At 61.7% G+C, this 53,807-nt stretch carries 57 protein-coding genes (1 of these 57 cut by a window edge); 23 read left to right on the top strand and 34 right to left on the bottom strand.

The features are described 5' to 3' along the window. From BRA1253DRAFT_RS03355 to BRA1253DRAFT_RS03340, 4 genes are all read left to right on the top strand, one after another. Positions 1 to 285, top strand: the 3' portion of a protein-coding gene (locus tag BRA1253DRAFT_RS03355; protein WP_007591109.1) for a methionine ABC transporter permease. It extends 381 nt beyond the left edge of the window; the window shows 285 of its 666 coding nt (coding positions 382-666); its start codon lies beyond the left edge, outside the window; its stop codon occupies positions 283 to 285. A gap of 518 nt (positions 286 to 803) precedes the next feature. Then, positions 804 to 2,792 (top strand): TonB-dependent siderophore receptor, encoded by a 1,989-nt coding sequence (locus tag BRA1253DRAFT_RS03350; protein WP_035992676.1) that lies wholly within the window; start codon positions 804 to 806, stop codon positions 2,790 to 2,792. A 19-nt stretch (positions 2,793 to 2,811) separates the two neighbouring features. Continuing rightward, positions 2,812 to 4,101 carry a siderophore utilization protein FsrB gene (gene fsrB / locus BRA1253DRAFT_RS03345; protein WP_007591104.1) on the top strand — a complete coding sequence of 430 codons (1,290 nt, stop codon included), beginning with the start codon at positions 2,812 to 2,814 and terminating at the stop codon, positions 4,099 to 4,101. An 81-nt stretch (positions 4,102 to 4,182) separates the two neighbouring features. After that, a complete protein-coding gene (locus BRA1253DRAFT_RS03340) occupies positions 4,183 to 5,010 on the top strand; it encodes a hypothetical protein (RefSeq protein WP_007591102.1) in 828 nt (275 codons plus the stop codon). A gap of 139 nt (positions 5,011 to 5,149) precedes the next feature. Here the strand turns inward: BRA1253DRAFT_RS03340 and BRA1253DRAFT_RS03335 are convergent, their stop codons facing one another. Continuing rightward, the gene (locus BRA1253DRAFT_RS03335) at positions 5,150 to 6,346 is read right to left on the bottom strand and encodes a Xaa-Pro peptidase family protein (protein WP_007591101.1); all 1,197 of its coding nucleotides are present in this window, start codon (positions 6,344 to 6,346) and stop codon (positions 5,150 to 5,152) included. 457 nt (positions 6,347 to 6,803) lie between these two features. On the opposite strand from BRA1253DRAFT_RS03335, the gene BRA1253DRAFT_RS03330 reads away from it, so the two are divergent. From BRA1253DRAFT_RS03330 to BRA1253DRAFT_RS03310, 5 genes are all read left to right on the top strand, one after another. Continuing rightward, complete coding sequence (locus tag BRA1253DRAFT_RS03330) at positions 6,804 to 7,823, top strand: TRAP transporter substrate-binding protein (RefSeq protein ID WP_007591100.1); 1,020 nt, start codon at positions 6,804 to 6,806, stop codon at positions 7,821 to 7,823. 15 nt (positions 7,824 to 7,838) lie between these two features. Continuing rightward, the gene (locus BRA1253DRAFT_RS03325; RefSeq protein ID WP_007591099.1) at positions 7,839 to 9,728 is read left to right on the top strand and encodes a TRAP transporter large permease subunit; all 1,890 of its coding nucleotides are present in this window, start codon (positions 7,839 to 7,841) and stop codon (positions 9,726 to 9,728) included. Positions 9,729 to 9,751: 23 nt separating this feature from the next. Further along, positions 9,752 to 11,401, top strand: a complete 1,650-nt coding sequence (locus BRA1253DRAFT_RS03320; protein ID WP_007591098.1) for an acyl-CoA synthetase — start codon at positions 9,752 to 9,754, stop codon at positions 11,399 to 11,401. Positions 11,402 to 11,566: 165 nt separating this feature from the next. Continuing rightward, positions 11,567 to 12,259, top strand: coding sequence for a TetR/AcrR family transcriptional regulator (locus tag BRA1253DRAFT_RS03315; RefSeq protein ID WP_007591097.1), 693 nt, complete (start codon positions 11,567 to 11,569; stop codon positions 12,257 to 12,259). A 316-nt stretch (positions 12,260 to 12,575) separates the two neighbouring features. Beyond that, the gene (locus BRA1253DRAFT_RS03310; protein ID WP_007591096.1) at positions 12,576 to 14,057 is read left to right on the top strand and encodes an NCS1 family nucleobase:cation symporter-1; all 1,482 of its coding nucleotides are present in this window, start codon (positions 12,576 to 12,578) and stop codon (positions 14,055 to 14,057) included. 121 nt (positions 14,058 to 14,178) lie between these two features. Here BRA1253DRAFT_RS03310 and BRA1253DRAFT_RS03305 read toward each other — a convergent pair whose 3' ends face one another. Further along, positions 14,179 to 14,811 carry a hypothetical protein gene (locus tag BRA1253DRAFT_RS03305; RefSeq protein WP_035992672.1) on the bottom strand — a complete coding sequence of 211 codons (633 nt, stop codon included), beginning with the start codon at positions 14,809 to 14,811 and terminating at the stop codon, positions 14,179 to 14,181. Between the two features lie 74 nt (positions 14,812 to 14,885). Between BRA1253DRAFT_RS03305 and BRA1253DRAFT_RS03300 the strand changes: the two genes are divergently transcribed. Continuing rightward, entirely contained in the window at positions 14,886 to 15,791 is a 906-nt protein-coding gene (locus BRA1253DRAFT_RS03300; RefSeq protein WP_007591094.1) for a helix-turn-helix domain-containing protein, read from the top strand. A 193-nt stretch (positions 15,792 to 15,984) separates the two neighbouring features. Here the strand turns inward: BRA1253DRAFT_RS03300 and BRA1253DRAFT_RS03295 are convergent, their stop codons facing one another. The 6 genes from BRA1253DRAFT_RS03295 to metG form a co-directional block, all read right to left on the bottom strand. Beyond that, entirely contained in the window at positions 15,985 to 16,962 is a 978-nt protein-coding gene (locus tag BRA1253DRAFT_RS03295) for a TRAP transporter substrate-binding protein (RefSeq protein WP_007591093.1), read from the bottom strand. Between the two features lie 35 nt (positions 16,963 to 16,997). Then, positions 16,998 to 18,311, bottom strand: a complete 1,314-nt coding sequence (locus BRA1253DRAFT_RS03290; protein WP_007591091.1) for a TRAP transporter large permease — start codon at positions 18,309 to 18,311, stop codon at positions 16,998 to 17,000. Between the two features lie 2 nt (positions 18,312 to 18,313). After that, entirely contained in the window at positions 18,314 to 18,907 is a 594-nt protein-coding gene (locus BRA1253DRAFT_RS03285; RefSeq protein ID WP_007591089.1) for a TRAP transporter small permease, read from the bottom strand. Between the two features lie 166 nt (positions 18,908 to 19,073). Then, the gene (locus tag BRA1253DRAFT_RS03280) at positions 19,074 to 19,871 is read right to left on the bottom strand and encodes an MBL fold metallo-hydrolase (protein WP_007591086.1); all 798 of its coding nucleotides are present in this window, start codon (positions 19,869 to 19,871) and stop codon (positions 19,074 to 19,076) included. Between the two features lie 13 nt (positions 19,872 to 19,884). After that, the gene (locus BRA1253DRAFT_RS03275; protein WP_007591084.1) at positions 19,885 to 20,661 is read right to left on the bottom strand and encodes a TatD family hydrolase; all 777 of its coding nucleotides are present in this window, start codon (positions 20,659 to 20,661) and stop codon (positions 19,885 to 19,887) included. A 12-nt stretch (positions 20,662 to 20,673) separates the two neighbouring features. After that, positions 20,674 to 22,230, bottom strand: a complete 1,557-nt coding sequence (gene metG, locus BRA1253DRAFT_RS03270) for a methionine--tRNA ligase (RefSeq protein WP_035994889.1) — start codon at positions 22,228 to 22,230, stop codon at positions 20,674 to 20,676. Here metG and BRA1253DRAFT_RS45035 point away from each other — a divergent pair. Then, positions 22,229 to 22,912, top strand: a complete 684-nt coding sequence (locus BRA1253DRAFT_RS45035; RefSeq protein ID WP_245285853.1) for a hypothetical protein — start codon at positions 22,229 to 22,231, stop codon at positions 22,910 to 22,912. The two genes, metG and BRA1253DRAFT_RS45035, sit on opposite strands and share 2 nt — an antisense overlap. Here BRA1253DRAFT_RS45035 and BRA1253DRAFT_RS03265 read toward each other — a convergent pair. From BRA1253DRAFT_RS03265 to BRA1253DRAFT_RS03255, 3 genes are read right to left on the bottom strand one after another with little or no spacing between them, the layout of a single operon-like run. Next, on the bottom strand, positions 22,796 to 23,842 hold the full coding sequence (locus BRA1253DRAFT_RS03265) for a DNA polymerase III subunit delta' (protein WP_007591080.1): 1,047 nt from the start codon (positions 23,840 to 23,842) through the stop codon (positions 22,796 to 22,798). The two genes, BRA1253DRAFT_RS45035 and BRA1253DRAFT_RS03265, sit on opposite strands and share 117 nt — an antisense overlap. Continuing rightward, positions 23,839 to 24,525, bottom strand: a complete 687-nt coding sequence (gene tmk / locus BRA1253DRAFT_RS03260) for a dTMP kinase (protein ID WP_007591078.1) — start codon at positions 24,523 to 24,525, stop codon at positions 23,839 to 23,841. Before tmk ends, BRA1253DRAFT_RS03265 begins: the two co-directional genes overlap by 4 nt. Positions 24,526 to 24,527: 2 nt before the next feature. Then, a complete protein-coding gene (locus BRA1253DRAFT_RS03255; protein WP_007591076.1) occupies positions 24,528 to 25,790 on the bottom strand; it encodes a D-alanyl-D-alanine carboxypeptidase family protein in 1,263 nt (420 codons plus the stop codon). Between the two features lie 151 nt (positions 25,791 to 25,941). Here BRA1253DRAFT_RS03255 and BRA1253DRAFT_RS03250 point away from each other — a divergent pair, with 151 nt between their 5' ends. Next, on the top strand, positions 25,942 to 26,898 hold the full coding sequence (locus BRA1253DRAFT_RS03250) for an alpha/beta fold hydrolase (RefSeq protein ID WP_007591074.1): 957 nt from the start codon (positions 25,942 to 25,944) through the stop codon (positions 26,896 to 26,898). Here BRA1253DRAFT_RS03250 and BRA1253DRAFT_RS03245 read toward each other — a convergent pair. After that, positions 26,892 to 27,827, bottom strand: coding sequence for a septal ring lytic transglycosylase RlpA family protein (locus tag BRA1253DRAFT_RS03245; RefSeq protein WP_007591072.1), 936 nt, complete (start codon positions 27,825 to 27,827; stop codon positions 26,892 to 26,894). The genes BRA1253DRAFT_RS03250 and BRA1253DRAFT_RS03245 overlap by 7 nt on opposite strands. A 667-nt stretch (positions 27,828 to 28,494) precedes the next feature. Continuing rightward, positions 28,495 to 28,809: a hypothetical protein gene (locus BRA1253DRAFT_RS03240; protein ID WP_007591066.1), complete on the bottom strand. Its 315-nt coding sequence runs from the start codon at positions 28,807 to 28,809 to the stop codon at positions 28,495 to 28,497. A 158-nt stretch (positions 28,810 to 28,967) separates the two neighbouring features. Here BRA1253DRAFT_RS03240 and BRA1253DRAFT_RS03235 point away from each other — a divergent pair, with 158 nt between their 5' ends. Further along, the gene (locus BRA1253DRAFT_RS03235; protein WP_007591065.1) at positions 28,968 to 29,552 is read left to right on the top strand and encodes a TIGR00645 family protein; all 585 of its coding nucleotides are present in this window, start codon (positions 28,968 to 28,970) and stop codon (positions 29,550 to 29,552) included. Further along, positions 29,542 to 30,036, top strand: a complete 495-nt coding sequence (locus BRA1253DRAFT_RS03230; RefSeq protein WP_007591064.1) for a GNAT family N-acetyltransferase — start codon at positions 29,542 to 29,544, stop codon at positions 30,034 to 30,036. The genes BRA1253DRAFT_RS03235 and BRA1253DRAFT_RS03230 overlap by 11 nt, the downstream gene beginning before the upstream one ends. An 18-nt stretch (positions 30,037 to 30,054) precedes the next feature. On the opposite strand, the gene BRA1253DRAFT_RS03225 is transcribed toward BRA1253DRAFT_RS03230, so the two are convergent. Beyond that, on the bottom strand, positions 30,055 to 30,372 hold the full coding sequence (locus BRA1253DRAFT_RS03225; protein ID WP_007591062.1) for a DUF1476 domain-containing protein: 318 nt from the start codon (positions 30,370 to 30,372) through the stop codon (positions 30,055 to 30,057). Positions 30,373 to 30,623: 251 nt separating this feature from the next. On the opposite strand from BRA1253DRAFT_RS03225, the gene BRA1253DRAFT_RS03220 reads away from it, so the two are divergent. Continuing rightward, on the top strand, positions 30,624 to 30,848 hold the full coding sequence (locus BRA1253DRAFT_RS03220; protein ID WP_007591061.1) for a hypothetical protein: 225 nt from the start codon (positions 30,624 to 30,626) through the stop codon (positions 30,846 to 30,848). A gap of 49 nt (positions 30,849 to 30,897) precedes the next feature. Here the strand turns inward: BRA1253DRAFT_RS03220 and BRA1253DRAFT_RS03215 are convergent, their stop codons facing one another. From BRA1253DRAFT_RS03215 to BRA1253DRAFT_RS03205, 3 genes are all read right to left on the bottom strand, one after another. Continuing rightward, positions 30,898 to 31,089 (bottom strand): hypothetical protein, encoded by a 192-nt coding sequence (locus tag BRA1253DRAFT_RS03215; protein ID WP_007591059.1) that lies wholly within the window; start codon positions 31,087 to 31,089, stop codon positions 30,898 to 30,900. A gap of 132 nt (positions 31,090 to 31,221) precedes the next feature. Further along, positions 31,222 to 31,923: an endonuclease/exonuclease/phosphatase family protein gene (locus BRA1253DRAFT_RS03210; protein ID WP_007591057.1), complete on the bottom strand. Its 702-nt coding sequence runs from the start codon at positions 31,921 to 31,923 to the stop codon at positions 31,222 to 31,224. After that, entirely contained in the window at positions 31,923 to 33,320 is a 1,398-nt protein-coding gene (locus BRA1253DRAFT_RS03205; RefSeq protein WP_245286068.1) for a VTT domain-containing protein, read from the bottom strand. The genes BRA1253DRAFT_RS03210 and BRA1253DRAFT_RS03205 overlap by 1 nt, the downstream gene beginning before the upstream one ends. Here BRA1253DRAFT_RS03205 and BRA1253DRAFT_RS46115 point away from each other — a divergent pair, their 5' ends adjacent. Beyond that, positions 33,321 to 34,010 carry a hypothetical protein gene (locus BRA1253DRAFT_RS46115; RefSeq protein ID WP_371261299.1) on the top strand — a complete coding sequence of 230 codons (690 nt, stop codon included), beginning with the start codon at positions 33,321 to 33,323 and terminating at the stop codon, positions 34,008 to 34,010. Between the two features lie 133 nt (positions 34,011 to 34,143). Here the strand turns inward: BRA1253DRAFT_RS46115 and BRA1253DRAFT_RS03200 are convergent, their stop codons facing one another. After that, complete coding sequence (locus tag BRA1253DRAFT_RS03200; protein WP_007591054.1) at positions 34,144 to 34,440, bottom strand: hypothetical protein; 297 nt, start codon at positions 34,438 to 34,440, stop codon at positions 34,144 to 34,146. A 160-nt stretch (positions 34,441 to 34,600) separates the two neighbouring features. On the opposite strand from BRA1253DRAFT_RS03200, the gene BRA1253DRAFT_RS46110 reads away from it, so the two are divergent. Beyond that, the gene (locus BRA1253DRAFT_RS46110; protein ID WP_007591053.1) at positions 34,601 to 34,807 is read left to right on the top strand and encodes a hypothetical protein; all 207 of its coding nucleotides are present in this window, start codon (positions 34,601 to 34,603) and stop codon (positions 34,805 to 34,807) included. 41 nt (positions 34,808 to 34,848) lie between these two features. Here the strand turns inward: BRA1253DRAFT_RS46110 and BRA1253DRAFT_RS03190 are convergent, their stop codons facing one another. Further along, positions 34,849 to 35,604 carry a DUF2786 domain-containing protein gene (locus BRA1253DRAFT_RS03190; protein ID WP_007591052.1) on the bottom strand — a complete coding sequence of 252 codons (756 nt, stop codon included), beginning with the start codon at positions 35,602 to 35,604 and terminating at the stop codon, positions 34,849 to 34,851. 329 nt (positions 35,605 to 35,933) lie between these two features. Between BRA1253DRAFT_RS03190 and BRA1253DRAFT_RS44270 the strand changes: the two genes are divergently transcribed. Next, entirely contained in the window at positions 35,934 to 36,092 is a 159-nt protein-coding gene (locus tag BRA1253DRAFT_RS44270) for a hypothetical protein (RefSeq protein ID WP_007591051.1), read from the top strand. 1,053 nt (positions 36,093 to 37,145) lie between these two features. Continuing rightward, the gene (locus BRA1253DRAFT_RS03180) at positions 37,146 to 39,152 is read left to right on the top strand and encodes a hypothetical protein (RefSeq protein ID WP_007591049.1); all 2,007 of its coding nucleotides are present in this window, start codon (positions 37,146 to 37,148) and stop codon (positions 39,150 to 39,152) included. A 638-nt stretch (positions 39,153 to 39,790) separates the two neighbouring features. Here BRA1253DRAFT_RS03180 and BRA1253DRAFT_RS03175 read toward each other — a convergent pair. The 7 genes from BRA1253DRAFT_RS03175 to BRA1253DRAFT_RS03140 form a co-directional block, all read right to left on the bottom strand. Then, positions 39,791 to 40,681 (bottom strand): serine/threonine-protein kinase, encoded by an 891-nt coding sequence (locus BRA1253DRAFT_RS03175; RefSeq protein WP_007591046.1) that lies wholly within the window; start codon positions 40,679 to 40,681, stop codon positions 39,791 to 39,793. After that, positions 40,678 to 41,148: a hypothetical protein gene (locus BRA1253DRAFT_RS03170; RefSeq protein ID WP_007591044.1), complete on the bottom strand. Its 471-nt coding sequence runs from the start codon at positions 41,146 to 41,148 to the stop codon at positions 40,678 to 40,680. Before BRA1253DRAFT_RS03170 ends, BRA1253DRAFT_RS03175 begins: the two co-directional genes overlap by 4 nt. Positions 41,149 to 41,347: 199 nt before the next feature. Next, positions 41,348 to 41,641, bottom strand: coding sequence for a hypothetical protein (locus BRA1253DRAFT_RS03165; RefSeq protein WP_007590556.1), 294 nt, complete (start codon positions 41,639 to 41,641; stop codon positions 41,348 to 41,350). Next, positions 41,641 to 43,254, bottom strand: a complete 1,614-nt coding sequence (locus BRA1253DRAFT_RS03160; RefSeq protein ID WP_007591031.1) for an IS66 family transposase — start codon at positions 43,252 to 43,254, stop codon at positions 41,641 to 41,643. Before BRA1253DRAFT_RS03160 ends, BRA1253DRAFT_RS03165 begins: the two co-directional genes overlap by 1 nt. A gap of 72 nt (positions 43,255 to 43,326) precedes the next feature. After that, positions 43,327 to 43,674 carry an IS66 family insertion sequence element accessory protein TnpB gene (gene tnpB, locus BRA1253DRAFT_RS03155; RefSeq protein WP_007591027.1) on the bottom strand — a complete coding sequence of 116 codons (348 nt, stop codon included), beginning with the start codon at positions 43,672 to 43,674 and terminating at the stop codon, positions 43,327 to 43,329. Next, on the bottom strand, positions 43,671 to 44,060 hold the full coding sequence (locus BRA1253DRAFT_RS03150) for a transposase (protein WP_007591026.1): 390 nt from the start codon (positions 44,058 to 44,060) through the stop codon (positions 43,671 to 43,673). Before BRA1253DRAFT_RS03150 ends, tnpB begins: the two co-directional genes overlap by 4 nt. A gap of 411 nt (positions 44,061 to 44,471) precedes the next feature. After that, positions 44,472 to 45,248, bottom strand: a complete 777-nt coding sequence (locus BRA1253DRAFT_RS03140) for a KilA-N domain-containing protein (RefSeq protein WP_007591023.1) — start codon at positions 45,246 to 45,248, stop codon at positions 44,472 to 44,474. Between the two features lie 726 nt (positions 45,249 to 45,974). Between BRA1253DRAFT_RS03140 and BRA1253DRAFT_RS03130 the strand changes: the two genes are divergently transcribed. From BRA1253DRAFT_RS03130 to BRA1253DRAFT_RS45820, 3 genes are read left to right on the top strand one after another with little or no spacing between them, the layout of a single operon-like run. Further along, positions 45,975 to 46,268: a hypothetical protein gene (locus tag BRA1253DRAFT_RS03130; protein ID WP_007591022.1), complete on the top strand. Its 294-nt coding sequence runs from the start codon at positions 45,975 to 45,977 to the stop codon at positions 46,266 to 46,268. Next, positions 46,265 to 46,435: a hypothetical protein gene (locus tag BRA1253DRAFT_RS44265; RefSeq protein WP_007591021.1), complete on the top strand. Its 171-nt coding sequence runs from the start codon at positions 46,265 to 46,267 to the stop codon at positions 46,433 to 46,435. The genes BRA1253DRAFT_RS03130 and BRA1253DRAFT_RS44265 overlap by 4 nt, the downstream gene beginning before the upstream one ends. After that, complete coding sequence (locus BRA1253DRAFT_RS45820) at positions 46,432 to 46,566, top strand: hypothetical protein (protein ID WP_007591020.1); 135 nt, start codon at positions 46,432 to 46,434, stop codon at positions 46,564 to 46,566. The genes BRA1253DRAFT_RS44265 and BRA1253DRAFT_RS45820 overlap by 4 nt, the downstream gene beginning before the upstream one ends. A 372-nt stretch (positions 46,567 to 46,938) precedes the next feature. Here the strand turns inward: BRA1253DRAFT_RS45820 and BRA1253DRAFT_RS03125 are convergent, their stop codons facing one another. Both BRA1253DRAFT_RS03125 and BRA1253DRAFT_RS03120 read right to left on the bottom strand, forming a co-directional pair. Beyond that, positions 46,939 to 47,145, bottom strand: a complete 207-nt coding sequence (locus tag BRA1253DRAFT_RS03125) for a hypothetical protein (RefSeq protein WP_007591019.1) — start codon at positions 47,143 to 47,145, stop codon at positions 46,939 to 46,941. After that, positions 47,142 to 47,690 (bottom strand): hypothetical protein, encoded by a 549-nt coding sequence (locus BRA1253DRAFT_RS03120; protein ID WP_007591018.1) that lies wholly within the window; start codon positions 47,688 to 47,690, stop codon positions 47,142 to 47,144. Before BRA1253DRAFT_RS03120 ends, BRA1253DRAFT_RS03125 begins: the two co-directional genes overlap by 4 nt. A 599-nt stretch (positions 47,691 to 48,289) precedes the next feature. Between BRA1253DRAFT_RS03120 and BRA1253DRAFT_RS03115 the strand changes: the two genes are divergently transcribed. Then, positions 48,290 to 49,174 (top strand): acyltransferase, encoded by an 885-nt coding sequence (locus tag BRA1253DRAFT_RS03115; protein WP_007591017.1) that lies wholly within the window; start codon positions 48,290 to 48,292, stop codon positions 49,172 to 49,174. Positions 49,175 to 49,216: 42 nt separating this feature from the next. Here the strand turns inward: BRA1253DRAFT_RS03115 and BRA1253DRAFT_RS03110 are convergent, their stop codons facing one another. The 6 genes from BRA1253DRAFT_RS03110 to BRA1253DRAFT_RS03085 form a co-directional block, all read right to left on the bottom strand. Further along, positions 49,217 to 50,482: a hypothetical protein gene (locus tag BRA1253DRAFT_RS03110; RefSeq protein ID WP_007591014.1), complete on the bottom strand. Its 1,266-nt coding sequence runs from the start codon at positions 50,480 to 50,482 to the stop codon at positions 49,217 to 49,219. Between the two features lie 73 nt (positions 50,483 to 50,555). Beyond that, positions 50,556 to 52,133: a hypothetical protein gene (locus BRA1253DRAFT_RS43350; RefSeq protein WP_007591007.1), complete on the bottom strand. Its 1,578-nt coding sequence runs from the start codon at positions 52,131 to 52,133 to the stop codon at positions 50,556 to 50,558. 154 nt (positions 52,134 to 52,287) lie between these two features. Further along, positions 52,288 to 52,479 carry a hypothetical protein gene (locus BRA1253DRAFT_RS03100; protein ID WP_035992657.1) on the bottom strand — a complete coding sequence of 64 codons (192 nt, stop codon included), beginning with the start codon at positions 52,477 to 52,479 and terminating at the stop codon, positions 52,288 to 52,290. Between the two features lie 96 nt (positions 52,480 to 52,575). Continuing rightward, positions 52,576 to 52,761 carry a hypothetical protein gene (locus tag BRA1253DRAFT_RS03095; protein WP_157158532.1) on the bottom strand — a complete coding sequence of 62 codons (186 nt, stop codon included), beginning with the start codon at positions 52,759 to 52,761 and terminating at the stop codon, positions 52,576 to 52,578. Positions 52,762 to 52,822: 61 nt separating this feature from the next. After that, complete coding sequence (locus BRA1253DRAFT_RS03090) at positions 52,823 to 53,149, bottom strand: hypothetical protein (protein ID WP_007591001.1); 327 nt, start codon at positions 53,147 to 53,149, stop codon at positions 52,823 to 52,825. Next, on the bottom strand, positions 53,146 to 53,807 hold a 662-nt coding region (locus BRA1253DRAFT_RS03085), incomplete at its 5' end, for a hypothetical protein (protein WP_210161953.1). The genes BRA1253DRAFT_RS03085 and BRA1253DRAFT_RS03090, both read right to left, overlap by 4 nt.

The raw sequence follows: 53,807 nt of genomic DNA, 5'->3' as shown, positions 1-53,807 counted from the left end.
GCGTCGCCGATGCAGATCGTGCTCAAGGTGCTGATCCCCGAAGCGTTGCCGGGTCTTCTGCTGGCGCTGACGCTCGCGGTGGTCAGCCTGCTCGGCTATTCCGCCATGGTCGGCGCCGTCGGAGGCGGGGGCCTGGGCGATCTCGGCATCCGCTACGGCTATCAGCGCTTCATGCCGGAGATGATGCTGGCCGTCGTCGTGGTGCTGATCGCGCTGGTGCAGCTCGTGCAGAGCGCCGGCGATTATCTCGCGCGCCGGGTCAATCGCCGTCTGCGACATCACTGACGCCGTTTTAGACATTTCGAACAAGCAGGTTCTTGTCGGTCTGGAAGCATTCCAGACTTCGAGACACGACTGAGCGCATTCGTCGCACGCGTTGCGCCCGCGTCTGGAGAAATTCTAACGCAGTTCCTATCGCACTCCGAAATCGCCTGCGTTAGGGCGAGGCATCAAAAACGGTACCGGCGAAGCCGGCAGTGCGTGGGGCCTCGACAGACGTGACCGACTTCCAACTTGCTTCGCGCTCCGACACGCGCCGTCGACAGATACAGATTCTCTTCCTCGGAGCGGCCAGCATATTTGCTCTCGTCATTCCCTTCGGTGCCGTGGAGGCGCAGACGCAGATTCCCGCCGTCACTGTCGAAGCCCCGCCTCAGCGCGCCCGGCCCGTAGCGGTCGCTTCATCGCGAAGGTCAGGCGCGACACGCACCGCACGCACCAGTCATCGCTCTCCGGCGCAGCAAGCCGCGCCAACCCAATCTGCATCCTCGAACGGCGACACGGGTGAACGCGCCAATGGTCCGGTGCGCGGTTTCGTTGCGACGCGCAGCGGCACCGCGACCAAGACGGATACACCGCTGATCGAAACCCCGCAGTCCGTCTCCGTCGTCACGACCGACCAGGTCAGGAATCAGGGCGCGGTCTCGATCGGTGAGGCGCTGCGCTACACCGCCGGCGTCAGCGGCGACGTCAATGGCGGCTCCGACACTCGCTTCGGCGCCCTCCAGATTCGCGGCTTCGACACCACCATGTCCGGCCTCTACGTCGACGGCTTGCGGATTCCCTCCAGCAATTACGTGCATTTCAACGGCCTCGATCCTTACGGCGCCGAGCGCCTCGAGGTTCTCAAGGGCCCATCCTCGGCGATGTATGGCGGCAGCGGCACCGGCGGCATCCTCAACTACGTGACCAAGCTGCCGACGGCGCAGCAATTCGGCGAGGTCTCGATCTCCGGCGGCAGCTTCAACCGTTATCAGGGCCAGTTCGACATGGGCGGTCCCGCCAACAAGGACGGCACCGTGCTGTGGCGCCTGACCGGCGTGGTGCGCGACGGCGAGACCCAGGTCGACTTCACCAAGGACAACCGCGTCTTCATCGCGCCGGCCGTCACGTTCAAGCCGAACGAGGACACCACTATCACGATCCTCGCCAACTACCAGCGCGACCGGGCAGGGTGGGGCCTTCAGTTTTTGCCGGCCTCGGGCACGGTTTGGCCGAACAACGGCCGCACCATCCCGGTCTCGTTCTTCGCGGGCGTGCCGAGCTTCAACGCGTTCAACACCGAAATCGCGACCGCCGGCTACCAGCTCTCGCACAATTTCACCGACAACATCACGTTCCGGCAGAATTTGCGCTATGCCTATCAGCACAACGAGGAGAAGGTGTTTTTCGGCGGAGCCTATACCGACGAGGCCGCGGGACAGCTCGCGCGTTTCGGCAGCTACAGCAACTCCTACATCAACTCCTTCGCGGTGGACAATCAGCTCCAGGGCAAGTTCACCACCGGCTTCCTGAGCCACACCACGCTGGTCGGAATCGACTACCGCAACACCAGCTTCCGCGACACCGCCTTTGGCGTCACGACATCCGCGCTCGAGATCAACGTCTTCAATCCGGTCTACAGCTACGACTGGACCATGGGCGCCATGAGCGACGATACCGGCGTCAAGCAGTCGCAGGTCGGTCTCTATGCGCAGGACCAGATCAAGCTCGGCCGGCTCTCGTTCCAGCTCGGTGGCCGCCAGGATTTCGTGACGACGCAGGTCGACAGCGGAATCTTCAATACGTCGGTCTCGAAGGATGCGTCGGCCTTCACCGGCCGTGCCGCCGTAATGTACAATTTCGACAACGGCATCGCGCCCTATTTCAGCTATTCGGAATCGTTCCTGCCGGTGCTCGCCACCGGCCCGAGCGGACAGCTGCTCAATCCCGAGACCGGCGTGCAGTACGAAGTGGGTGTCAAGTACCAGCCGCTCGGCTGGAACGCGCTGTTCACCTTCGCCGCCTTCGACCTGACGCGCGACAACGTCGTCACCTTTGCACCTCCGTTCAATATTGCCGAACAGACCGGTCAGGTAAAATCGCGTGGCCTCGAGCTCGAAGGCTCGATGTCGCTCGCCGACGGCTGGAACCTGCGCGCGGCCTATGCCTATATCGATGCCACGGTCACGCAGGATCCCGTCAATGTCGGCAAGGCGCCGGTCACCGTGCCGCTCAACCGCGCCTCGCTGTGGAACGACTACACGCTTCAGACCGGGCCGCTCGCGGGCCTGCAGTTCGGTGGCGGCCTCCGCTATGTCGGCGCGACCTGGGGCGATGACGCCAACACGTTCAAGGTCGGATCCTCGACCGTGCTGGACGCGCTGCTCGCCTACACAAGGGACAATTGGCGCCTCTCGCTGAACGTCACGAACCTCGCCGACACCCGCTATGTCGCCGCCTGTTACAGCCTGTCCGGCTGCTTCTACGCGGAGGGTCGCAAGGCCATCGGCAAGCTGACCTACCGCTGGTGAGTTGGAACGAGGGGGAACGATGAGAGCGATATTCGGCAGGCTGCATCGCTGGGCGGGACTGCTGACGGCCGGCTTCCTGTTCTTTTCCGGCATCACCGGAGCGATCATCTCCTGGGACCATGAGATTGACGAGGTCCTGAACAGCCATCTGTTCGACGTCACCAGCAAGGGCCCGGCCATTCCCTCGATCGATCTCGCGAAGATGATCGAGCAGCGCGATCCCCGTGCGCGCGTGGTCTACCTGTTCATGACGCCGGAGGAGGGCCGCTCGCTGTGGTTCTTCGTCATGCCGCGGATCGATCCCGCGACCGGCAAGCGCTACGCGCTCGACTACAATCAGATCTTCCTCGACCCCAACACCGGCGCGGAGCTCGGCCGGCGCTATTGGGGCGCGGTGTGGCCGGTGACGCGCGAAAACTTCGTCTCGTTCCTCTACAAGCTGCACTACACCATGCACATCCCGGAATTCTGGGGCAGCGACCGCTGGGGCATGCGCCTGCTCGGCATCATCGCCATCATCTGGACCATCGATTGCTTCGTCGGCTTCTATCTGACGCTGCCTACGCGGCGGCGCGCCAGGGCTGCACGGGCGCCCCAGGTCACGCGCCAGCTCGAACGCGGCTTCTGGGCGCGCTGGGCGCCGGCGTGGACCATCAAGACGTCAGGCAGCGTCTACCGGATCAATTTCGACATCCATCGCGCTTTCAGCCTGTGGACCTGGGGCGTGCTGTTCGTCATCGCCTTCACGGCGTTCTCGCTGAACCTCTATTTCGAGGTGTTCTCGCCGCTGATGAAGATGGTGTCGAACTACACGCCGACGCCCTATGAGCAGCGGCCGTATCGCGATCTCGACGATCCCATCGAGCCCAAGGTGACTTTCGCCGAGATCGCGGCGCGCGCTGCGGCCGACGGCAATGGGCGAGGGTGGACCGTCCCGGTCGGCTCTATCAATTACGGGCCGGCTCATGGCGTCTATGCCGCCGCCTTTTTCCATCCCGGCGACGATCACGGCGCCGGCGGGGTCGGCCCGGCGCAGCTCTATTACGACAGCGAGGACGGCCGTCCGATCGGCGAACGGCTGCCCTGGGTCGGCACCGCCGCCGACATCTTCGTGCAGGCGCAATTCCCGCTGCATTCGGGCCGCATCGTCGGGCTGTTCGGCCGCATCCTGATCTCGATCATGGGGCTGGTGGTGGCGGCACTCTCGGTCACCGGAATCGTGATCTGGTGGCGCAAGCGCCGCGCGCGTGTGCGCGTGCGGGAAACGGCTGCGATGCGGCTGAACCGGCAGCTCACACCGGCGGAGTAGGGCACCCGGCTTGCCAGATGAACCTTCCCGTCCGGCATCGGCACAAAGACAGGAGATCACCCCCAGCCTTTCGGACTTCGAATGAGATCGCTTGCCTTGCTCTGCCTGCTCGTCCTGGCGACGCCCGCTCATGCGGCGACGCCCGAGCAGCACTATCTCGACCTGCGCGATCGCTACACGGCGAAATTCTCGAAGGCTGCGGAAAACGACGAGACCACCAAGCAGCATGACGCGGCGCTCAAGGAGTTGACGGGCGTCCTGCGCGGCCTGGTGGGCCCAGTCGCGATCAAGGGACTGCCAGCCGACGGCAGGACGAACGCGGACACGCTCTTCAAGGGGGACTCCGGCTTCGGCCATCTCGACGGCCTCGGCTTCGCGTCCGAAGGCGACAAGATGCAGGCCGTCGTGACCACCACCGCGCTGCTCAAGCACTGGCTTCGCGAGCACCGCGAGGACGGCATGCCGCAGGAGATTGGCGCCGCGTTCAAGTCGGACCGCTTCTACTATCAGGCGATCCAGGACTCCGCCTTCGCCAAATATGCCGAGCTGCCGATCACGAAGCCCGCGGGCGCAAGCGCGGCGGTTGCTGTACTGGGCGTGCGCGGCAATGGCGATCTGAAGGGACCGCCGCATGAAATCGACGTCGTCGCGATCCAGGGCGACAAGGTCTTCTTTCTCGCCGTCAGCGACGCCGTGAAGACGGCCGAGATGCCGGCCTGCGAGAAAGTCTGGAAGCAGATGATGGCGAGGCCCATCGACAAGAAGGACCCGCGCGGCGACATCACCCGCGAAGACAATGCGATGACCGCGTACACGGCGTGCTTCGCCAAGGAAGCACCGAGCCAGGGCTGGTACGCGACGGCCGTGAAGAAGGCGCAGAGCCAGTTGGAGCTGCTGATGGCGCGGTAGCTGCGCAGCTTCAGGACACTCCGCACCTCATCCTGAGGAGCCCGCAACGCGGGCGTCTCGAAGGATGGCCACTGGCGAGAGCTGGGCCATTCATGGTTCGAGACGCGCGTTCCGCGCTCCTCACCATGAGGGTCTCAGATCAACGTGTGCTTCCACCCAAATTCCAGCCGCGGCCACCATCGCCAAAAATCTCATATCCCGTCGCCGTCACCGCGACCGTGTCCTCGAGCTTGATGAACCCACGCTTCGGATGCTTCATCGTGGTCTCGATCGACACCACCATGCCTGTTTCGAGCGGCAGCCGGGCGTCGGTGTCGTCGTAGGGAACCGGACCCTTGGCGGTCAGGCGAGGGGCCTCGTGGCTAACGAGGCCCATGCCGTGGGCCAGAAACTCTGTGCAGTCGCGCTGGGTGATTTTCGCGAGCTGCCGCTCGGCCGCGACGTAGATGTCGCCGCCCATGGCGCCGGGCCGGACCGCAGCGAAGGCCGCGCGCTGGACCGCTTCGATCTCGGCCAGACAGTCCTTCAGCTCGGTATCGGGATCACCGAGCACGGCCATGCGCGCGAGGTCGCCGATATAGCCGTGATAATTACCGCCGGAATCGAGCGACAGCACGTCACCTTGCTCCCAGCGCTGCGCCGACGGCGCCCGGTTGTGGCTGTTGCCGCAGGCGAGCAGGCAGTATTCGAAGGTCAGCCCTCGATTGGCTTCGGCGATCCGCAGGGCGTCCGACAATTGCTGCTTGGTCGTGCCCGGCCCGTGCCCGGCGATCACCGCCAGCATCGAGGCGGTCACCAGTTCGGACGCCGTCTTGAGTTTTGCCAGCTCCTCCGCCGACTTGACCGCACGCAGCCGCTCCAGCACCAGCAGCGCGTCCTTGAGCTCGGCACCGGGCAGGGCGTCACTGAGCGCCCGGCCTGCATCCATCGGCAGGAACGCCATCTCGACCCCGACTCGCTTCAGGGGCACGCCGGCGCCGCGGATCAGGCTGACGGCCCGCGTGATCGCATCGACCGAGCCGTTGGACTCGGTCCGGACCTGCGCCACCCAGGGCGGCGCAACAGCGCGCTGATGGGTCTCCAGCCGGTGCCCGATATAGACCGCTTTCTCCGGCGCACCCTTGGGATAGACCAGGACCGGCAGATAGCGGCTGACGCCCAGCGCATCCATGTAGTCGAAGAAGATCGCGCGGTCGGCACCCAGCAGGTACTGCACATTGTGCTTGGAGGTCGCGACCAGAACGTCGAGGCCGGCGGCCTCCATCAGGCGGTCGAGCTTGGCGGCATCGAATGGAATGGCGCGCGAGCGGTCTGCGCGGGCGACGTTCTCCTGCATGACGAACCTCCCATGGTGGCGTGGGCATCAACCGCTGCCGCGGTTTGCCCGGGGCTTGTTTGGCACCAAGTGTGAGCCGAGAGCGGGGTTCTGGGTAGCTGCGGAATGATCTGGCCTGATCTGCACAGCCATATCTACGATTCGCATAAGGTATATTATGGAATATATTTATATACAATCAGGTCAATTACTTAGCTGGAATTCCTCTCACTAAACCTTCGTTCCTCGTTCTTTTCCGGACCGGCCGTGGCACGTCGCCCCAGCTTTTGACGGCTACTGTGCATGGGGTTGTTTTCGCGTTTTTGAATCCGGCCCATGCCTCCGAAAGCCGATATTGCCGTGAGGATGTCCGGCTGCAATAAGCGAGGCTTCGCGAGATCGCAGATGACCTTCTGACCGTCCGTCCGTATAGGTTTGCATCTCAGAACAACAACAAACTTTCCGAGGAAGCAGACCCATGAGCTTTTCCCGCCGCACGCTTCTCAAGGCCTCCGCCGCGACCGCGGTCCTGGGCGGCCTCAGTGCGCCCCATGTGGCCCGCGCCCAGAGCGCCGAGTTCACCTACAAATACGCCAACAACCTGCCGGACACCCATCCGCTGAACGTGCGCGCCATGGAGATGGCGGCGGCGATCAAGGCCGAGACCAGTGGCAAGTTCGACCTCCAGATCTTCGCGAACAACCAGCTCGGGTCCGACACCGACATGCTGAGCCAGATCCGGTCCGGCGGCGTCGAGTTCTTCACGCTGTCGGGGCTGATCTTGTCGACCCTGGTGCCGGCGGCGTCCATCAACGGCATCGGCTTCGCGTTCCCGGACTACGGCACGGTCTGGAAGGCCATGGACGGCGATCTCGGCGCCTTTGTCCGCGGCGAGATCAAGAAGGCCGGGCTCGAGGTCATGGACAAGATCTGGGACAACGGCTTCCGCCAGACCACGTCGTCGAGCAAGCCGATCACCGGTCCGGACGATCTCAAGGGCTTCAAGATCCGCGTGCCGGTGTCGCCGTTGTGGACCTCGATGTTCAAGGCGTTCGATGCGGCGCCCGCCTCGATCAATTTCGCCGAGGTCTATTCCGCGCTGCAGACCAGGATCGTCGAGGGCCAGGAGAACCCGCTGGCGATCATCTCGACCGCCAAGCTCTACGAAGTCCAGAAATACTGCTCGCTCACCAACCACATGTGGGACGGCTTCTGGTTCCTGGCCAATCGCAAGGCCTGGAGCGCGCTGCCGGAGGATATTCGCACGGTCGTCGCCAAGAACATCAATGCGGCCGCAGTCAAGGAGCGTGAGGACACCGCCAAGCTCAATGCCAATCTGCAGCAGGAGCTCGCGGGCAAGGGCCTGACCTTCAACCTGCCCGCCGTTGCGCCGTTCCGCGACAAGCTGCGGTCCGCCGGCTTCTATGCCGAGTGGAAAGGCAAATATGGCGACCAGGCCTGGGACCTGCTGGAAAAGGCCGTCGGCAAGCTGTCGTAACGCGTTGGAGCCGTCATGGCTCATGTTGAGGTCGAAGGGAGCGGAGTGGCGGGCGAGGCGACTGTTCGGTCCCCTCGCCGACCTTCGTTGCTGGCCTCGACGGAGCGCGCACTCGGCCTCCTCGTCGAAATCCCTGCGGCCATTTTGGTGGTCGCCGAGATCGCGATCCTGTTTGCCGGCGTGGTCGCGCGCTACGGCCTGCACCGGCCGCTGATCTGGTCGGACGAGCTCGCCTCGATCCTGTTCCTGTGGCTCGCCATGCTGGGCGCGGCGGTCGCGTTCCGCCGCTCCGAGCACATGCGCATGACCGCGGTCGTCGGCAGCGCCAAGCCGGCCACGCGGGCCTGGCTCGATCTGGTCGCGACCTGCGCGGCGCTGGCCTTCCTGGCGCTGATCGTCTGGCCGTCCTGGGACTACGCCTACGAGGAAAGCTTCATCACCACGCCGGCGCTGCAGATCTCCAATATGTGGCGCGCCGCGGCGCTGCCGGCCGGCATCTGCCTGATGGCGGTGTTCGCGCTGTTGCGGCTGCTGCGCGCAGCCGACTACCGCATGGTGCTGACGGCCGTGGTGTCCGTTGCCATCGTCGTCGGCTTGTTCTGGCTGGCGCAGCCTTATCTGCGACCGCTCGGCAACCTCAACCTCGTCATCTTCTTCGTCGGCGTCGCCGGCTTCTGCGTCTTTGCCGGCGTTCCCATCGCGTTCGGCTTCGGCCTCGCCATCTTCGGCTATCTGGCACTGACCACGCGCACGCCGGTCATGGTGCTGGTCGGGCGGATGGACGAGGGCATGAGCCACCTCATTTTGCTCTCGGTGCCGCTGTTCGTATTCCTGGGGCTCCTGATTGAAATGACCGGCATGGCACGGGCCATGGTGGCGTTCCTAGCGAGCCTGCTCGGCCATGTCCGCGGCGGACTGCATTACGTCCTGGTCGGCGCGATGTACCTGGTCTCCGGCATCTCCGGCGCCAAGGCGGCCGACATGGCCGCGGTCGCGCCCGTGCTGTTCCCGGAGATGAAACAGCGCGGCGCCAAGCCCGGCGATCTCGTCGCGCTTCTGGCGGCGACCGGCGCGCAGACCGAGACCATTCCGCCGAGCCTCGTGCTGATCACGATCGGTTCGGTCACCGGCGTCTCGATCGCCGCTTTGTTCACCGGCGGCCTCTTGCCCGGCGTGGTGCTCGCGATCACGCTGTGCATGCTGGTGTGGTGGCGCTACCGCCACGAGGACATGAGCCATGTCCGCCGCGCCACAGGCGGCGAGATCGGCAAGACCTTCGTCATCGCCCTGCCCGCGCTCGCGCTGCCCTTCGTGATCCGCTACGCCGTGGTCGAAGGCATCGCGACCGCCACCGAAGTCTCCACCATCGGCATCGTCTATGGCGCCCTGGTCGGCCTGCTCGTCTACCGCCGCTTCGACTGGCGGCGGCTGTTTCCCATGCTGGTCGAAACCGCTGCGCTGTCGGGCGCGATCCTGCTGATCATCGGCACGGCCACCGGCATGGCCTGGGGCCTGACGCAATCAGGCTTCTCGCGCTCGCTGGCGTCCGCCATGACCGGATTGCCGGGCGGCGCGGCGACCTTCATCGCCGTCTCGATCCTGGCCTTCACCATCCTCGGCAGTGTGCTGGAGGGCATCCCCGCGATCGTGCTGTTTGGGCCGCTGTTGTTTCCGATTGCGCGTGCGGTCGGCGTGCACGAGGTGCATTATGCCATGGTGATCATTCTCGCCATGGGTATAGGGCTATTCGCCCCGCCCTTCGGGGTTGGCTATTATGCCGCCTGCGCCATTGGACGCGTCGATCCGGCCGAAGGCATCAGGCCGATCTGGGGCTATCTGCTGGCGCTACTGGTAGGATTGATCGTCGTCGCCGTCTTTCCGTGGATCTCGATCGGATTCCTGTAGGCCGGCGTGTGAGGGAGGTGTCGATGAGCGAACGGCAGAACCAGTACAATATCGGCCTGGACAAGACGCCCGCCAACTACGTGCCGCTGAGCCCGTTGAGCTTCCTCGCACGCAGCGCCGCGGTCTATCCCGATCATGTCAGCACGGTCTACGAGGGGCGCAGCTTCACCTGGCGCGAGACGCATGAGCGCTGCAAGCGCTTTGCTTCGTATCTTGCCGGCCAGGGCATCGGCGTCGGCGACACCGTCGCGGCGATGCTGCCGAACATTCCGGCGATGAACGAGGTGCATTTCGCCGTCCCCATGACGGGTGCCGTGCTCAACGGGCTGAACATCCGTCTCGATGCGCCTTCGATCGCATTTCAGCTCGACCATGGCGGCGCAAAGATCATTCTGGTCGACCCCGAGTTTTCCGGCGTCATCACCGATGCGCTGTCACAGATGAGTGGCCCAAAACCGTTCGTGATCGACGTCGACGATGCTGCCTTCAAGGGCGGCGGGCGCATCGGCGAGATCGAGTATGAGGCCGCGCTCGCGCAAGGCGATCCTGACTTCGCGGCGATCCTGCCGGGCGACGAATGGGACGCGATCGCACTGAGCTATACCTCGGGCACCACGGGCAATCCCAAGGGCGTCGTCACCCATCATCGGGGCGCCTATCTGAATGCCGTCAGCAATATTCTCGCAGGCCAACTCGGCCAGCATCCGGTCTATCTCTGGACGCTACCGATGTTCCACTGCAACGGCTGGTGCTTCCCCTGGACCATTGCGGCGGCTGCCGGCATCAATGTCTGCCTGCGCAAGGTCGAGCCGACGAAGATCTTCGAGCTGATCAAGCAGCACGGCGTCACCCACATGTGCGGCGCGCCGATCGTCTACAACACCCTGATCAACGCGCCCGATGCCCCGAAGGGCGGCGCCGCCCGCCACGTCGTCGGCCTGATCGCCGGTGCCGCGCCGCCGGTCGCGGTGCTCGAGGGCGCCGAGAGCATCGGCATCAAGCTGACGCACGTCTATGGCCTGACCGAGGTCTACGGCCCCGCCTCCGTCTGCGCCGAGCAGCCTGGCTGGGATGATCTGCCCGCAGCCGAGCGCGCCAGCCTGAAGCGACGGCAGGGCGTGCCCTACCCGCTCGAGGAAGCCGTCACCGTCATCGATCCCCAGACCATGAGGCAAGTGCCGCGCGACGGCGAGACCATCGGCGAGGTCATGTTCCGCGGCAACATCGTGATGAAGGGTTATCTCAAGAACGACAAGGCGACGAAGGAAGCCTTCGAAGGCGGCTGGTTTCACACCGGCGATCTTGGCGTGCTCGATGCGCATGGTTACGTCATCATCAAGGATCGCTCCAAGGACATCATCATCTCCGGCGGCGAGAACATTTCCTCCGTCGAGGTCGAGGACATCCTCTACAAGCATCCCGCCGTGCTGTTCGCCGCCGTGGTCGCAAAGCCCGATCCGAAATGGGGCGAAGTGCCTTGCGCCTTCGTCGAGCTGAAGGACGGCGCGAGCGCGAGCGAAGCCGACATCATCGCCTTCTGCCGCTCGCATATGAGCGGCTTCAAGACGCCGAAGGCCGTGGTGTTCGGACCGATCCCGAAAACGTCAACGGGAAAGATCCAGAAATTCCTGCTGCGCAACGAAGCGGGATCGGCGAAGGCGATCTCGGCCTGAGCCGATTCCATGAGTCTGGCAACGCATTGAGAGGTCCCTGCCGTCCTAATTGCTTGATAAAGCTGGACAGGCAAGGCAACGTCCAGCCGGAATCGCCGACATCAATCCGGCGACCGATCCCGCTCAGCCTTCGCCGGTGAAGGCAAAGCTCCCTATCGAGGCTTTATGGCAGCCATCCCCGCCGACAAGTTGAAGCTCTTTCGCATCCGCCGCGCGCCAAAAGGCGGTCGCAAGGCAGCGCCGGGCCCGGACATCGAGGGAAAAATCCTCGATGCGGCAGAGTTCGTCTTTGGGCATTTCGGCTTTCGCGGAGCGACGACGGCCCTGATCGCTAAAAAAGCATCGATCGCGAAACCCCACATTTACTATTATTTCGAAGACAAGGAGGATCTGTATCGCGCGGTGCTGGAACGTGCGATGAACATGTGGGCACGAGACATGGACAGTCTCGACATGACGTCCGATGTCGAGACCATCCTCGTGCGCTACATCAGCAGGAAGATCGATTTCTCGCGAGATCACCCGCATCTGTCGCGCATCTATGCCAACGAAATCATCAGCGGCGCTCAATTCATCGGCAGCTTCATTGAAAAAGTCTCGACCCCGTTGCTGCTCGACAAGGTCAAGACGCTCGACCAATGGACCGCCAGCGGGGCGATTCGGCCGATCAGCGCCGTCGATCTTTTCTTCTGCATCTGGGCGATGACCCAGGCCTATGCCGATTATTCCAGCCAGATGATCATCATGAAAGGTAAGCGACAGCTCGAAGAGGCCGACTACACCGCGGCCAAGGCGACGATCGTCCAGCTCGTTCTCGGCGGACTTGGTCTTTCGGGCCCTGCCGAGGCTGGCGCCTAGCCCTTTGTTCGGCCGTTCGTTTTTCGCCAGCGGCCCTGTTTCCCCCTCTCCGCCATTACGCTCACGTGCGGGACATCCTAGCCAGAACCGCACTGGATTTCCGGTTGCAGCGAGGCGTTTTGCGCCGGTAGCCGGCGCCAGATCCGAAATTCGTGTTTGTAAAAATATTTTATCGATCGTAAAATGATTTTATCGATCGTTATAAAATGGCATGTCGCTTGCTTCGACCCGATCTTCCGCAACGTGCGAGCACCCATAGCAGGGACTGCGGCTTCCAACGCCGTTGCCCTGCGCCAGCAAATCCGAGGTAGAGGACATGCCATCCAACAGCGGCGACGTTCCCACGCTGATCATCACCGGCGCCCATCCAAAGCTTTACAATCACGACCTTGCTCCAACCGCGCCTGAGGGCCGAACCTGGGGTGTCTTCAGCCTGTTTGCGATGTGGATGTCGGACGTCCATTCCGTGGGCGGCTACACATTCGCGGCGAGCCTGTTCTTTCTCGGCCTGACAGGCTGGCAGGTGCTGATCTCGATGCTGGTGGGTATCACGGCGGTCTACTTCCTGATGAACCTGATCGGACGGCCCTCGCTACGCTACGGCATTCCGTTCCCGGTCGTGGCCCGCATCTCGTTCGGGGTGATGGGCGCCAATCTCGCCGCCATGGTGCGGGGCGTCGTCGGCATTGTCTGGTACGGCGTGCAGACCTACTTCGCCTCGAAGGCGGTGCAAGTCCTGATCGTCACTCTGATGCCGTCGGCCGCCGATCTCACGCACAACAGCATCGCCGGCCTGTCGACGCTCGCATGGTTCAGCTTCCTTTTCATGTGGCTGTTCCAACTTCTCATCTTCCTCAGCGGGATGGAGCGCATCCGCCGCTTCATCGATTTCTGCGGACCCGTGGTCTACGTCGTCATGTTCGCGTTGGCGATCTGGATGTTATGGCAGGCCGGTTTCTCAAGCCTGTCTCTTCAACTCAGCCCGCCGGCCGCCACAACCGCGGCGACGATTGGCGTGATGGCGAATGCCGCGATGCTGATCGTGGCCTACTTCTCGGCGCTCCTGCTCAATTTCGGCGACTTCGCCCGGTTCGGCAAGGATGAGCGAGCCATGAAAACCGGCAATCTGCTCGGGCTTCCCGTCAATTTCCTGGTCTTCTCGATCATCACAGTGATCGTGACGGCCGGTACGCTGAAGGTGTTTGGCGAGGCGATCATGGATCCAGTGCTGATCGTGGAGAAGATCGGCAATCCGTTCGTCGTCGTTATCGGATCGATCACGTTCATCGTCGCGACGATGGGCATCAACATCGTCGCGAACTTCGTTTCGCCGGCTTACGACATCTCCAACCTGAATCCCCAGCGCATCAATTTCAGGCTGGGAGGCCTCATCACGTCGATCCTGTCGGTACTCGTCTGCCCCTGGCTGTTCGTGGCCAGCCCGTCGGCCATCACGCTGTTCGTCAGCATCTTCGGCTCTGCGCTCGGGCCCATGTTCGGCATCATGATCGCCGACTACTATCTCGTGAAAAAGGAAATCGTCGTGCTGGAGGACCTCTATACAATGTCACCAGCCGGTGAATTCCATTACGACGGCGGCTGGAACTACAAGGCGCTGATTGCACTTGCGGTGTCCGGCACTCTGTCGATCGGACTCTCGCTGGCAGGCGCCTACGGACTGATCTTCAACGTCGGCGACTGGGGTTGGCTCATCGGGGCCACTGCCGGCGGACTGATCTACCGAGCCCTCTCGAAGGAGCAAAGGCCGGTTTCCGTCATTGTCGGGGCGGGCGAATGACGTTCGAAGTTGCGGATCCATCGCCATGTGGGCGGCGGCCCCGCAATACTCTTGGCATGCGCGTTCGGTCGAACGCGCATGCTACCCAGATACGACGTCGCGATGATCGGTGGCGATATCGCTACCTGCTGCGAGCCCCTTCGCCAGTCTGGACTGGATGCAGGTCTGCAACCGCTTCCTCCAGGATGGTAGCAACCTCCAGCAGCGAGATCACCAAGCGCGGCGTGCGCCTCAGCCTGTCGTCGATCGCGGCGGCGAACAGATCGTTCCGCTTCCGGCTACCGAGCAATCGCCACCGTCCAAAGGCGATCTTGTGGACGTTCCCGGAAACATATCCGACCGAGGCCCATAATTGCTCGGATTCCAGCAGGAGCTCGCCTGCCATCCGATCCATCACTGTGACGATCGCGAGCAGATCATCGGTCACGGTCGCCAGACCGACCGCGCGGCTACCCGGATTATCGTCATGTGAACTCCACTCGCTTGCGGTCTTCGATATTGGCCTGGCTTGCAATCCAGCGAGTTTGTCCACAAGCGCGGCGAACCGAGAACGGGCCGCGCGGACGACATCTTCCAGGAAAGACAGATTGGTCTGCGCCGACCCCGACATGGCGTGCGGTTTGATCGTCTTAAAATACATCAATGCTCCCCGGAGGCAACCAACGTGAAAGTTGAACAGTTGCCTAGATCTAAGGTCATCCGACCCGAGGTGCTTGAACGTCCTGAGCCACGATTGATCGAAACCGGCCTGCAAGGAAATCAGGCAAGGGCATCAAAACCGAACGCAGAGTGGGTCGGTCGCGTTCGGCCGCGCATTGGAGACACATCATGAGCGATGATGGCCTCTACGGCGACCGGCTAGCGAAGCTATTTCCAATGATCAGCGAGCCGAGCTCGGGCCTCGTCAAGTCGCTACAAAAGGGAACATTCGCCGCGGTGCGAATGGCATATTCCGGACCGGTCGGCGATCCGACGCTGCCATCGCCTCCGGACGAGGCCTTCGCACTTTGCCTTCGGCTGCAGTATCAGAGAGCCGAGTCGTGGCTGGATGGTCGATCCGCACCCAAGGGCGCGTTGAAGGACGAGACGAGTATCTACGATCTGCGATGTGAAACGGTCGTTCACTTCCGCGATCCCTTTGACTTTCTCTACCTGTATCTGCCGCACGGCACGCTAAATGAATTGGCGAACCAGCTTGATCTTGGCCGCGTTGAATATGACGTTGGCGCGGGCGCGAACTTCATGGATCCAGTCATGGCTCATCTGGGTGCTTGCCTTCTGCCGGCGCTCGAAAGTCCGCATGAGGCCAACGAGCTTTTCGTGGGCCACGTCGCGATGGCGCTCAACACGCATTTTCTCAAGACCTATGCCGTCGGCCAACCTCGCAATCGCTCTCACCGCAGCGGATTGGCGCCATGGCAACTTCGGACCGCGAAGGCACTCCTTCGCGCAAATCTCGATGGCGAGATCGCGTTGGCCCGAATTGCCGCTGAGTGTGGCGTGTCAGCCGCCCACTTCGCCCGAGCATTTAGAGTCAGCACGGGAACACCGCCGCATCGATGGTTGATGAATCAGCGTATCGAGCAAAGCAAGAGCCTGCTGGCAAGCTCGCCGCTATCGCTCACGGAAATCGCCATCAAATGCGGCTTCGCGGATCAGAGCCATTTTACCAGAGCGTTCTCAGCAGCAACGGGTGCCACGCCAGGACGCTGGCGACTGGTCCGCAAAGCTTAATCCCGGATGACCATGTCCAGGAACGCAGCGGCCGTGTCGCCGGTGCGAGGTTTTCGGCTCGGCTCCCCGGTGCGCTCCCACAAGCAAGGCCGTGCTGCGTTACGCCTGGTGATCTTGCCTGGAAGACAATGCCGCTGATACGGGAGAGACCTTCCGCTCGCGTCGCGAAAGCGAACGGAAGATATTCCTGCCCTCACATCTTCTTGTAGGCGTCAACCAAAGCCTGGCCGTCGGCTCCCGCCTTCTTGAGCCAGTCGGCGGTGAGCTGTTCGCCGATCTTCTGGAAGCCGGCCTTCAGGGCCGGGCTCGGCGGCTCGACCGTCATGCCCTTAGCCTTGAGCTGATCGATGTACCAGGTGCTCTTGTCCTGCCAGGCCTTCCAGCCGCGGGTTTCCGCGGTCGCGGCGGCCTTGAGGATGGCCTCCTGGGTCGGCTTGTCTAGCGCCTCGAACGCAGCCTTGTTGACGAAGGTGTAGTCCTTCGGGATCCAGGCTTGCACGTCATAGAAGTACTTCAGCGACTCCCATGCCTTCGCATCGTAGCCTGTGCCGCCTGACGACATGAAGGAGTTCACGACGCCGGTCGCAAGTGCCTGCGGCAGCTCGGCGGCCTGAATGGTGACGGACTGCGCACCGACCAGTTCGCCGATGCGCGCAGTTCCAACGTTATAAGCCCGCCATTTCAGGCCCTTCATGTCTTCGATGGTCGCAAGCGGCTTGCTGACATAGACGCCCTGCGGCGCCCACGGCACGACAAACAGGAGCTTGAGCCCCTGCGCCTCCAGCTTCTTCGTAATCAGCGGCTTCGACGCCTGGTACAGCTTCATGGCGTCCGGGAAGCTGGTCGCCAGAAACGGCACGACGTCGACCCCGAATACCGGATCCTCGTTCTCGTGGATCGACAGCAAGACTTCGCCCATCTGCGCCTGCCCGGTCATCACCGCGCGCTTGATGTCGGGCGCCTTGAACAGTGAGGCGCCCGGATGGACCGTGATCTGGAGCTTGCCGGACGTGGCGGCTTCGACGTCCTTGGCGAAGGCAACGAGGTTCTCGGAGTGCGGATTGTCGGCCGGATACGCCGCCGGCAGATTCCATTTGGTCTGAGCCAAAGCGGGTGTCGCGGCCAGCACGGCGCCGGCGATCAGGGATGCGCGGAATAAACGAGACATCATCGGGCTTCTCCTCACAGTCAATTCAAACGGTACGCTCAGTCTGGGAAAGCGAGCTTGGGCAAGAACATCACGATCTGCGGATATTCCGTGATGATGAACACGGCCGCGAGCAGCAGCACGAAGAACGGGAACGCCGCCCGCGCGACGGTCAAGGTATCACGCCCACTCATGTTCTGGAGCACGAACAGATTGAAACCGACCGGCGGCGTGATCTGCGCCATCTCGACGTGGATGATGAGATAGACGCCGAACCAGACCAGGTCGAGACCGGCCTGCTTGACCATCGGCAGCACGATCACGGCGGTCAGGACGATCATCGAGATGCCGTCGATCAGGCATCCCAGGATGATGTACATGATGCTCAGATACAGCGCGAGCATGCCCGGCGTGAGCTGCTGGCCCTGGACCCAGGTGGCGAGAGCCGCCGGAATGCCCGTATAGGCCATCGCTGCGGTCGTGTAGGCAGCGCCCGCCAGGATCAGCATGATCATGCAGGTCAGGCGCGTCGCGCTCATGATGCTCTCGAGGAAGTTCTTGCGCGTGAGCGTGCGGCTCCACCACGCCAGCAGCAGCGCGCCCGAAACGCCCCAGGCGGCGCATTCGGTCGCCGTCGCAAAGCCGAGCACGAGCGAGAGGAAGACCGCCAGGATCAGCAACAGGCAGGGCGCAAGCCTGGCCGACTCGCGCAGCTTCTGGCGAAACGGCATCGGGGGATCGCGCGGCGGAATCTTCTTCGGGTTCAGCAGCGACCAGATGATGATGTAGCCGGAATAGAGCACCATCACGAGCACGCCGGGCAGAAAGCCGCCGAGGAACACCTGAAGCACGGAGACATTCGCCGTGACCGCATAGACCACCATCGGGATCGACGGCGGGATCAGCAGGCCGAGCGTGCCGGAGCCCGCGAGCGAGCCGAGACTGAGGCCCTTGTCGTAACCACGCTTGTCCAGTTCGGGCAGCGCGATCTTGCCGATGGTCGCACAGGTCGCCGCCGACGAGCCCGACACCGCCGCGAAGATGCCGCAGCCGATCACGTTGACATGAGTGAGGCGCCCCGGCAGCCACTGCACCCAGGGCGACAGGCCTCGAAACATCTCCTCGGATAATTTAGTGCGGAAGAGGATCTCGCCCATCCAGATGAACAGCGGCAGCGCGGCGAGCGTCCATGACGAGCTTGCGCTCCATGTCGTGGTCGCAAGCACCGAGCCGAGCGGCAGGCTCGTGGTCAGCGCCATCGCTACGAAGCCGACGAGGCCGAGCGAGACCGCGATCCAGATGCCGCTTCCCAGCAGCACGATCATGACGCCGAGCAGAATGAACGACAGTTCGATCATGCCGAGATTGGCCATCGTCAACCTCCGCCGCCCTGTGAGATGCGTTCGATGAATTCGTCCGGGGTCTCGTCCGGCGAGCCCTTCTCGTAGCTCGGCCGGTTGCCGCTGACGACACTGACCATTTCATCAATGAGCGCGATCGACAGGATCACGAGTCCGCCGGAAAACCCGAGCTGCGGAATCCAGAGCGGAAGCGCGACGACGCCCTGCGCCACGTCGTTGAAGCGCCAGGAATCGTAGGTCATCTGCACGGCATGCCGGGTGAAATAGAGGATGAAAGCAGCGGCAATGCCGAGGGCCACGACCTCCGCAACCTGTTTGGAGCGCCCATGCAAACGCTCCAGCAGCAGGCCGACCCGGATCATCTCGCCGCGCTTGAAGGTGTGAGCGAGGCCGAGGAATGCCATCGCGGCCATGCACCAGGAGGCGAAATCATCGCCGGCGGGAATGTTGACCGCAAACTGGCGCCCGATCGACATGATCATCATGATTGCAAAGATCGCAACCATGAAGGCGCCGGCGGCGTAGCCCGCACCGAGATAAAGGAGATCCAGCGCGCGTCGCACCGGTCCCCGGCTCGTGACATCGTCCCCTGCCAACGCGATCCCCATCCTCACACGAGGCGATTCAGACGGTCCCGGCGATCGCACGTCGCGCGCCGGTCCTGCATGAATATCGCCCCTGCCCAGCGCCCTGTCTTTCAGACGTTAGATCAACATGATGGGGCCAGCGCAAGCAAGGAGTATGCCGGCTCTCGCCGGAATTTCCACCGCAGGTTCAGCGGGTCTCGAGCCGCAGCCCGTCATACGCGGGCACCACTCCCGCCGGCAGCGACTGCCGGATCACCTCATAGTCGACGTCGGCCGTCATGTTGGTGATGACGGCGCGCTTCGGCTTGAAGCGCTCGATCCAGGACAACGCGTCGTTGATGCTGAAATGGCTGACATGGCTGGTGTAGCGCAGGCCATCGACGATCCAGAGATCCAGATTTTCCAGGGCGCCCCAGCTCTCGCGCGGGATGTCGTTGAGGTCGGGTGTGTAGGCGGCATCGCCGATGCGATAGCCCAGCGCGGGAATGTTGCCATGCTGCACCAGGAAGGCGGTCATCGTCACCGGGCCGCCCTTCCCCTGGATGGTCTGGCTTTCACCAGCCTCGATCGACTGCGCCGTCAGGATCGGCGGGTAGTCGCTGCCCGCCGGCGAGACGAAGCAATAGGAGAACCGCGACATGATGTCGTTCGCAGTCGTCTGATTGAGATAGGTCGGAATCCGCCGGCGCATGTGCATCACGACCGAACGCAGATCGTCCATGCCGTGGGTCTGGTCGGCGTGCTCGTGGGTCAGGAACACTGCATCGATGTGGTCGACATTGGTCGAGAGCAATTGCTCGCGCAGGTCCGGCGAGGTGTCGATCACGATACGCGTGGTGCCCTCGTCCGATGTCTGCTCGACCAGCAGCGAACAGCGGCGACGGCGATTCTTGGGATTGTTGGGATCGCAGGCACCCCAGCCGAGTGCCGGGCGCGGCACGCCGGCGGAGGAGCCGCAGCCCAGGATCGTCAGCGTCAGCGTCATGCGGCTCCCAGTTCTAAGCTTTCACCCTGGAGAACAGGCGAAAGAAGTTTTCGCTTGTCTGGCGCGAGATCTCGTCAAACGACACGCCGCGTGTTTCGGCGAGCACTTTTGCGACCTCGACCACGTAGGCCGGTTCGTTGCGCTTGCCCCGGAACTTGCCCGGCGCAAGGTAGGGCGAGTCTGTTTCAACCAGAATACGGTCGGACGGCAGTTCGGTCGCAAGCGCGCGCAAAACTTCGGACTTCTTGAAGGTCAGGATGCCCGTGAAACCGATGTAGAGCCCGAGCGAGACCGCCTTCAGCGCCAACTCGCGCCCGCCGGTGTAACAATGCAACACGGCGCGAAACGATCCCTTTGCCGTCTCCTCTTCCAGGATACGGCCGCAATCCTCATCCGCCTCGCGGGTGTGGATCACCAGCGGCAGGCCGGTAGCGCGGGCGGCGGCGATGTGGGCACGAAAGCCCCTCGCCTGCGCCTCCGGCGAGCCGTTGTCGTAGAAATAGTCGAGCCCGGCTTCGCCGAGCGCGACGACCTTGGGGTGCTGCGTCAGCGCGATCAGCTCGTCCGGCGCGACGCCGTCTTCCTCATCGGCGTTATGCGGATGGGTGCCGACCGAGCAATAGACGTCGTCGTAGCGCTCGGCGATGGCCAGAAGCTGGTTCAGCTTTCTCACCCGCGTCGAAATGGTGACCATGCGGCCGATACCGGCCGCTCGCGCCCGCGACACGATCCCGTCGAGATCCTCCGCAAAGTCCGGAAAATCCAAATGGCAGTGGCTGTCGACCAGCATGGTGTGCTCGCCTTACGCCGCTGGCTCGATATAGCGCGGGAAGGCCGGCGTCGGCGCGGGCAGCGTCGTACCTGGCGCGATGCGCGTTGCGCCGCCGAGCGCAGCGAAGTTGCGCTCCCCTTCGGGGATCCCGAGGCTGTTCAGCAGCAATCCCGAGGCCGTCGGCATCGCCGGCTGGGCCAGGATCGCGATCTGGCGCACGACTTCCGCGGTGACGTAGAGCACCGTCCTCTGCCTGACAGGATCGGTCTTGGCGAGCGCCCACGGCGCTTCGCCCGCGAAATAGCGGTTGGCTTCGGCGACCACGGCCCACACAGCATTGAGCCAGTGATGGATTTGCTGCGTCGCCATCGCTTCGCGGGCCGCCGCGAGCATGCCGTCGGCTTGTGACAGGATCGCCTTGTCGTTGTCGCTGAATTCGCCGGGCTCCGGGAGCACCCCGCCGAGCTGCTTGGCGATCATCGACAGCGAGCGCTGCGCGAGGTTGCCGAGATCGTTGGCGAGATCGGCATTGATGCGCGCGACGATGGCCTCGTGATTGTAGTTGCCGTCCTGGCCGAACGGCACCTCGCGCAGAAAGAAATAGCGCATCTGGTCGACGCCGTACTGGTCGGCGAGGTTGAAGGGATCGACCACGTTGCCGACCGACTTCGACATCTTCTCGCCCCTGCTGAACAGGAAGCCATGCGCATAGACCCGCTTCGGGAGCGGAATGCCTGCCGACATCAGGAAAGCCGGCCAGTACACCGCATGGAAGCGGATGATGTCCTTGCCGATGATGTGCACGTCGGCAGGCCAATAACGCCAGTTCTTGTCGCTCTCGTCGGGGAAACCGACGCCAGTGATGTAGTTGGTGAGCGCGTCGACCCAGACATACATCACGTGCTCTTCGTCGCCGGGCACCTTGACGCCCCAGTCGAACGTCGTGCGCGAGATCGACAGATCGCGCAGGCCGCCCTTGACGAAGCTCACCACCTCGTTCTTGCGGGAGTCGGGGCCGATGAAATTGGGCTGCGTCTCGTACAGCTTGAGCAGCGTGTCCTGATAGGCCGACAGGCGGAAGAAGTAGCTCTTCTCCTCGACCCATTCGACCGGCGTGCCCTGCGGCCCGAGCCGCACGCCGTCGTCGTTCAGGCGCGTCTCGTCCTCCGCGTAATAGGCTTCATCGCGCACGGAATACCAGCCGGCATAGATGTCGGCATAGATATCCCCGTTCGCTTCCATGCGCCGCCATATCTCCTGGCTGGAGCGATGATGCTGTTCCTCGGTGGTGCGGATGAAACGGTCGAACGACACGTCGAGGCGCTCGTCCATCTGCTTGAAGCGGCCGGCATTGCGGGCTGCTAGCTCCGAGACGGACATTTTTTCGCTGGCCGCGGTCTGAACCATCTTCTGGCCGTGCTCGTCGGTGCCGGTCAGGAAGAACACGTCCTTGCCGTCGAGCCGCGCGAACCGCGCCAACGTATCGGTCGCGATCGCCTCGTAGGCGTGGCCGATATGTGGGCTGCCATTGGGATAGGCGATGGCGGTCGTGATGTAGAAGACGTTGTCGCGCGCGGGGACGGCCATGGGCGTGTTGGCCTGCGGCGCTGCGATGGACTTCGGCGCGCGCGGAGCCTTGGGCTTCGAGACATTGGGCTTCGGCGGCGCGGCGACAGGAGCTGGTGTGGCGGTCACGGCGGGCGCAGCCACCCTCGCCGTCTTGGCAATCTTCTTCGCCGGGGCCTTGGTTTTCGCCGAAGCCTTGTTTTTTTCCGAAGCCTTGGCTGGCTTTTTGGTCGCAGTCTTCACCGGTTTCTTTACAAGGACCTGCTTCTTCGCTGCCTTCTTTGCCGTCTTCGCGGCGCTCTTCTTCCCGGTTTTCTTGGCGGCTGTCTTTTTGGTCTTCGTGGCTTTCTTGACCTTTTTGGCAGCTTTGCGTGTGCGCGCCTTCACGGCCTTCTTCGCGGCTTTCTTGACGGCCTTCGTGGCAGCCTTCTTCTTGCTGCTCTTGCCCTTGGCGGTTTTTTTAGCTCGCGCTGCCACGACGAATTCCTTTACCGGCTTCTCGAAATTTGGAAACGAACCTGCGTTAGTTTATCGTCTTGAGCATGGCCCCATCGGAAAACCGCTGCACAGTTTTCCGGATCATGCTCTAGCGCGTCGCGTCCGCCAGCCAGCCGAACACCGAGAAAACCAAGGGCTTTCGCTCCAGATTGTAGGTTTCGGTGTCGCGCGCGGCGCGGACGATCTTTTCCCATACCTCAGCTAGGCGCGCAAGGCGCGGCAGATTCTGGTTGGCATTGGCCTCGTCGGCGTGCAGGCGTTCCGCGATCCAGCGATCGATGCCGTCGATGAAGGCGGCAAGCGCAACGCGGTCGCTGGTGCCGAGCGATTCGCCGAGCGTGTGCAATTCGCGCGGATCGACCTGCGGCAGTCGCGCCAGCAGCGCGGCCGTGCGCTGCTGGAGCTTCAGGGCGTCACCGCCGAGCAGCGTCAGCGCCCGCGCGACGCTGCCCTCGGACGCCTCCGCCGCCTCGCGCAACGCCGGATCATTCGGGTCGAGATCGGCAGCTGTTGCGGCTGCAGCAATCACGTCGTCGGTTGCGAGCGCGCGCAGGCGCAGCTTGCGGCAGCGCGACTGGATTGTGGCGAGCACACGCGCCGGCGCGTGGCTCACCAGCAGGAACAGCGATTGCTGCGGCGGCTCCTCGAGAATTTTCAGCAGCGCGTTGGCGGCATTCGGATTGAGCTCGTCGACGGTGTCGACGATGCAGACACGCCAGCCTTCGGCCGCTGCGGTCGAGCCGAAGAAGCCGATCGTCTCGCGCGTCTCGTCCACGGTGATCACGGTGCGCATCACGCCGCGATCATTGGCGGTGCGCTCCAGCGTCAGCAGGCCACCATGCGAGCTCGCCGCCACCTGCCGCGCCACGGCGTCATCACGATTGATGGCGAGGTCTTCGGCGCGCTGCACGAAGGGAGCGGACGGCTGGCCGTGAGCGAGCACGAAGCGCGCCATCCGATATGCCAGCGTCGCCTTGCCGATGCCTTGCGGCCCGCCAATCAGCCAGGCATGCGGGATGCGCCCGCTGCGATAGGCGGCCAGCAGCGCGGTCTCGGCCTCGCGATGGCCGAACAGAACGCTCGTCTCGCGCGGATGAGACATGGCAGTTTCGCGCTCGGTCTGACGCGGGCTCATATGGACACCACCGATGCCGGCGTCGGAAGCAGGCGATCGCGCAGCGCGGTCCAGACGCGCCCGGCAACCGTGTCGGGGTCAGAATTGGCGTCGATCAGCACGCAGCGCGCAGGATCGTCCGCTGCGATCTTGCGATAGGCCTCGCGCAGGCCCTGATGGAAACCGAGCTTCTCGGCCTCGAACCTGTCTGGCGTGCCGCTGCCGCGGCGAGCGGCCGCGCGCTGCAAGCCGATCTCGACCGGCAGGTCCAGAATGATGGTGAGGTCCGGTTTGAGATCGCCGATCGTGACCCGCTGCATCGCGTTGATCAGCGCCGCCGGCACCTGGCCGAGGCTGCCCTGATAGGCCCGCGTCGAATCGGCGAAGCGGTCGCAGAGCACCCAGGTGCCCTGGTTGAGCGCAGGCTGGATCACGGTGCGGACATGGTCGTCGCGGGCCGCCGCGAACAGCAGCGTCTCGGCCTCGGGTCCGAGCAGCTTGCCCATGCCTGACAGCACGAGGTGGCGCATGATCTCCGCGCCGGGCGAGCCCCCCGGCTCGCGGGTGACGAGGATGCGCATCCTGGCCGCCTTGAGACGGTCGGCGAGCTTCTTGATCTGGGTCGACTTGCCCGTGCCCTCGCCGCCTTCAAAGGTGACGAAACGCCCGCGTCCGGACGGCCACTTGACCGCGCTTTCACTCATGATCAGAGCTTCTCGGCGCCCGCACGGAACATGCCGATCACGAGCTCGCTGGCGCCGTCGATTGCACGCCGTACGGTCGAGCCGGTGCCGATCGCGTCAGCGGCATAGACCGGCGTCTCCACCGCGATGTTGCCGCTGCGCCAGACCCTGACCAGCCCGACCTTCTGCCCAGCCTCGACCGGCGCGCGCACCGGACCGCTATAGACGACGCGCGCGATCAGCTTGTCGGTGCCGTTCTTGTGCACCATCACTTTCACGGGCGTCTTGGCGACCAGTCTCACCGAGCGGCTCTCGCCGCCGAACACCTTGGCGTAGCCGACGGGCTGATCGGCCGCGATCAGGGTGCGGGTCTCGAAATTGCGAAAACCCCATTCCAGCATCTTCTTGGCTTCGGTGGCGCGATCTTCGGGGTCTTCCAGCCCGTTGACGACGACGATCAGCCGCGTGCCGTTCTGCACCGCCGAGCCGACCATGCCGTAGCCGCCTTCCTTGGTGTAGCCGGTCTTCAGTCCGTCGGCGCCTTCCATCGAATTGAGCAGCGGATTGCGGTTGGGCTGGCGGATCTTGTTCCAGGTGTATTCCTTCTCGCCGAACAGTTTGTAGAATTCGGGGAAGTCGAGGATGATGTGCCGGGCGAGGATGCCGAGCTCGCGCACCGTCATCTTGTTGGCGGGGTCGGGCAAGCCGTTGGAATTGCCGAAGGTCGACTTCGTCAGGCCAAGCTCGCGGGCGCGCTTGGTCATGAAGTCGGCGGCGAAAATCCGCTCGTTGCCCGCCATGGCTTCGGCCAGCGCAATGCAGGCATCGTTGCCGCTCTGGATGATCGCCCCGTGCAGGAGATCGTCCACCGTGACCTTGCTGTTGATCGCAGCGAACATGGTCGAGCCGCCGGAAGGGGCGCCGCCCCTGCGCCAGGCGTTCTCGCTGATCCGGTATTCGTCAGTCAGCTTGATGTCGCCCTTCTTGATGGCGTTGAAGACGACCTCGGCGGTCATCAGCTTCATCATGCTGGAGGGCGCGCGCAGCTCGTCGGCGTTCTTCTCGAACAGCACACTGCCGCTCGAGGCCTCGATCAGGATAGCGGTCGGGGCGTCGCCGTCGAAGCCGGAGTCATCCGTTTTCTTGGCGCCCTGGACGCTCTGGTTGGCGGCGTAGAGGGCTCCGCCCCAGCCGATTGCCGCCACCAGAGCCGTCGCGATCAGCCCACGCGCCAGCGCTCCGGCGGTGAACCGGGGGCGCCCAAACGAGGAAAGATGAAATTCCATGGCCAAGCCCTGAGAGCGGCGTTCTAACAGTTGGAGCGGGTGCGAACAACACGGGGTGGCCGCTTGTCCCGAGATTGCACGATTCTCGTCCCGCCCCTATCGTGGCACCTCAGATTTTCTGACCAAACCCCTGAAACAAGGCGGAAAAGCGATGTCCTCCACCCGCGTGATCAAGGCCAACGGCATCGACCTGTTCATCCGTGAAGCCGGTCAGGGTCCGCTGGTGGTGCTGTGCCACGGCTGGCCGGAACTCTCCTATTCCTGGCGCCACCAGATCCCGGCGCTGGCGCAGGCCGGCTTTCGTGTCGTCGCCCCCGACATGCGCGGCTATGGCCAGAGCTCAGCGCCGCCCGAGGCGACAGCCTATTCGATCTTCGACACGGTCGGCGACATCGTCGGCCTCGTGCAGGCGCTTGGCGAGAGCAAAGCGATGGTGGTCGGCCACGATTGGGGTGCACCGGTGGCCTGGCACGCGGCGCTGTTCCGGCCGGACATCTTCACGGCGGTCGCCGGCCTGAGCGTGCCGCCGCCGTTCCGCGGCCGCGGCAAGCCGCTCGACCTCCTGCGCCAGGGCGGCATCACCAACTTCTATTGGCAGTATTTCCAGGCACCCGGCGTTGCCGAAGCCGAGTTCGAGCGTGACGTCGCGCGGACCATGCGCATCGTGCTCGGCGGGCGCGGCCTTGCCGATCCCTCCGCAGCCATGTTCGTGCTGGAGGGCAAGGGCTTCCTCGGCCACGGCAACCCGGAGGAGCCTCTGCCTGCTTGGCTCAGCGAGACTGACCTTGCCTATTTCACCGAAACCTTCCGCAAATCCGGTTTTCGTGGCGGCCTGAACTGGTATCGCAACCTCGACCGCAATTGGGAGCTGACGGCGCCCTGGCAGGATGCGCAGATCCATCAGCCCTCGCTCTTCATTGCCGGTTCGAAAGACGCCGTCATCACGGGCCTGATCGGAGCCAAGCGCATCAACGAGCTCGAGCGCGTGCTGCCCAATCTGAAGCGAAAGCTGATCATCGAGGGCGCCGGCCATTGGGTCCAGCAGGAGCGGCCCGATGAGGTGAATGCGGCGCTGGTGAGTTTCCTGAAGGAAAGCGCGGCTCAGTAGAGGCCGCGGCCGCTCAGGATGCCGCGGGCCTCGGCAGCGCCGTCCGAGGCGTAGGCGCCGGACGGTGTGCTCTCGGTGGCATAGCGGCCGTCCCCGTCATAGGACACGGCGCGGGCGTTCTGGAGCGCCCGGCCCCGGTTGCGGCTCGAGGCCGACATTTCCGAGGTCGCACTGAGTGAAGCCATGTCGGCGGAGGTGTTGCCGAGATTGTAGGGCCGTCCCTCCGGCGTCGGAACTTCGCCGCGCATGGCACCGCGGTTCGACGACGGCAGCTCCGGCACGAACGGCCTCGCCGAGGCGACACGGACCATCGAGGGCGACGGCGCCGGGGTCCCGGTGCGCAAGGTGGCCATCAGCTGGCGGTCGTCGGAGCCTTCCAGCGGCGCCCGCCCGACATATTCGACACGAACCTTGGCGATCCCATTGCCTTTGAATTCAAGCAGTTCGGCCGCCTTGTTCGAGACGTCGATGAGCCGGTTGCCGTGATAGGGCCCGCGGTCATTGACGCGGACGATCAGCGACTTGCCGTTCGAGACGTTGGTCACCCGCGCATAGGACGGCATCGGCAGGGTCGGATGCGCCGCCGTCAGCGAGCCCATGTCGAACACTTCGCCATTGGCGGTCAGGCGGCCGTGGAAATCGTCGCCGTACCAGGACGCCATTCCCTCGGCGCGGTAGTTGACGTCCTCTTCGGGAACATAGGTCCGGCCGCCCACCACATAGGGCTTGCCGACGCGGTAGGCGCCGCCGCCCTTCGGGACCGGATCACCCAAAGCCACGACCCGGGGGCTCGAGGACACGCCGTATTTCGGATCGACCCGGCTGGCGAATTTGTTGGAGGACGCGCAATTGGCGAGCGCAAGGCAGGTCGCGACCGCCGCAACAGCGCGCGCGGCCCGCAAAACCGAATCTGACCGTCGGATCCCCATTCGCCCCAAATACCACTTTGCCGGAGGCGTACCTAACCCGCTTTGACTACGGGCAGCGCTGTCCGGTCCTTTGCTCCGAGGCGGCCCACCACCGCGTCGGAAGTGGTAACGATAACGCAACCCGAACACGGCGGAAATGGGGAGCCCACAGCGATCCCGCCGGGATGGTAAACGGGGCGTTTGCTTTCGCCCCGTTGAACTACGGGGCGCGGGCGCCCTGCTCTGTGCCCGGCATGGACATTCTGTTGCGCCAAATCCTCACTCCACCCCCATTGTCGCGCCGCTCCCTGGAATTCTTTTGACTGTGCAAGGCCGCCCGCGTTTTCTCGCGTGCAGGGCGGAATGGAATGAGACGATGATCGAGACGGTTTCGGCACTGATGGGTTTGGTAAGCGCGGGGATCTTCCTGGCCCATGCGTTTGAAGGTTACCGCACGAGGGCCTGAGGCACTCGCGCGGACGGCAAGCATCACCCTTTCAAGACGGCGCGTTCGGACATTTTTAGTCGATCCGATCGAGCATCGCAGACGAGAGCGGCAGGTGTCCCATGCGCAACCATGACCTCGTATCCGATGGCTTCCTGGCATTGACCGCCGGCGGTTTGGTCTTGCTGTGCTCCAGCCTCGTGGCATTGGCCTTCGCCTGAGCACCCAGCACGAAAAATACGCTTACCGCAGTCCAAGCAGCGAACGCCGATAGAGGCTGTCGCGGGCTTCGCTCAAGCAGACGAAGCTGCCGGTAAAACCCTGGCCGTACCGCTTCTGGCTTTTGCCGTAGTAGACGCCTTTGCTGAAATCGAGCCAGACGACCCGGTCGTGCGGGCAATGACGCTGCGCCTGCGCCTCGTAGCGAAATGGCGTCAGCGGCGTGGCCGATACCTCAGCGCCGCCGCAGCCGACCAGGATTGCAGCAGAGAGCGCGATCGCGCCGGGCCATTTGCCGAAGCTGCTGCTAGATACTCCGCAAGATAGTCCGCAAGCCACCACCCGCCTCCCGATCCTGGCCGTCGCACGAAGGCCGCTCGGGCACGATAGCACGAAACAGCACGGTCCTCGGAAAGCGACAGGCGCCTCACGTCTTCCGCGGGCCATCTTGTCGGGTTACAGGAAGCGGGATGATCTTGGTGCGAGGATGCTGCTGAATGTCGGTTGAGCCTGGACCCGAACTCCGCACCGAACCGCGCCTGCCCTTGCCGCGCCTGGGCTTGATCGCGATGATCATCTTCGGCTCGCGCTGGCTGCAGCTGCCGCTCTATTTCGGTCTGATCGTGGCGCAATGCGTCTACATCGTGCTGTTCCTGAAGGAGCTCTGGCATCTGTCCTGGCACGCGATTGATCTCACCGAGCAGCAGATCATGATGAGCGTGCTGGCGCTGATCGACGTTGTGATGATCTCCAACCTGCTCGTGATGGTCATTGTCGGCGGCTACGAGACCTTCGTCTCGCGGCTCGACCTTCAGGGTCATCCGGACGAGCCGGAATGGCTCGGCCACGTCAACGCGAGCGTGCTGAAGATCAAGCTCGCCATGGCCATCATCGGCATCTCCTCGATCGCGCTCCTGCGCACCTTTATCGAGGCCGGCAATCTCGGGTCGAACCGCGCCGGATTCACCGAGACTGGCGTGATGTGGCAGGTGCTGATCCACCTCACCTTCATCGTCTCGGCCCTAGGCATAGCCTACGTCGACAAGCTCAGCGACTCCGGAATGCGCAAACATGCCGAGTAATGACCGCCCGCGCTCCGCCGATGGAGAGCTGTCTTTCAGGGCGGCACGCGCGGACGATGCGAAAGCGGTGTTCGACATCACCAAGGCTTCAATCGCAGGTCTGGCGCACGGATGCTATTCGCCGGCGCAGATCGAGAACTGGATGGGTGAGCGCACGCCCCGCTTCTACCAAGAGCTCATCGCCAGGGGACGCATGACCGTCTGCCTTCGCAACGGCGTCATAGTCGGCTTCGTCGACGCCGAGCCGGGCGAGGTCACCCGATTGTTCGTACTGCCCGAGGCCGCCGGCTCCGGGCTTGGCCAGCGATTGCTCGACATCGGCGTCGCCCAGGCGCGTGACGGACATAGCGGACCAATCCGTCTCGAAGCCACGATCAATGCCGAAGTCTTCTACCAACGATACGGCTTCAGAAGCACTGGCAGAGGGCAATTCTCTCACGGCCTCGGCGGCGAGCCCATCGAGATCGTCTACATGGAGCTGTGAGCGCCGACGGCGCGCCGTTCAGGATTTTGCCGCGAGCTGCTGAACCGCCTGTTGCAGGCATTCCTGGAACTTCTGGCCGACCTGTTCGCGCGATACGCCCCTGGCGGCAAGATCGGCCGAGACTTTGCCCACGACGTCGTCCATCGACTGGTTCTCCAGATGGTCCGTCACCAACGCCGTCGCGTAGCTGGCCGCGGCATCGCCGCTGAGGCCGAGCTGGGTGGCGGCCCAGAGCCCGAGCAGCTTGTTGGACCGGGCCGTGGCCTTGAACATGAGTTCCTCGTCGTGGACGAATTGGGCCTCGAAGCCCTGCTCGCGCTTGTCGAACGTGGTCATGGTCAGCTCCATTTCGGTTTTCGCTGATCGGGATCGGACTGGCTGGAAGCGAACGTCTCCGTGGTTCAAATCTGGATCGTTGGAAGCTTCCGGCGGAAGCCAAACGCCGTCAAGCCCGCTGGGCGTGCCCAGACCGGGGGTGTGCAGGTCACCCACCAGCTCTACGCCAGCCAACCCGGCTAGGCAGAGATGTTTACCATTGATTAAGCAGACTCAGCGCCCCATGGCCCGGAGACATCGAGAGCTGACGCATGAACAAAGAACTGCGGGAGTTTCGACGGCTTGAACGGGTCTGCCTTGAGCAGGCAGCCCTCTCCACCATGGACCTGGCGCGAAGCGGGTTGCTCAAGGTCGCCGACGATTGTCGCGTCGCAGCGGAAGCGATCGAGGCGCAATCGCCTCGCAGATCTTTCGCAACCGCCGTTCAGGCGCTCAAGCAGGCGTTGAGCGTGACGCGCGTCCCTCACCGGCACTGAGGCAGGCGCTCGCGGGCAAGGACATCTTTGACGGGGCGACCGCGTGCGGTCAGCCCTTGGCTTCCGTCTGTTCACGTGCCAACCGTTCGGCTCTCAGCCGTTCCTTGTTGGCATAAAACGCCTTCTGCGCCGCTTCATGATCGCGCATGGCTTTTTCGGCTTCGATACGGCGTGTCGCATCGCGCGCCTGCCGCTGTTCGGGGGTCAAGGGCTTGCGCCGGTAGGAAATGTCTTCCGTCATGGCCAGATAACGCAGGGGTCAGGAAAGGGTTCCCCTTGGTCCCGCCGGGCGGCAGCGTGGGCCGACTGCATAAATGTGCGAAAACAACCCCATGCACAGTACCCAAGTCCTTCTGCGTAAAGCACTTTTTTATCACGCTGACGGTGCGTTTGACCCGCCGGCGATCTCGATGTCTGCAATAACGGGCAAATGGTCTGAGTAAGCCCGCGCCCCTTGGTCGGTCCAAACCTTCCCGATCGGGCTGTCGGAGGTCGCATAGATCCGGTCAAGCCGCAGCAGGGGCAGATGCGACGGGAAAGTTCGCAGCCGCGTGCGGTTTGGGCAGGCCTGCGCAAGCACGCGCCGCACCGATTTGATCCAGAACCAATCGTTGAAATCCCCGAGGACGACGGTCCTTCCGGGCTTCATCAGGCTCACCAGCGCGTGAGCCTGCGCTTGGCGCTCGTGGATACTCAAGCCGAGATGCGTGGCCACCACGCGGACATCGCCGACCGGCGTCAGCAGTCCCGCGGCGATCGCCCGGCGCGGTTCGCGCTCACGATACGACACGTCGACGATCTCGGGCGGGCCGGAGAATGGGAAGCGGCTCAGGAGCGTCTGGCCGTATTCGCCATCGGCCGTGACGATCGACTTGGCGTGAACACGGTGATCGCCGACGACACTCGCCAGCTTCGCAAACGGATCGTCTGATCGCGATCGCGAATCCACCTCCTGAAGCGCGACGACATCGGGAGCCCATTTGCGAATGATGGAACAGATACCTTCCAGATCGAACTTCGGATTGAGATTGAAGGTGCCATGCACATTCCACGTCATGAAGCGCATCGGCGTCATCATCGTCTCCCGGCGAGCCACGTCGCGACGAATTGCGCGCCTGCGCAGATCGCGAGCCAGCCCAGGAACGCCAATGCGAGCAGCAATATGTTGACCCAGGACGCATTCCTGGCGAGATCAGCGATCTGAGCCCCCAAAACTGCCATGGCGAGAATGCCCGGCGTCATGCCGAGCAGCGTTCCGACCAGGAAGTCACGCAGCGGCAGCGTGCTCGCGCCAGCCACGACATTCACCACCGAGAACGGTGCGATCGGAATCATCCGGATGACGACGACGGCCAGAATGCCCTTGCCGACAACACGCTCCTGGATGCGCGCGGTACGTCGTCCGAGCAAACGCTGGAGGCGCTCGCGGCCGAGTGCCCGCCCGATCGCAAACAGGACAAAGGCGCTGAGCACGACCCCCGTCATGGCGGTGACGAAACCTAGCCATGGTCCGAGTGCGGCAGCAGTTGCCGCAATGAGCACGAGAACCGGAAACACGACCAACCCGCCGACGACGAAAGCCGCTATCGCGAATGGCGGCCCCCAGACGGACTGCGAATAGGCGGACAGAAGCGTCGACATCCGGCCGGCGTCGGCGAAATCGCTCAAGGACGTGTAGGACCAGGCCATTGCGAGTCCGCAAAGCGCCACGGCTATCGAGACCATCCCGATGATCGTCTTCGTGCTCCACATGCGCGATGCCGCCCGCTCCAGATGAAGAGGCCGCTCAGGGTCCGCCACCGGCTGAACCATCGTGGCCAGAGCGCTGGTCAGGACCGAAGATTCCACGTCGCGCAGCGCCTTCGTCCCACCTTCTCTTGAGACGTCGTCCAGGAGCGCAAATAGACGATCGTCGTTCTGCGCGACGGTCTGTTCATCGAGGCCGCAGAAATGGGCGATCAGGCGACGGCGGACCGAAGCGATGAAATTTCGATGCTCGTCCGATGTGGCTTCAAAGATCAGGTCACATTCGCTGTCGGCGCCCATCGATCGATTGTTTAGATTGGCCGAACCGATCCTCAAGATGAGATCGTCGACGATCATGAGCTTGCTGTGCACCATCACGGCCGCTTCCGTGTCCCCGTTCCCCGACACCGGGTAGACGAAGCGGATACGATCGGCGATGCCGGCCGAACTGAAGCAGTCGATGAAGGCGCCCCGGCCGTTCTGCATGGCCTGGGATTCCAGCCACGAGGAATGCAGTTTCGGAGTGACGACCACAACCCGAAGCGAAGGCACGCGCAGCATCTGCTCCGCCAATTCGCGCGCGATCTTGGTGGCGCTGGTGAACTGGTTCTCGATGTACACGAAGCTCGTCGCTGACCGGATCGCTGCGATCAACGAGCGTTCGACTTCCCGGAGCGTCGAACCTGTCGGACAAACCACCTCGGTCCTGGCGATACCCACCGGCATATGCTCAGCTTCCACGGGCACATTCGCCGGCCAGCGCAAGCTCTTCAGCGGGCGCCGATCGTCAATCTGTTGGCCTGCCGCGCGCCAGCGTTGCTCCGCGAGGTCGAACAGCCACGCCGCCGCATCCCCGTCGACTATGCATTGAACATCATGAAACGGCAGGTATGGCTTGCCCTGGGGATCACAGCGCGATGCGTGATCGGCGCGATGGTCACTCGTGTCCCAGCGCCTGATCGTCAGATCGAGTCCGCCGACGAACGCCAGCGAACCGTCGACACAGACGATTTTCTGGTGTTGGGCCGACCCAAATGGAAGTGTGGAATCAAGATAAAACCGAACGCGGCCATCTGTGTGGGCGGTGAATTTCGCCGCGGAATTCCATTCCCTCTCGGAAGCGTAGAACGAGACAAAGTCCCAGATGAGAATGTTGATGCGCAAGGTGGGACGTCGCTGGACCAGCGCGCGCAGGAACGGGCCGAGCTGTTCCGGCAAGCCATCATCCGCTCGCCCGGACTCGCCGACCAGCCTGGTTTCACTATGGATATCCCAGCCGACGATATAAACGAGATCCTGCGCCTGCAGCAGGGCCTCCCGCAGGGCCGCGAAATAAGCGGCAGCATCGTTCAGAACCGCCACACGCCGCGCCTCGCACCGCCGCCAGACGGTGTCGCCGGGGATCAGGGTCGATGAGCTCTGAAGCAGGGAGACCTCGCCATTTGCGTTCGCGTTGAAACGCGCTGAACGTGCAAGGGGTTCCCCAACTCAGATCCATGCGTCACTGTTCAGCGTGTGCGGATTCCGGCGCCACAGTCTCCCCTCGCCGCTACTTGGTTCGGACCGCCTTTGCACCTGCGCCCTTCAGGGCGTCCGCGATCTTCTCGGGCGCATCGCCGTGAAAGTCCACGGAGACCTCGATTGGACCTTCCAGCTTCTGATGACCCTCCGGCGCAGGCGCGGTCTTGGCGTCAGGACCGGCCGGGCGTGTCCCCGACGTGTTCGCACCACCGGCGGCCTGGACGAAGACGTCGCTTCGCGGCACGCCGCATTCCTGCACGACATGCTCAACCGCAAGCTCGGCGCCGCGGCGCGTGTCGAATTCTCCGATGATCGTACTTTCCAAGGGCGCCCTCCGTGGCTGGACGAGAGTGCGAACAACAGGCCAGCGAGGGCCAGGTTCCTGAACGCGCGGGCGTCCCTGGCGGCGTTTTGGGACGCGCGAACAAGAACCAATCCAAGAACCAATCCAAGAACCAATCATTGCGCGGGACGTTGAGTCCGCGATGTCAGACGCTTTTGATTATTTCCGAGCGCACGCGGTCCGGGCCCTTTGCAAGGCCCGGGCGATGCCGCGCGGACGAATGAAACATCTCCAAACCGTCGTGGCCCGGATCTACCACCTGCTGACCAAAGAGGCTGCCTACGGGCCGAACCTGCAGCATATGGACGACTTCCGCGCAGCCCAGAAGCTCGAGAAATCGATCGACTGAACTGCAATGATGGTGAGGCTGCACGCCCTCCCCCGACGCGTTCAGCTCCCTTTAGGAGCGGTCCTTGACTGCGACCCGCCAAGGGACTTGCCAAGCCCGGGATTGATGGCGAGCGACGCACCGGCGGCGCCGCCGGCTTCATAGGCTGTCATCGACACCATCCGGCTGGTGCTGCGCTGGGTCCGCATCTTCAGGTCGAGCTTGTCGAACTCCGCATCGACCACCGAGGTCTTGAGAACCACCAGCCCGCGGCCGGTGCTTTCGTTGACCTGATCGCGACTGGCCTTGATCGCCACCAGCCTGTTCGCGATTGAGGCCACCATCCCGAGCGCGAAGGAGGCATTGGCCAGATGCCGCTGCTGGTGCCGGAACCTGCTGTAGTCGACCGAGGTTTTGAAGCGGCCAAGTTCGGCACGCACGGCGCCGTCGATCAACTCGGCAAGATAATGCGCGACCTCGACATCCGCGCCGAGACCGAAGAACACATAGTGGTTCTCGCCGGCCGCGTTCTTCTCGCGCCAGACCCGACAATCGCAAAAAAGGGCGATCGCGCCGATGCAGTCGTCCAGAGGAATCCGCTTCTTGCGAAAAGTCTCGTAGACCCTCCGTTCGCACGGCGACGCGCGCAGTTCGACGTCGGAGAGCGACAAATCATGGCGATCCAGCAGCTCGGCGACCTTGGCGGCGGCAGACAGCGCCTCGTCCTCGGTGCAGCCATTGGCGATGGTCTTGGCCCGCAACGCCTGAATGCGCAACTTCAGCTTGTCGAGCGCGGCCGGATTGGACGTCTGATTCACTGATCACCTGCCCGGGGAAAGCCCAACCGACAGAGCTCGGTCGGATCGATTGGCGGAAAAGGTGGGATCATTCTAACACTCCGGATCGGCCGGGCGGCTTGGGTTGCAGCGGCGGCGGCAACGACCGCCGGATCACTCGTTTGAGGCGCCAAAGGATTTGCTGCAGTTCTTCGAGAAAGGCAACAATTCGCTCAAAAGTAATTCACTCAACGACGCTGAGCGCGTGTTCAAAAACTACGTTGATCAGATGGGAAGCCGCGAACGGCGCAAATAGATCGGCCAATCGGACGGGCCGCGTTCATCGTCCGAACAAGAGAAGGATAAATCCCATGGCGAAGATGACCCACGAACAGAATCGTGAAGCCGGACAGTCGCATCTGGAATATATGCGCGAACTGCTCGCGAAGCACGGTGATAACGCGTCCGTCAATCTTCACGCTGATCACATGCGGTCATTGCTGGCTGCTGCGTCCCCCGACAACCGCTAATCGAAATGCCCCAGCAAAGGTTAGTCGCTTCTCCGTTGCTGGTTCATGAGCAGGCCCCGGACGCCTTGTCGGATGTTCTCGGTGGAGCGGCGGACGCGCCCTCCTCCCGGCGCTTTGTCATCGCTATTGAATCTCGCGCACTCACTAAAGTGTCTAACCATCGCGATTCATATGGCTGTGGAAATCGTCACGCGATATCCGCCCGATGACCGTTCATGACCGCTCGTGACGCTTAATAACCCTTTCTGATCCAAATCTACCAGTTTTGACGGTCCGGCCCGAACAGCCGATCTTGTGCAGTCACAGAGGCGCATAAGGAGAGCCGTAAAATGAGCACACTTTCGCAACTGACCGCCCGGCGGGCCGCTGCCGGTGCAGCCTAGTGGTGGCAAACGACGAACAAAAAAAAACCCCGCCGAAGCGGGGTTGATGCGACGCTGGTGAATGCTAGGCTTTAGCCATGCACTCTTTGACATACGCCCGCTTCTTCGACAGATGAAGTCCCTGTGCAGAAGCCTCCTTCTTGCAAGTTTTTTGCCTCGTGAGCCACTCGGGACTCTGCGTCGCACTCCCTGCAAGTGCAGGGGTGGCAACGGCTGCCGCCAACGCAGCGGCTGTGATAACGCCAATGTATTTCATGAAATCTCCAAACGTGTGATGCACGGGGAGCATGTTAGGTTCGCTGCTCACAAAGGCAATGTAGAGGGCGCTCAAGATACCATCAACGCGGCTCGCTTTTTGAGTAACGAAGAGGCAATGTGACGAAAGACCATGCAACTGCTTGCTGCCTTCCCGTCCTGATTGCGCGGCAGCTGGGTATGGAAATCAATTCGTCGGCCGAAAACGCATAGTCCCGGACTAATTTCTGCCCCAGTCTGCAACGGCTGATATTCCCAGCGCTACCGCGAATGCATGCGGTGCAACCCTTCTCGGGCGAGGCATTGATCTGGATCAAGACACAATTCGGTCCGTGCACAACGTTGGGTTTCGCGGGTGGGCTTGGCGCTGCCCCTTCGGAGACTCAAAGGAAATGAATTGGTTAGGGAGAGATTTATGAAACTCGCTCGGCAAATCTGGCCCGCTATCTCCATGCTTGCTGCAATTATGTTGTCAGGTGCAACGGCGTTCGCACAACAGCTCGAAGGTCAGGTCCTCCTGGCAGGTGAGCCGATTGCGGGAGCGGCAGTCACCCTCTGGACGGCAGGTGCAGATGCGCCTACGCAGCTCGCTCAGGCGCAAAGCGGGGCAGATGGCCGCTTCGCACTCGCTACATCCGCGGCCGGGAATAATGCCCCCGTGTATCTGGTAGCCAAAGGCGGCACGCCGAGAGCGGCCACGAACCAAGCCAGCAATTCCCTCGCACTGGTGGTTTTGCTCGGAAATGCGCTGCCTAATACTGTCACAGTCAATGAACTCACCACAGTAGCATCAGCGTTTGCTGCCGCACAGTTCGTCAAGGGCGAGTCGATTATTGGCAATCCGTTAAGCCTGCAGATTGCTGCCGCGAATGTCCCGAATTTGGTCGATCCCGCGACCGGGGGGTGGGGCAAAGTACTTTTAGACCCGCTCAACAGCACCCAGACAAGCACGCTGGCGAACTTAGATACGCTCGGTTCGCTCGTCACCGCCTTTGCTACGGTAGCCAACGACGATTGGCGCGCCCGTTTCCTCAAGGCCGCAAGTCTTCCCGATGGAACGACGCCGAAGAACACTTTCGATGCGTTGGCCGGTATTGCTCGCCAGCCCTGGGCTCAACCCAAGGTACTCTTCGCGTTGTTCAACGAAGCGTATCCGCAACCGAAGGACGGCGCTCGGCGAAAGGCTCCATTTGTGCCGTACTTGGCCTACGTTCCGGATGACTTCGTGCTCTCGCTTACCTTCGCGGGCGGCGGCGTTTATTCGCCCGGTCGGCTGATGTTCGATGCTGAGGGCAATCTCTGGAGCGGACAAAACTGGATGGCCGGCTCGCAGTCGGGCGTCAACGAGAGTATCGGCGGTGGCGTGGTCAAACTGTCTCCCAACGGAACCGCTCTTTCGCCAGCGATCACCGGCTTTACCGGGATGGGTATTGATGGCGTCGGTTGGGGCACCGCCGTGACGAAGGACAAGGTATGGCTCACGAGCTTCAACGGAAAGATCCTGGTATTGGATTTCAACGGTCGTCCCATCGGTACAGAGAGCGACTTCCCGTTCAAAGAGAAATTCCTCGGCCTGATGGGCGTCGGCGTTGCCGCAAATGGTGACGTCTGGATAGCCGATGGATCGGACAATCAGTTGTTGCACTTTCCCGGCGGTCAAGTGAAGGACGGCCGAATCGTAAAAGTCGCCGGGCTGAAGTCTCCCTTCGACATCGTCATCGATGCCCAAAATCGGGTTTGGGTCAGCAACTCGCAGTCGGACCAGGTCGTGCGGTTCCCCGCCGATGATCCGTCCAAGGCGGAGTCATTCCGCGCCGGCATCGGCGTTCGCGCCCTCGCGCTCGACTCGAAGGGTAACGTATGGGTTGCAAGTAATATGTCGCTCGACTTTCCCCCGCCCGTCATTCCAGACGGCGCGTCGATCATGCAGCAGTTCAAAATCGCCGCCGGGCATATGCTCAAGGTCCTCGAAAGCAACCCCAAAATGGTCACCGGCGTGGTCAACATGATCCGCCCCGATGGCTCCCAGCCTGCTCCCACTGGCTTCGCCGGTGACAAGGCAGTAAGCGTGCCCTGGGGCTTAAATATCGATGGCAACGATGACGTCTGGATTGGCAATTTTTGGGGCCGTGGCGTGGTGCTGATGGCCGGAGACAACACGAAGGGCCACCCGACAGGCACAAAGACCGGCGATGTCATCCACGTTTTCAAAAGCGGCAGCATCCAGATGCTGACCGACGTGTCGATTGATCTGGCGGGCAACGTTTGGGCGGCGAACAACTGGAACGACCTCAACGGCGCCGCCGCGCCCGATCCGCTTCGCCCGACTTCGACATGGGGCGGAGGTTCGGGCATCACAGTTATCTACGGAGTGGCTGCCCCGGTAAAGCCGCCGCGTATGGGAATGGTGCGCAGGCCGTAGGCGTGGGGTTCGCGGCGGGGCATGAGTCCGCTTGTGGCCCGCGGCTGACCTTCGCGGGGCGCGGCAATATCTGGTAAGCGCGCTGAAGTGGACGAGCGGCGGAAACGTCATCCGCCAACTTCTCCACCTAAACACCCGAAATCATTCACGACGAACCTTGTGATGAATATCGAATTCACCACATAGCTCGCCAACTCAGGGGCCATTGCTTTTTGGGTCGGTAGCGACGCACTGCGTCGGAGGGCGAGTACTACTGCACTTCGGCTGCCCGTGCGGCCTTTCGTCGTGGGTCCCGGCTCTCGGGAAGTTGACCGCAGGGAGGCTGTGGAAGCTTGCAGTCATTCGTTAACTAAACCTGTGGTTTTCATCAAGGGTAGGTTGCCCGACTCGATCGTTCCTGTTATGTTCGCTTTGAAAATATCGGAATAAGGACGAGATCTATGCTCCAACTTCCGAGATGTAGGCACTGCCAGCGCCTATGGAAGCCACGGCCGGGCGTGGTCGCAACTCAGGCATATTGTTACCGATGCCGCGGAGACCGGCGAAAGATCGCTAAGGAAGCGTTTTCTCTTCGGCCTCTTACGGCTGAGGACTTGCAGGAACCATATGTTCTGTTGCGCCGTAGGGGACGATAACCGCTATCCGATCTTTGCAAATGTAGCCACGAGCTCCCGGTCGGCCGTGTCGTAACTGACGCCGTTTGACGAACCGAAGCTCCGTCTGTTGCCTTTCCCCGTGGGCTCGCTCCACGCGGACCAGTTGTATAGATCGGCGCCAACCATTTCCCACTCGACGAAGTACTTTCGGTTTTTGTGCAGGCAGGTCCAGCTGACTTTATCGGGCAGGAAGGGAAGGTGCTTCGCGAAACCACCCCTACCAGCGACGTGACGCGGCTTCGGAAGTCTAGAATACCATTCGGCACCATGAAGTAACCGATAGATCGTCATGCCAAGCGCCCATACGTCACTCTTCACGCTTGTGCCACCACCATTGAGCACTTCGGGTGGAAGGTGATCGCTATATCCTTGCCCAGAGGCATAAGCGACGATGATGTTGTCAGTTACAAGGCCAAAGTCGCCGAGTTGCGCTGCGCCATGCTTGTTGAGGAGAATGTTGCCCGGCTTGATATCGCGATGAATCATGCCGCGCGCATGCAAAGCAGCCAATCCCATCGTGACGTGCGTTGCGTATCGCCTAGCATCAGCTAACGCCATGGGGCCTGCTTCGAACTTTTTTTGCAGGCAACCACCTGGACAGTAATCCATCACGAGATGAACAGCGTCGCTCGTTTGGCTTTCAAGCAACCCATGAACCTTGAGAACGTTTGTATGCTCAGCGCGGCTGAGACGTTGCCCCTCGGCCAACAGCCCCTTTTTTCGCTCCTGCCAGTCTGCGTCAGCTTCACTAGGTTTCCTCGTGAAAATTTTGACTGCAACTTTCCCATGCACGTCGTCAGTGCCTTCGTGCACTTTTCCGAAATAGCCGCTGCCAATCTCCGCACCGGTTTGCAAATTTGAAATAAGGGTCACTTATCTTTCCTGGCAGCGAGCATGATCATGGCCGCCTCACGGCTGCCAATTCGTAGGTCAACTCCTACGACCTCTTTTTTCCAGAAGTCACTGTCCTTGACGTATTCATCAACGTTTCGTTCGCCAAACGTCCGACTGATTGATGCCTTGGATTTGCAGTCAATTGGAACTATGCCGCCCAGAGCGCCCATAACGGCACCGCGCAACTCCGCCGACTGAAGAAGCGCTTTGGTTGCAGCGCCACCACTAACTGCGCTCTCTTTCATCACCACTTTTTTGATCAGATTTTCGCGGACAAAATCGGCGATTTGCTGGGAGATTGTAGAGTAGGCCTCACTCCGGTCACCCGTTTGAAGGGACCACGTTTGATCGCTTTGCAGGACAAGTGGTTTGTCGCCGTCCACCTCGGCGTCTACGAGTATTACTTTGTCGCCAGACACGACGACGCCTAGCCAACGATCTGCCATCGGAAGTCCCAATGAAACGTGTGGATGATTCGTTGAATATACCAACGGTTGCACGAGTCTGGAACCCGTATCCGGACTTCTCGAATAGACTTTAGTCTCGCAACCGAATGCAGAGGCTAACCGGTGGTTAGTCGCGATTGGTGAGTCAAACGTAACCCTACGCGGTAGGCCGCAGCGCGCTGATCTTTCCAGTTAACCGTTAGAGCTCGTCGGACTCCTCGGTTTTCGGCTTCATCGTCGCAGCGAGCACTTGGCGGCGTTTTTCGATGATGCTAGGGTCCTCTTTGTGGATTGCGATCAGCTCTTTGAGGTTCTCGATCCCCTCATCGGTGAACGCCATCACCCCATCTTCACCGACGCCCACGACCCATAGCTGGCCATCCTCGGGGTCCATTTCTTCGGCGACCTCGAACAGCCATTCCTCGTCTTCTCCAAGCATCTCGGCGACATGGCCGAGGGTAAACACGTGGCTGACTTTGTTGACGGGCCCCATCAAGCCGCCTGCGCCGCGAGGCCTTGCTGTTGCGCAATCTTCCAGTTCCAGGGCAGCAGCTCATCGAGCCTGTGGGCGGGGTGGATGGCGATGCGAGCGAGTACATCGGCAAGCCAGACCTGAGGATCGACGTCGTTCATCTTCGCAGAGACGATGAGGCTATACATGGCGGCGGCACGACGCCCTCCGCGGTCGGACCCGCAGAATAACCAAGACTTTCTGCCCAATGCGATGCCGCGCAGCGCTCTTTCGGCGGCGTTGTTCGAGAGACAGACGCGGCCATCGTCGAGGAAGCGTGTGAAGGAGCCCCAGCGCTTGAACATGTAGTTCATGGCCTTGGCCAGATCGTGACCGCGGGAGAGCTTGGCGCACTGCTCACGCATATAGGCTTCCAGATCGGCAACCAACGGAGCGCTCTGCGCCTGGCGGACAGCCTCTCGGTGGTCGGCGCCTTGGCCATTGATCGTGCGCTCGATTGCGAAGAGGGCGTCGATGCGACGCACGATCTCGATCGCAATCGGCGAGAGGGCGATCTCCTTCTTGCCAGCAGCCTTACGTCGCGCGTTTTCCTCAAGATCCGCCATGGCGAAGAACGGGCGCCGGGCATGCACCCAACAGGCCGCCTCCCTGATAGGCCCAGGACTTCGCGGGGGCTCGTAGAGTTTGGTGTATCCGCCGAAGGCGTCGGCCTGCAGGATACCGCTATAGTTGGCCAGATGCGCCTGCGGATGCTCGCCCCTTCGATCGCGCGAGTAATAGAACATTGCCGCCGGCGGATCTGAGCCGCCGAAGGGGCGGTCGTCCTTTACATAGACCCAGCATCGAGCGACATCGCACTTGCCCAAGGCCAGCACGGGCACGGTGGTGTCGTCGCCGTGGAGGCGTTCGGATGCCATGACGTGGGCTTCCAACAGACGCAACAGCGGCTCCAATACCGTGCAGCACGCTCCGACGGCGTCGGCTGCGGTCGACAGACTGATCGGCACGCCTTCCAACGCGTAACGCTCGGTTTGCCGGTTCAGAGGCTGATGCTGGCCGAATTTCTCATAGAGCAGCATGGCCAGCAGGCTCGGCCCCGCCCACCCTCGCGGGATCACATGGAATGGCGCCGGTGCCTGGCTGATCTTCTCGCAGTCGCGGCAAGAGAACTTCTCGCGCATCGTCTCGATTACCTTCCACTGACGCGGCACCGATTCCAGCGTTCGGGTCACATCTTCGCCGAGCTTGCGCAAGCGATTGCCGCCGCAGCATTCGCACGCCGTCGGCGGATCGATCACCACCCGCTCGCGCGGAAGGTGGTCTGGGAACGTGTTGCGCTCAGCGCGCTTGCGCGTAAATCCGTCAACCGTAGTCGTTTTGGCGACTGCCTGCTCCGCCGCCAATTCGTCTTCCGTCGCGTTAGCTTCCAATTCTTCGAAGGTAAGCGCCAGCTGGTCGATCAACCGCGCCGAGCGCTCCGATTTCTGGCCGTAAACCTGGCGCTCGAGCTTCGCTATCCGCAAGGTCTGCTGCACAATCAGCGCGGCGTCCTCCGACGCCTTTGCCCGCGCTACCGCCAGCTCCGCTTTCAGCGCGGCGTTTTCTTCGGCAAGAGCGGCGCGATCAGCATCCATGAGACGAAGTGAATCATAGTTTTAGTGATTTGCGGCACCCCAAAATACGCGGGTTTCCACATTTTTCTTCGCTCATCCCGCCCTTGTCGGCCGCCACGTCAGTTGTGGATTGCGCCAATCGATCCCTTCGAGCATGTACGCCATCTGCGCCGCCGAGATCGACACCGCGTCACCTGACGCCGAAGGCCAGATGAACTTTCCGCGATCCAAGCGTTTCGCATAGAGCGACAGCCCGATCCCGTCATGCCAGAGGATCTTTGCCAAATCGCCACGCCGGCCTCGGAAGATATAGAGATCTCCGGCGTGGGGATCCCGCTTCAGGCTCTCCTGAACCTGCAAAGCCAGACCCTGCATGCCGCGACGCATGTCGGTGTGGCCGGTTGCGATCCAGACTCTGACGCCACCCGGTATCGGGATCATCGCCGGCTCAGAACATCAAGGACCCGCCCCAACGCGTCAGCATCGACGTTCTCGTCAACGCTGACACGCTTGCCGCCACCGAGTTCGATCTCGATCAGGCCCCGGCGCCTCCGGGGCGAAATCACCGCTGGGGCTTCAATCGATGGAACGCTTTCGGTCGCACCCGGGGTGAGCTGAACAGGGACAAGCTTCGGTCCCGCCGAAACGACACTCGCCAGGCGCGCCCGCCGCCGCCACGTGAACACCAAACTCGTCGAAATGCCGTGCCGCCGCGCGATCTCCGTCACAACCGCGCCGGGCGCCAGCGTCTCTTCGATGATCCGCATCTTATCGTCGCGAGACCAGCGACGACGACGCTCAACCCCGCCCAGGACCTCTACCCGCATCTACCGACCTTAAGGCTAGCCTTAAAGCTAGATCCTCGTCGGATACCTGCAACTCAACAAGGCGGCCCACCCCGGAGGAATACAGTCAAACCTGCCAAATGCTGAGATTATTAGCTTTTTGGCCTTGACTGGCGGAAGGGGTGTCCGGTCAACCTTGCTGATATTACTCGTGTTTTCCGCCTGAGTCGCGAGCTATCTACGGTCTTAGCCACGGTCAGATTTGTAGCCTCGCGACCGTGGTTTTCGGCCATCTCGAGCAGCGCGCCGGCCTCGCCGGGCACCCTGCTCTCCTCCGCCAGATCCAGGCAGATGCGCTCCATGCGCGCGAGATCGTCGATGTCGTGCTGATGTTGCCCCATGGGCGCCGATCAGACTCCGGCGCCCATGGTCTCGTCAAGGCTGACCAGGTCCTTAGTTCAGCTTCTTCGGCTTGTTGTTCGCAATGAGCTTCGGCAGATACTGCAAGGCTTCGCTGTCGCGTCCGCGGAAGTAGTCGATGGCACGGTTGGGCAGCCACTCCTCTCGGAAGTGTTTGCGAAAGTCCGCCAGCAGTTGCTCAGGATAAGCCTTGGGCCATACGCGGCGGCCGTCTTCGTAGACGTGGAGATAGGTCGGGAGCGCGTCAGTATCGATGCCGTGCACGTCGCGAAGCCACTTGCAGAACATCTTGCCGTGCGAGATATCCGGCAACATGTGTTCGGGAAGAGTGTACCCCATGATCTCCATCGGACCGATAAGCAACGTCATCATCTCTGCTAGGATGGAGAAGTGCGCGACGGGGATGTTGGGCTGGTTCGCGATATAGCGGCGCAGGTGGTAGGGAACCGTATCTTTGACCGTCGCGGGTCCGGTTCCGTTCATCCATTCGTAGACCCACTGCGTCACCTGGACCGCGAATGGTGCTGAGACCCATTGGCCAAGGTGAATGGCTACCTGAGGATGGACCCAGCTTCCTTGAAAGCGGAAATCTCCGCCGACAACCGATTGAACCAATTCCGTTATCGGAATTCCGATGGCGGTCGCAAGCTCGGTCAGAAAGTCCTTCGTGACCTTGTTCTCGCGGTAGTGACCGAACTGCTTGCCGGCCGCCTGGCACATCGCGGTCGCGTTGATATAGCCGTCTCCCGGGCGCTGGTAGATGATGCCGCCCTGCACCGGGTGCGGGATCAAATCAAAGTGCTGTTGCATTGGTCGCATGTCCTTATGGAAAAGTGACTGCGACACCATGGACATTTATGCGTATCAGCATATTTTCGGTCCTTGCAAAGGGAGGCCGATTCCGGGGTGCCGCAGTCGGTTTCATGTGGAGGGCGATTCTCGGTTGCACGGGAGTCGCCCTTCGGCTTTTCAGCACGCTAACTGGAACGAAAGCAGCGCTGGGACCGTTCCTTAGCGCCACTCTCGAATCAGCGAGAGCACATAACGGTCATTGAACACCCTGGCGCCTTTTCCGCACAACGCACATCGTAGGCACAGGCGGAGTTACGAACAGGCCGACGCCGCTTATTTAGGCGAATCTCTGTCTATACTCGCCTCTTTCCAGAAAATGTCACTCGCTCGCAACATCCGGGCGTTGCCGGGATCGGGACAAATGCACCGCGGCATTTTCCACACCCACGACGCGCAGTAGCTCGCGACCGCCAGGAGCTACTAGGAATCGACAATTTGCACACCACGCACGATGCGGCTTTGATAGCGGCATATGTCCGCCCCCGTTCGCATCCGTAAGCACGAAGCCGTGCCCCAGACCGGCAGTTACGAAGTTTGCTTCGCTGATGGTCGGGCAAGCGTCTACTTCTACTGGGACGATGTCCCGGGACGGCGGCTGGCGCCGAACCTGTTGACTGGGGCAGAAGCGCTTGAGCAGGCCAGAGCACTCGCACGAGCGGAGATGTCCCGCTATTGAAAGACGGAATGAACAAAGGCTGGGGGCGGCCGTTCGAAGATCCAATTGAGGTGGCCGGCACTAAGCTGGCGACGCTGCTCGACGCAGCCAAGTACATCACGGCGCTACCGGAGAAGGAGCACAGCGCGCCGGAATGGCAAGCTGCAATGGAGGCGCTGATCCTGGTGGCGGAAGGCGGCGGCCCGACGATGTTCGCCAGGATCGGCGTCATGCGGGCACTGAACCGCCACTACGTCCCGGCGTTAAACCCCAAGGGGAAGGAACCACATTGGAGCCGGCGTAAGCTGAAGAGGGATCAATGACGCGCGTTGGCAGCAAGGTCAGGATCGAGGGCTGGAAGCCCCTCTCTGAGGAAGAGCACTTCATGACCTGTCCCACCTGCGGCGAACGGTTCGATTGCCGCGAGCTGGGAGAGGTGTTCGAACATCTCCATGGGATTGAACCGGAAGAGGAGCCAGAGCGGCAATGACCGTCTGGATTTACGATCAGGGCGAGGACTTGAAGGTCTTTGCCAATGAGGAAGCCGCACGGGCCTGGATTGACGAGAACGATCCGGAGGGCGTCGCCTTCGAATACGGGGTGATCGGCCCGCCAGCGTGAACCGGCGGGCGTGCGACGAAACCCGTTTTCCGCCTAAAGAAGCACTCCGGAAACAAGCCGGGTCTACGTTTAGGCCAGAGACCAACGGGGATTTCGGTCATGTGGACACTCATCGAAAATCTGTATCGGGATTACTGCCTGACGCGGTTGAACGAGATCCGCAGGTACGAGCTCAGCCACTAGGCAAAGCAAAACCCGCCGACCTGGGAGCCGGCGGGTTCTCAATGCCAATACGTATCGCGGTACTCGTCACTAGTCCGCGATGGTCAATCGTACCGCGCTACCCATTGACGTCAGGTTACCGCCTGAGCCGCCGGCGGTGCGTCATGAGCCGCTGCCGGTCACGCTTTCGGTGGATCTTGCGGCGCCGCTTCACGGCTTGCTCCCGTTCAGGCGGTCCCGGAGATCGCGGGCGCGATCCGCGATGATCAGCATGACGCGATGCATTCCCACCAGAGCCGTATCGGCATCGGGTTGCGCCAGCATAACGCAGAGCAATTCGCTCAGCGTCACGATGTCGTCGATATCTGCCTCGTTCTCGAAGCGGTCGGGCAGCCGGAGCTCAACGATGTTGCTCATGCTGATCGCTCCCGGCTCTCGCAATCCCGTTCAACCAACCGAAATAGTGATCGCATAAACTCGATTTCGAACGGCTCGAGGCTACCTCCCGAGGCTTCGTCGCCTTGCTGATCCATGACGATGTCGGCGAGGCTGGCAAGCGACCAAAGCTCAACCGTCCGGACCGCACTCGCCTTCTTCATGAGGCGCGTAAGCTTGCGTAGCACCGCGTTTCGCCGCTCCCACATACCCTCAATGACGATCTCGGCAACGGTTGAATTGCCGGTGTGCTCGGCGCGCCATGCCCCGTTGATCGCACCATTGATGGACGTGTAGGTGACGGCGGCGCGCATGATCGCCGAGACTCGATCTAGCTCCTCCTCGGTTTTGAGCCGGCTGGGCGGCGCCGCGGGGATCATCTCGGCGAGCGCGGTCGCAGTTGCCGCAGCGCGAGCAGAGTCCAGGTCAATGACGTTGGATGGGCTCGCGACGGGGCTGGGAGAGTCGCTGATGCGTTCTCCCGCTTCAGGCTGTCCGGTGGCGGGGGTGGCGGAAAACGAATCCATGGACACCGCTCGCGGCGGGGACATGGGTCTTTCAATGGTCATGGTGGTGCTCACTGGGTTGGCTTGCTACAGCCGAGCCGTCCGACGCCGACGGCAGGCGGGGGGTAGCAATCGCCAGTGAGACGATTCACCGAGCTTTTAAGCCTTGCAGCTCTGGACATGGCCCGATGCCCCCGCCCTTGCCAACAGACTCGCCGTTGGGCAATAATGGTCGGGTTCGGAGCCGAGCCGCTAAGCTCGTCCGTTAATTCAGCCGCCGCCACGTCGCTTGCAGGCGACAAGGCAATTCCTTGCAGGGAATGCGGCCTATCACTGGTCAGGTTGCTACACCCGACCCCACGCTGCTCCTGATTTGCTAATTTTTCAATACTCCCTTTTCGGGGCGCCTCGGCGCGCGCCGTTCACCCCGTGAGGGCGAAGCGTGTGGTCCTGCTCATCACTGGACACGCATCGGTTCAGCGATCGATCCAGACGTGCCCTCCGAGAGGGATTGGCGCGATTAGGCTGGGGAAAGGTGCCGGGCCGAATGTTGCCGCGCGTTGCCAGAATATTTCTGTGCATTGCGCGATCTTCGGTTGCAGTGGTAGATTTTCGCCGAGATGGGGAAAATCAGATCAATTCAAGCCCTGCGCGCCGTCGCCGCAAATCTGGTGGTGCTCACCCATGTTTGGGGCTTCGAGCAACAGTATTACCCGAATGCCGGCGTTCTTCCTGCCTGCTTTGAGTGGATAGGAATGTATGGCGTCTATCTGTTCTTTGTCATTTCGGGCTTCGTCATCATCCGCGCTGCGGCGAATGAAGATTGGCGCCAATTCATCACAGCTCGCCTCACTCGAATTTACCCGGCCTACTGGTTTTACACGGCTGTTCTTTTGGCCGGGTACGTCGTCGCATCTCCCCAGCGGCTTACGGAGCGGGCCAGCGTTTCCCTGCTCGCTTCATTCACCCTCTGGCCCACAGCAGAAAAGCCGCTTTTAATTGTCGGCTGGACACTCACTTATGAAATTTATTTTTACCTTATCGTTGCAGTGATGATTGCCGCCGGGCTGCGACCACTTCGCACTCTGGTCCTATGGGCTGGTGTCATCCTTGCCGCTCAATCGATTCCATATGAAGCAAACCCTGTGGCAGCGGTGCTGTTCAGCCCGTTAACCCTGCTTTTCATTGCTGGTGGGGCCCTTGGCCTCTTGATCCGCCCGCGCGCGTCCCGCGCGCCGATGCCATATCTTCCGGCCGTTGAGCGATGCGCCGTGGCGTTGGGCGACGCGTCCTATTCGACCTATCTAGCCCATTTTCTCGTTATTTCGGTAATTTGGAAACTATCATTCACCTTGCCTTGGCAAACACCGCAATGGGCCCTGATTTCTTTTAGCCTTCTCGCCGCGAACGCATGGGGGCTGATCAGCTACAGACTGATTGAAAAACCCGCTATGGTCGCAGTGCGCCAGACGAAGAACGCTCCCGATTTTGCGCCTGTTAAATGATCTGATCAGCTTGTTCGCGATGGTGCGGTTCGGGATCGAGCGCTACCAATTCCGATACGGCCCAAAGGGCGTATCCGCGCTGGGGATCACGCCAAAATATATCTGCGCGACCGCTGCAAATCCGATCAGCATCACGCAGAGCAAGACTAGCGGGATTGTCACCCTTCGAATGTCACCGCCCGTTACAAGCAAGTAGTAAAAGGGCAATACCAAGATCAAATAGCGCTGCGCAGGGCGGCTCATCGAAAGCACAGCGACGAAAAGCACGGTCGTGGCGGCGACTCCCAAATTTGGAAGTGATCGCCCAGTTCCTGATAAGCCGATCACGAAGACGGCAAAGAACGCGCCGAGCAGCGCAGTGGAGATCCAATCGCCCAGCCAACGGTCTAGAGGGCCAAAGTTCATCTCTCCACTAGATGGGGGAAGCCAAACTCCGAGTACACATGCGACGAGAATGATCGTCACTTTCGCCGCTGTGCTGCGAGGGAGAGCGCTGCTGCTGAAGCAGGCCTGAATCGAGAGTGGCACTGTTAGTAGAGCGAGATAGCCACCGTACCGAACAATGTTGTTGCCAATGTTGGATGGATCAACGCGAAGAACGGAAAGCCATTTGGGGGAAGTCACCCAAAATCCAAACGTGCGAAACACTACCGTGTTGTACACCAGGAGCGCAAATGTTGCCGCTGCGCCGCCTGCAACCAGGAGCATCACGCGAAACCTGGCGCTCTGACTTTGCTCGGGGCTAAAGGCGACCAGCGGAAGAAGAAGCGCGGCGTGATATTTCATAATGACCGCCAGCGCAAACAGAGAGCTCGCTGCAGCTATCGTGATATTCGATCGCGCTCTCCAGAAGATCGCGATGCTTGCCACAGCAATCGCCATCGGCGGAAAGTCAGCCGTGCCTCTGCCCGCAAAGATCCATAGAAGTGGATTGATCAAGACGAGCAGCAGCAGAAGATGAGCGTTCTTCGGCTCCCTTTGCCGCAAGATCGAGTGCATCGAAACCGCGAAAATCCCAAGGCACCCGACGGCGACAAGTCGGCATCCATAATACGGACTGACATGGAGCGCTCCCGATACAAGCGCTCCTATAAAAGGAACCGTCAGCGTGTTGGCATCAAGCTCAAAAAAATTTCGGATTAGTGCAGCGTCGCCGAACCGGAAATATGCGGACGCCAAATTGAAGGCGCCCTCCTGGTTGACGAACGGAAGGCCCAGCCCAACAATATGAAGCAGAATGACTGTCAGCGCGATCGCCGTTACGCGCCACCTGGCTGCAAGCTCCACTAGTTCCGAACACTGCTTCACGACCCCTGCCGTAACAGCCTTTCAGACTGCATTCAAGACCAGCGAATGCTCATCCGTCGCTCCACCTAATCAGTTAAGGCACCACGCCCGCCATGTTGCCTGCTGCCTGAGTACCGACGCTGTTGCCCGCGCCAGAGTTGACGATCTTGTTCGTGACATTGTTGTATGAATTCAATCCAACCGTCGCGCCTGAAGAAGCACCCGAGAGAAACACTCCCGTAGTAGCGCTAACAATTCGGTTTCCGGTAATAACGGCGCCAGCGCCAGCGCTATTTATTGCAGTGTTGCTCACCGGCGATCCTACAAGTGCAATGTTATTGCCGACAATCATAGCACCGGCAGATGATCCGAGGGAAAGTCCCTGACCGCCAGTCGGGGGACCGTAAATGATATTGCTGCCGATAACTTGCATATCGTTGATGTTTGATTGGATGCTTGCTCCAAACCCATCACTTCCGCAAATTGAGTTGATGAAACTGAATTGAGCGAGAGTTCCTGCAGCACCTGGAGCCTGATAGATGCAGCCAAAAAAACCATTCGTGTTGGTCTTGTCAGTCAGTACACCTTGCCAGTAATCCCGGAGTTCGATTGCGATATTAGCGCTGCCAAAATTTGAATTGGTGAGCTTGATCGATTGAACATATTGCGTTGAAGCTACATCGCCCTCAATGACAACGGCACTGCCAAGCGCTGCGCCACCTACGGTTAAGGCTGTACGGCCGTTGATTGTGACATTGTCTAATAGGACATAGGACCACAAATGGGTGTAGAAACCGATGCCCCAGTAAGCTGACCCCCGATAGGGCTCCCAATCGTCTCCTTGAATCGTTACGTTCCGGATCGAAAAGGTTGGGCCAACAGTTGTGATACTACTTTGCAGGCGAAGTGCGGTGCCGCCGTTTACTTGGTTGGTGGCTAGTGTCAGGTCGCTGATGCTGCCTGTGCCCGCGCTGATTGGGACCGTGCTGCCAGAGGTGCTGGTTGAGATCTGAATTCCGCCACTAGCATTGCTCCACAGCAGCTTTGTGAGATTTTGACCAGCGCCTGAAATGTTAGTGCTGGACCGGTAGCTTGATTGGGCAATTGAAATTTGTGAGGTCAGCAGGAATGTGCCCGAAGGAAATCGCACCGGCAGATTGGTCGCGAGGGCGGAATTGAATGCTGAAGAGCAACTCACAACGCCGGTCGGATCACACCCCCACCACACCGGGTTGGCATAGCCAAGCGACGTGCACCCCCAAGCGCTCGACATACGCACCCAGAAATTGCCGATCGTAGTCGAGCAGAACGAATCCCAGATGCTTGTCGGTGTCGCGCCCGCGGCAGGACCGGTGCTGCCTGAGACGTTGGCAACGATCTGGTTATTCAAGATTGTCGGAAGCGGGCTCGCGAAGGTGCAATCTGCGCGGAGGAAATTTGCCGTGCCGCCGCCGGTCGCTGGGACTAGCCCGGCCGTCAACGTTGCGCACGGGCCGCTCACGGCTGAATGGAAGACCGAGAACGGGATGGCTTGGGCTGGCCCAGGGCCGACACCCATCCGTCCCCATACGGAATTGGCGGGAAGCGTTGGCCCGGTCTGCGCTGCGGCGAGTGCCGGCAGCAGGGCGAGGAAGGCGAGGAAGGCGAGCGCGCTGGCAAAAAGCCGTTTCATCGACGTTGTCTTTCCGAGCGCTAACTCCGCACGTTGCGGATGAAAGCTCGGCTCCGATCAGGGAAGCCGCTGAAAGACGTTTGCGCCGATGTCCAAAGGCGGGGCTGGTTACGGAAAGCCCGATCCGAAACGCGCTTGAGGTGCGCGCGACCTACTACTCAAAGGGCAGATGTTCTGCTTGCAGCAAGTTTCTGAACTTGTCTTCGTCCAATCCCGCCAGCTTGCGCAACGTCTGAGCTACGCGGCGCCAGCGGTGATCCTGAAAATTCAACTGGCGCAACTTCTCGCGCGTTGTCTTAAGCTCGCGCTTGAGGCCGAGAATTGCCGATGTTTGCTTATCGTCCATTCTCAACCCCGGCAATAAGTGGACCGGACTTTCTCCCCGCACGCCGGTCCATGGCGCGGATGAAACGGGCATCGCTGCCCTTGGAGCTTCGAATTCTTACGAGCCGCCGGTGCCGAGGTCGAGCAGCGCCACCGTGAAGTTGTTGAACGGCAATGAGTTGGCTTTGCACGAGGCAATGATCCGGCGGTAGTGCGCGATCTCGGCCGTCTTGATGGCTGCAGCAACGGCCGCACTGCCACCGCCAGCCGCGTAGGCAGCAGCGATGGCGCCCTGGCGGTTCATCTCGCTATCGATGCACGTGCCAGCATGGACCTTGTTTTCAGATTGTATGACGGCCATGGTTTTATACCTCGTACCTTGCAGTTGCTGCATCATACGCACGCTGCAAACTCGGATTGAGTGCAGCGAACACGTCGAACTTCTGTGCATAGACGTCGAACACTGACGGGCTTCCCCTATAGCCAAGCCTTGCGGCCTCGCTCCTTAGGGCCAATCCGCGGTCATCCATAGGTTCGACCATCGCAATGATCTCGGTCGTCAAAGAGCCGTCGACCATCTTCTCCAGGTGGTTCAAGAACTCGAGACGCATCGCGGCGGGCATTTCGCGTTTCAGCGCTCTTTTGGCCAAGCTCGCGCAAACCAGCGTGTATTTGTGGCCGACGCTCATCATGTCGCGGCCTCGTGCTCGATGATTTTAGGTGCTGAAAGGAACTTGGCGGTCAATTCCTCGATGCGGTCCATCACTCGTGCTGCATCCGCGGCCGACACCTTCACTTCGCCTTCCACCTTCACCGTGTGCGTTGAATTGGCCGGCGCGACGCGATCCATTAGGATGCCGAGCACGCGGCCAAACTCCCTGTGCTTGTCGTTGCCGAGAACGCGCGCCATCGCGCGCACGGCAACAGGGCCAAGCGTCGTCAAATATTGCTGGCTAACCTCCGCGATCGCAGCCTGCACCTTTGGATCATGCGATATCTGGTAGGCCATGACCGAAAGCGAGTTGTTCGAACTGGTCGGCGTCCCGTACCCCGCGGCGCGCGCGGCAAAGAGGCCCGCGCCCTGGCTGCGCGGCGCCTGAAATAGCGCATGCACAAACCTCTTCTGCCGCTCGTTAAGAGGTAAGCGCGAAGCCGATACCCTTGCTTCAGAATTCGAATGAACGTGCGAAAGAAGCCTCCGGCTTGGACGGAGGTTTGGGATGGGATTGGACAGCAAAAAGGACGTCCATTTGGACGGCTCAACGAGGGGGTCGGTGAGCCGGCTGGAGGTTCTTGAAGGACCATCGGGGCGCCGCGTACGTTCGGAAGCCGAGAGAGCTCGGATCGTCG

The organism is Bradyrhizobium sp. WSM1253, from assembly GCF_000244935.1.
Taxonomy (GTDB): domain Bacteria; phylum Pseudomonadota; class Alphaproteobacteria; order Rhizobiales; family Xanthobacteraceae; genus Bradyrhizobium; species Bradyrhizobium canariense.
This window is presented reverse-complemented; position numbering and strand designations above follow the sequence as displayed.

What these genes read in the sequence shown, in the direction of transcription:
- BRA1253DRAFT_RS43350 (WP_007591007.1), bottom strand. Translation starts at nt 52,133, where the DNA reads ATGAAACGGCTTTTTGCCAGCGCGCTCGCCTTCCTCGCCTTCCTCGCC.
- BRA1253DRAFT_RS03250 (WP_007591074.1), top strand. Translation starts at nt 25,942, where the DNA reads ATGTCCTCCACCCGCGTGATCAAGGCCAACGGCATCGACCTGTTCATC.
- BRA1253DRAFT_RS03340 (WP_007591102.1), top strand. Translation starts at nt 4,183, where the DNA reads ATGAGATCGCTTGCCTTGCTCTGCCTGCTCGTCCTGGCGACGCCCGCT.
- BRA1253DRAFT_RS03165 (WP_007590556.1), bottom strand. Translation starts at nt 41,641, where the DNA reads ATGGGGCCCGTCAACAAAGTCAGCCACGTGTTTACCCTCGGCCATGTC.
- BRA1253DRAFT_RS03255 (WP_007591076.1), bottom strand. Translation starts at nt 25,790, where the DNA reads ATGGAATTTCATCTTTCCTCGTTTGGGCGCCCCCGGTTCACCGCCGGA.
- BRA1253DRAFT_RS03330 (WP_007591100.1), top strand. Translation starts at nt 6,804, where the DNA reads ATGAGCTTTTCCCGCCGCACGCTTCTCAAGGCCTCCGCCGCGACCGCG.
- BRA1253DRAFT_RS03230 (WP_007591064.1), top strand. Translation starts at nt 29,542, where the DNA reads ATGCCGAGTAATGACCGCCCGCGCTCCGCCGATGGAGAGCTGTCTTTC.
- BRA1253DRAFT_RS44270 (WP_007591051.1), top strand. Translation starts at nt 35,934, where the DNA reads ATGGCGAAGATGACCCACGAACAGAATCGTGAAGCCGGACAGTCGCAT.
- BRA1253DRAFT_RS46115 (WP_371261299.1), top strand. Translation starts at nt 33,321, where the DNA reads ATGCTCAGCTTCCACGGGCACATTCGCCGGCCAGCGCAAGCTCTTCAG.
- BRA1253DRAFT_RS03115 (WP_007591017.1), top strand. Translation starts at nt 48,290, where the DNA reads ATGGGGAAAATCAGATCAATTCAAGCCCTGCGCGCCGTCGCCGCAAAT.
- BRA1253DRAFT_RS03290 (WP_007591091.1), bottom strand. Translation starts at nt 18,311, where the DNA reads ATGGCCAATCTCGGCATGATCGAACTGTCGTTCATTCTGCTCGGCGTC.
- BRA1253DRAFT_RS03125 (WP_007591019.1), bottom strand. Translation starts at nt 47,145, where the DNA reads ATGAGCAACATCGTTGAGCTCCGGCTGCCCGACCGCTTCGAGAACGAG.
- BRA1253DRAFT_RS03275 (WP_007591084.1), bottom strand. Translation starts at nt 20,661, where the DNA reads ATGCTGGTCGACAGCCACTGCCATTTGGATTTTCCGGACTTTGCGGAG.
- BRA1253DRAFT_RS03090 (WP_007591001.1), bottom strand. Translation starts at nt 53,149, where the DNA reads ATGATGAGCGTCGGCCACAAATACACGCTGGTTTGCGCGAGCTTGGCC.
- BRA1253DRAFT_RS44265 (WP_007591021.1), top strand. Translation starts at nt 46,265, where the DNA reads ATGACGCGCGTTGGCAGCAAGGTCAGGATCGAGGGCTGGAAGCCCCTC.
- BRA1253DRAFT_RS45035 (WP_245285853.1), top strand. Translation starts at nt 22,229, where the DNA reads ATGGGCGTGTTGGCCTGCGGCGCTGCGATGGACTTCGGCGCGCGCGGA.
- BRA1253DRAFT_RS03265 (WP_007591080.1), bottom strand. Translation starts at nt 23,842, where the DNA reads ATGAGCCCGCGTCAGACCGAGCGCGAAACTGCCATGTCTCATCCGCGC.
- BRA1253DRAFT_RS03320 (WP_007591098.1), top strand. Translation starts at nt 9,752, where the DNA reads ATGAGCGAACGGCAGAACCAGTACAATATCGGCCTGGACAAGACGCCC.
- tmk (WP_007591078.1), bottom strand. Translation starts at nt 24,525, where the DNA reads ATGAGTGAAAGCGCGGTCAAGTGGCCGTCCGGACGCGGGCGTTTCGTC.
- BRA1253DRAFT_RS03220 (WP_007591061.1), top strand. Translation starts at nt 30,624, where the DNA reads ATGAACAAAGAACTGCGGGAGTTTCGACGGCTTGAACGGGTCTGCCTT.
- BRA1253DRAFT_RS03280 (WP_007591086.1), bottom strand. Translation starts at nt 19,871, where the DNA reads ATGACGCTGACGCTGACGATCCTGGGCTGCGGCTCCTCCGCCGGCGTG.
- BRA1253DRAFT_RS03310 (WP_007591096.1), top strand. Translation starts at nt 12,576, where the DNA reads ATGCCATCCAACAGCGGCGACGTTCCCACGCTGATCATCACCGGCGCC.
- BRA1253DRAFT_RS45820 (WP_007591020.1), top strand. Translation starts at nt 46,432, where the DNA reads ATGACCGTCTGGATTTACGATCAGGGCGAGGACTTGAAGGTCTTTGCC.
- fsrB (WP_007591104.1), top strand. Translation starts at nt 2,812, where the DNA reads ATGAGAGCGATATTCGGCAGGCTGCATCGCTGGGCGGGACTGCTGACG.
- BRA1253DRAFT_RS03120 (WP_007591018.1), bottom strand. Translation starts at nt 47,690, where the DNA reads ATGGATTCGTTTTCCGCCACCCCCGCCACCGGACAGCCTGAAGCGGGA.
- BRA1253DRAFT_RS03170 (WP_007591044.1), bottom strand. Translation starts at nt 41,148, where the DNA reads ATGGCAGATCGTTGGCTAGGCGTCGTCGTGTCTGGCGACAAAGTAATA.
- BRA1253DRAFT_RS03160 (WP_007591031.1), bottom strand. Translation starts at nt 43,254, where the DNA reads ATGGATGCTGATCGCGCCGCTCTTGCCGAAGAAAACGCCGCGCTGAAA.
- BRA1253DRAFT_RS03295 (WP_007591093.1), bottom strand. Translation starts at nt 16,962, where the DNA reads ATGATGTCTCGTTTATTCCGCGCATCCCTGATCGCCGGCGCCGTGCTG.
- BRA1253DRAFT_RS03095 (WP_157158532.1), bottom strand. Translation starts at nt 52,761, where the DNA reads ATGAACCGCCAGGGCGCCATCGCTGCTGCCTACGCGGCTGGCGGTGGC.
- BRA1253DRAFT_RS03150 (WP_007591026.1), bottom strand. Translation starts at nt 44,060, where the DNA reads ATGCGGGTAGAGGTCCTGGGCGGGGTTGAGCGTCGTCGTCGCTGGTCT.
- BRA1253DRAFT_RS46110 (WP_007591053.1), top strand. Translation starts at nt 34,601, where the DNA reads ATGTCAGACGCTTTTGATTATTTCCGAGCGCACGCGGTCCGGGCCCTT.
- BRA1253DRAFT_RS03325 (WP_007591099.1), top strand. Translation starts at nt 7,839, where the DNA reads ATGGCTCATGTTGAGGTCGAAGGGAGCGGAGTGGCGGGCGAGGCGACT.
- BRA1253DRAFT_RS03180 (WP_007591049.1), top strand. Translation starts at nt 37,146, where the DNA reads ATGAAACTCGCTCGGCAAATCTGGCCCGCTATCTCCATGCTTGCTGCA.
- BRA1253DRAFT_RS03235 (WP_007591065.1), top strand. Translation starts at nt 28,968, where the DNA reads ATGTCGGTTGAGCCTGGACCCGAACTCCGCACCGAACCGCGCCTGCCC.
- BRA1253DRAFT_RS03245 (WP_007591072.1), bottom strand. Translation starts at nt 27,827, where the DNA reads ATGGGGATCCGACGGTCAGATTCGGTTTTGCGGGCCGCGCGCGCTGTT.
- BRA1253DRAFT_RS03210 (WP_007591057.1), bottom strand. Translation starts at nt 31,923, where the DNA reads ATGACGCCGATGCGCTTCATGACGTGGAATGTGCATGGCACCTTCAAT.
- BRA1253DRAFT_RS03300 (WP_007591094.1), top strand. Translation starts at nt 14,886, where the DNA reads ATGAGCGATGATGGCCTCTACGGCGACCGGCTAGCGAAGCTATTTCCA.
- BRA1253DRAFT_RS03285 (WP_007591089.1), bottom strand. Translation starts at nt 18,907, where the DNA reads ATGGGGATCGCGTTGGCAGGGGACGATGTCACGAGCCGGGGACCGGTG.
- tnpB (WP_007591027.1), bottom strand. Translation starts at nt 43,674, where the DNA reads ATGATCCCGATACCGGGTGGCGTCAGAGTCTGGATCGCAACCGGCCAC.
- BRA1253DRAFT_RS03215 (WP_007591059.1), bottom strand. Translation starts at nt 31,089, where the DNA reads ATGACGGAAGACATTTCCTACCGGCGCAAGCCCTTGACCCCCGAACAG.
- BRA1253DRAFT_RS03225 (WP_007591062.1), bottom strand. Translation starts at nt 30,372, where the DNA reads ATGACCACGTTCGACAAGCGCGAGCAGGGCTTCGAGGCCCAATTCGTC.
- BRA1253DRAFT_RS03100 (WP_035992657.1), bottom strand. Translation starts at nt 52,479, where the DNA reads ATGGACGATAAGCAAACATCGGCAATTCTCGGCCTCAAGCGCGAGCTT.
- BRA1253DRAFT_RS03205 (WP_245286068.1), bottom strand. Translation starts at nt 33,320, where the DNA reads ATGCCGGTGGGTATCGCCAGGACCGAGGTGGTTTGTCCGACAGGTTCG.
- metG (WP_035994889.1), bottom strand. Translation starts at nt 22,230, where the DNA reads ATGGCCGTCCCCGCGCGCGACAACGTCTTCTACATCACGACCGCCATC.
- BRA1253DRAFT_RS03315 (WP_007591097.1), top strand. Translation starts at nt 11,567, where the DNA reads ATGGCAGCCATCCCCGCCGACAAGTTGAAGCTCTTTCGCATCCGCCGC.
- BRA1253DRAFT_RS03130 (WP_007591022.1), top strand. Translation starts at nt 45,975, where the DNA reads ATGAACAAAGGCTGGGGGCGGCCGTTCGAAGATCCAATTGAGGTGGCC.
- BRA1253DRAFT_RS03140 (WP_007591023.1), bottom strand. Translation starts at nt 45,248, where the DNA reads ATGCAACAGCACTTTGATTTGATCCCGCACCCGGTGCAGGGCGGCATC.
- BRA1253DRAFT_RS03335 (WP_007591101.1), bottom strand. Translation starts at nt 6,346, where the DNA reads ATGCAGGAGAACGTCGCCCGCGCAGACCGCTCGCGCGCCATTCCATTC.